We start from the raw sequence: 56,834 nt of genomic DNA, 5'->3' as shown, positions 1-56,834 counted from the left end.
CCCTCTTTTATCCATCGTCCTACAGCCCCGCCTCCAGCGTTATAGGCTGCAATAGCCCATTCAAGTCGTCGGAAACGTTTTTGCAATCGCCCCAGATGGGAAGCACCAAGCAAAATATTAGTTTCAGGCTGCCAAAGATCCACTTTTTCCATCCCCAGGAGTTTCGCCTCTTCTTTGCCTGTAGCTGGCATAAGCTGCATAAGGCCAATGGCCCCAACCCAGCTGTTTACATCTGCATCAAAAGCGCTTTCCTGTTTCATCACTGACCAGATCAAATTCGGCTCCACACCAAATCGTTCTGCTGACTGGAGAACGTGGCCGCGATAAGGCCGAGGATATAAAAAACAGATGCCTTTTTTAGGCAAGGGATTTTTCTTTAAAAGGGCAGAAGCCAATGTCGATGCCGCACTGTAGGCTCCAGGCTCATCTTCAAGCCATTCTGAGAGAATAGCAGCCCGATAATAGGCGGAACTACTTCCTTCTTTCAGAAGTCTCAATCTCGCGTAAAAAACGAACCCCCATTCTTCAAGCTCGCACTTTTCTCTCTCGAGCTCTGACGGGGTTTCTCCAGTAAAGGATGGCCCCCCTGGTGAAGCGAGGAAACTGTATATTGAGAGAGGGTAATCCGAAATAAGCGTATGAAAAAGTTCCTCTGCCTTGCCTTTTTGCTCAAGCTTCTCATACCCTCTGGCAGTCCAATATAAAAGCCGTTCTCTCATGGTGCCGTTGCTCAGTGAAAGGAAGTGCTCCCATATGCGAAGGGCTTCCCGTGTGTTGCCTTTTTTCCAGGCTTGCCAAGCATCGTCCCAAAGAATGGCCTGGGTCCCTTCCGTCATTGCATACTTATCAATGAGTTCTTTTTTAAGAAACTCCTTCTGTTCTTCAGGTACAAGGGTGTAAAGAGAGTAAAGAGCCTTTGGCCGCACTGTAGAATTTCCTCTATCAGCTATGCGCTGCAATGATTCAAGAGTTTTCTCCCTTTCCCCCTGGCCAGCCAGAATTCCCAGACGCCGAACAGAAGATTCTCCATAGCTTTTACCATTCAGAGCCAGCCATTCCCACAATTTCAATGCCTCTTCATACCGCTCAAGGCGGTAAAGGGAAACTGCCCTATAGTAACGGGACTTGAGGCCATCGGCTGAGTCTAGAGGAACCTCTAAAAAAAGGGGGATGGCTTTGGCATATTCTCCCCGCAAATAGGCTGCATACCCAAGGGCGTTTGCGACAGGCCCGCCATAAGGTCTCGGACTCTTTCCAAGGCAGGACAAAGCCTGGCTATTCATAGGTTCAAATTTTAATAGCTGCAGGGCATAGGCCAAATTATCACCTGCCGTCCCTAACAGCTCGTTAAGGGTCTGAATCGTCTGTGCCTGGTTTGTAGCTTTTGTTAGCATCATTTCAAGCCAACATCTTCTAGTTTCATTATCATCAGAAAGGCGAGAAAGAGCGTAGGCTACATAGAAACCTAATTCTTCCGGAACCTCGTTAAGAAGCCCCTGGGCTCTCTCATATGCTTTCTGTTTTTCACCAGTCCTCTCAAGGGCAAGAACAATCATCATATCCCGATAGGGAACTAATGCGGAGGGGAAATCCGCTTCATCTATTTTCTGAAGAAGAGCAAGGGCCTCCCCCCATCGCTTCTGCAGCCAGAGAGCATTCGCCCCTAAGGTCAGTTCTTTTGGAGAAAGGGCCGCATGATCAAGTTTGAGCAATTCGTCTATAGCCTCCCATTCTCTCTTCCAGAAAGCCTCTTCCGCAGAAGGGGGCTGAAATGTATCTGGGGAACCAACTGCCATTCCTGCACTTACTGATAGAAAAAGCAATACTATTACCAGAACATGAAGTTTTCTTATCAACACGTCAATCCTCCTTCCAACCAAGACGGTGGTTTTTCATTATAAATGATGGAAGAACCTCTATCGAAGTAATATTACGTATTTGGCCATAAAATTTTTTATGCAATATCGAGCCTATCAAATCCTTACAGATGAACCTTATTAGAATTTCGCTGTTACAAAAGTTCTATACTTTTACCTATTGGAAGCTCCGTCCTCTCTATGTTAGCATTGATAAAAAAAGAGGGTGATCCTATGAGAAAACACCTTGCCATAAAAATTCTTTCACTTTTTATCGCACTATTGCTTATTGGCGGATCTGCCCATGCAGCTCTATCACCACAAAAGGCAAACCAGGCCTGGGAGCGCATATCTAAGGCTGCGGGGCTCAAGGCCGATCCTATTACTATAGAAGACAAAAAAGAACCTAATGCCTGGGTTCGTTTTTCTGGAGACAGCTACTCTGTGCATGTTACAACGGGCTTGCTGAAAATTCTCGACACTGAAGACCAGATCGCCGGGATTCTTGCCCATGAAACAGGACATATCAAGCTTAATCATTATGGGAGCACCGTGGGAAGGAACTTGCTCTGGAGTCTTCTTTACAAAAGTCTTAAAGGAAATCAAAGCAACGAACTTTTGGCTGGTCTTGGCATAACTCTTGCCGAGTCGGGATTTAGCCGTGAACAGGAAGTTGAAGCGGATGATTATGGTATTAAATTATCAGTACAGGCTGGTTATAGCGCCTGGGGACTGGTACAGGCCCTTGAAAAAATGAAAGAAGCGGGATACGAAACATCCCCTAGCGGCTTCAACTCTCACCCCCCAACAGAACGTCGTCTGGAACATGCCAGGGCTACTGCCCGTGCCTATAGTCAGAAATAGGGCTACAATATGTATATTTTATTACTAGCTAAGGGACATTCTTTTTCCTCGTTCAGTGATATAATTGTTTTGTACTGTCTTGTTTTTTCTCACTTATAACAATGTAGTTTACAATTTACAGCCTTTTACTTCATTGTTTTCAGAATTGATGGACTTTATTAACAAGCCAATGGGGAGGCGATATTTTTGAGTAAGGTTTGGGAAGAAAATTTTAGCCACAACGCTAAGAATGTAAGGCCTTCGCCTGTAAGAGAAATGCTTGCGGTTATCAAGCAACCAGGCATGATATCCTTTGCTGGTGGAATGCCGGCACCAGAAATATTTCCCGTGGACGAATTTTACGAAGGTGTCCATGTTTTAAAAGAAGATGGTAAAAATCTTCTTCAGTACGGCACCACTGAAGGTTATCCCCCTCTGAAAGAATTTCTCGCAGAATGGACATCACCTCGCATGGGGAAAGTAGCCGCTTTAGACGAAATGCTTATCACCACAGGCTCTCAGCAGGCTCTTGATCTTTTTTCATGGGCAATAATTGACAGAGGAGACTTCGTTATAACGGAAGATCCTACGTATCTTGCCGCGCTATCCACATTCTATAACCATGGGGCGGAATTTCTGGGAATTCCCTGTGACGGGGAAGGAATGCAAGTGGATCTTCTACCTGGGATCATTGAAAAGGCCCGCAAAGAGGGGAAAAAGGTAAAATTCATTTATACCATTGTTAACTTTCAGAATCCTGGCGGTTCTACTATGACTCTGGAAAGACGAAAGAAACTTGTTGAGATTTCACACAAGTACTCCATTCCCATCTTTGAAGACGATCCGTACGGGTACGTACGATTTGATGGCGAGCATTTGCCTTCTATATTCTCCCTTGACGATGCTGGCGGAGTGATTTATGCCGGCTCTTTCTCGAAGATCCTCTCTCCAGGGAGCCGCATTGGATGGGTTACGGGTTCGAAGGAAATAATTAGAAAGATGACCGTTTTCAAACAAACAGCGGATTTATGCACCAGTACCATTGCCCAGGCCCTTGTAGCCGAATATTGCAGAAACGGTCATCTGGATAAGCATATTCCCGTCATTATCGACAATTATCGCGTTAAAAGAGATGCCATGCAGGAAAGCTTTAAACGCCATTTAGAACCCCTCGGCGTTTCATGGGTTAAGCCGGAAGGTGGCTTCTTCTACTGGCTGAATTTCCCTCAAATCAATACGAAGGATCTTTTCAAAAAAGCGATTGAGAAAAAGGTTGCTTTTGTCATTGGGGAACCCTTCTGCACGAAGCCAGGAAGCGGCATTCATAATGCACGCCTCTGCTACACCTTCCCCTCGCCGGAAGTAACGGAGGAAGGGGTCAAACGTTTAGCTGAAGCAGTGCAAGAGCTTGCTCAAATAGCAACGGTATAAGCTAAGCAGGGGGCGCTAATTAAAGCGCCCCCTTTTGCTCTGTTTACACCTTCGCTTCGAATGAAATGGTCGACGAAGGAATTTTCTGCTTCGGCAAAACCATAAAGAAACTTTTTAGTTTTATTTAAGAGCCGCTTCTCAGAAGCAGCTCTTTTTGTTGTAAGATACTGGCATGGGAGAAATTTCTACCCAAAGCAGGGAGGAGACATCCATGTCAGAAGATATTATTGCCGCTATTTCAACAGCCTGGGGGGAAGCCGGCATTGCCATAGTCAGGCTCTCGGGATTTAATTCACGAGAACTTGCCGACGAGGTAGTACATGGTGTTCGTCCTTTGTCAGAGACTCCCCCTCGCGTTTTACGGAATGGATATCTCCTTGATGAAAAGAAAGAACCTATAGATCAGGTTCTTTTCTCGTGGTTTAGGGCCCCTAAAAGTTACACAGGGGAAGAGATGGTTGAAATATCAACTCATGGCGGAACGCTGGTCGCTCAAAAATGCCTAGAGTCCCTTATCGGGAAGGGGGCAAGATTGGCCGAGCCAGGGGAATTTACCCGTCGCGCTTTTTTGAACGGGAAAATTGACCTCTCACAAGCTGAAGCGGTATTAGGCATAATCAGGTCTAAAAGCGAAGAAGCCCTTCGCGCAGCGACACGTACCCTGAGGGGGGAACTTTCCAGCTTTGCAAAGGATATTTATAATGAGATGCTCACAATCTCGGCTTCTATTGAAGTTGGCCTCGATTTTCCCGAAGAGGATATCCCTTTTGTAGAAAATGAAGGAGTCGAGTCTGCTCTTTACACATTGAAACAAGGGTTGGAAGACTTACTGGATCGGTGTAATACTGGTTTTCTCCTTCGGGAAGGAATTCGCGTTGCCCTGGTAGGCCGGCCTAACGTGGGAAAATCTTCTCTTCTTAATGCCTTACTCAAAGAATCCAGGGCTATTGTTACAGCCATACCTGGGACTACAAGAGATTTGATCGAAGAAGTTCTTACATACCGCGGCATCCCTATTCGATTGGTTGATACTGCGGGCATTGGCGCCCCTGGAGATGAAATAGAGGCTATGGGGATAGCTCGAGCTGAAAAAGCTATGATGGAGGCTGACGTAAGAATCTGGGTTATTGACGGAAGTGAACCTTTAACCCCTGCAGATCTCGCCCTTGTTCAAAAAATATCGGCAACCAACCATATCGTGACCATTAACAAGGCCGATCTTCCTCTCGTTATTTCAGAAGAAATGATAAACGGGCTATTGCCTCAGAGTCCTGTCTTCGTCATCTCGGCAGAAAAAAGAGAAGGGATAGAGGCTTTAAAAGATGCTATTGTCACTAATATTGCCGGTGGGGGAACATTGACATCGGGCCTCAATGCATCTTCCCGTCAAGTAGAGGAGATTCGCAAAGCTATCCAGGCTCTTGGTCAGGGAATATCTGCCCTTAATGAAGGAATGGGACAAGATGTAGTCGCCGCATGCCTTTATGACGGACGGACCTGTATGGAGCGACTGCTGGGCCTTTCTGTTGATGACGCCCTTTTGGAAACTATTTTCAGCCAGTTTTGTGTGGGGAAATAGAGCATTATTAAAAAAGGGGGCGGAAATGATGGGGAAAAGAGCGAAAACTGAGTATCCGATACACGGACTCCTTTGCAATCGGTGGAGCCCAAGGGCATTTACAAAGCAGATTCCGAGTAAAGATCAACTTCTATCTCTTTTCGAAGCTGCCCGGTGGGCTCCGTCATGTTACAATGATCAACCCTGGTTTTTCATTATAGCTACAAAGGAAAACATTAAAGAATTTGAGGTCATGCTTTCATGCCTCGTAGAACAGAATCAGGTATGGGCTCAACATGTTCCTGTCCTTGTAATTGGCATAGCAAGAACGGTCTTTGCCCTCAATGGAAAAACAAACCACTATGCCTTCCACGATCTTGGGATGGCCATACAGAACATGGCCCTTCAAGCAACAGCTATGGGGTTGGCTGTTCATCCCATGGCGGGATTTTCCAAATCATGTATACGAAAAACCTATAACGTACCGGAAGAATACGATCCCATGACCGCAATAGCGATAGGATACCCTGGAAACCCTGACGAGCTGCCAGAGCTACTAAAACAGGAAGAGCTGGAACCCAGGGAACGGAAAAGGGTTCGCGAATTTGTTTTTACTCGGGCGTGGGGAGGAAAATTTACAGATTAGCCATTACAAACACAAGGAACCTGGCTTGACAACCAGGTTCCTTGTGTTTGTACGTTAAGAACGTTTTTGAATCCATTGGGGCATATCTTCTCCCAGGGCTGGGATACTTAAAAAATCTCCTGACTGGCGAGTCAATTTAAACTTTTTCTCTATTTCCTTAACAACATTTTTCTTTTCATCCATGATCTCTACATGGATGGTGTGGGATTTCCCAACAACAAAAAGAACATCCCGTCCGCCGGCTTTCAGAAAAACTGGTTTTCTTGCCGTGCTTATATTAACTCTTACCCATGGATATGGAGCCAGGTCTTTCCCGTCCATGGTTATGGCTTTGTTGTCTATAAGCAAATTGTACCCTTTCCCAGCGTTATAAAGAAATATAGAAAAAATCACAAAAAATATGATCAATCCCACGTTTACTGTCATACGCCTCATCATAATGCCTCCTGTCTACGCACCGTTAGGCATTTCCACGCAAAGCCCGCCGTGCCCGCTCTTTATCCCGCTGCCGGCGCCATGCATGAAGCACAAGAGCTATTGCAATAATTCCATAGGAAACAAAAACTCTAAAGTACTCACCTAACTGCGCCTCGCCAATGAGATACTTGCCAGCCATAGGCGAAACTACAAACATGAGATGGAAAAGCACAACCCCTAGAAAAACATTGGGGATGGTAGCTTTCGTAACACTCGCTCCTCCAACAAGAAGGGCTGCGATTGCAAACATCCCAGCTTGCTCATGACTGTTATAGGTATTCATGGTACCTATGTTCTGTAAGAAGAGTATCTGACCGTAACAGGCGAGGACAGTGGATATAACGATAGAAATGATGCGGGTCCGCTCCACAGGGATACCTGCAGAATCTGCAACTTCCATATCCTGCCCCACTGCCCGCATATCCTGCCCCAACTTTGTTTTGCGGAACCATACCACAAAGATACAAAAGGCAGCGATGACTAAAAATGTCGCAACAGGAATAGAGATGCCTCCTATGGTGAGTGGAATAAAATTATCGAGGCATTTTCGTATGTTTTCAAGATTGGTTACATTGCGAATGCCGAATCCTCTTGATAGAACAAGATCAGGGCTCTTAATAGGAAAGACACTTCCAAAACCATATAGGACAATAAGCTGATAGACGCCATTCATGAAAAATCCCAGTATAAAAGACGTTACCATTTCGCGCCCCTTAGCCTTGTTCAGAATCACACCGCACATCCATCCAAGGAAGATAGCCAGCGGAGTTGATATGATCATGGCCAAAAGCATTCCGGGAATGCCCACTACGTTCCAGTCTGTAATAAGAATGAGCCCTATTTCTCCAGCCATCGCCCCTAACACCATACCAAAATTCAGCCCCATGCCTGCCATAATTGGAATAAGAAGGGAAAGGACAAGAAAAGAGTCCCGGGCTAGGCGCACAAGCATCTCCTGTACCAGATATTGGGGTGAGAACCGCGATATTGGAATAGCAACTGCGCTTAGAGCTATGAATATAATAGGAACGGCGTTGCTAATAAGAAAATGGATCAAATTATCCTGAAAAGACGATTTTTTTGTCATCATGATTTCACTTTCACCGCCCTCGTGAGAGCATACAGAATCATACCGTTGGAAACTATGATCCGTATGACTTCTGACATGTCAGTCTCAATGAGGCTATTAATGACCGATGGAGTCATGGTCAGAATGCCTTGAAACAAGATTGTACCAACAACAACATTGAAGATAGACGCTTTGTTTACCGATGCTCCCCCTATGAGAATAGCGGCTACCGCGGGGAAAGCCATGTAAAAAGGCCCCATATACAGCTGTATGAAGCCAAAACTCTGTTCATATATGATGATCCCAATTGCGCCAAGAACAGTAGAGAGGATGACTGAAAGGGTCCTCATTTTATTCACATCCACCCCAGCTGCTTTTGCATATTCAGGATTCGACCCTACAGTGGTCATAGCCGTTCCAACTCTCGTCTTCATGAATAGCCACATTACAAAACACAGAAGTGCGAAAAAGAGAATCATACCTGTGGGGCAATAGAAAAAGTTGCCTAACTTAAAAGAAAGTATGTCACTAATGGCTCTGTTCCAGTAGCCATCCACGGAAATAGTGGTTCTAAGGCCAGTTCCCGCATACCCCCACACCATGTTCGCGCTTTTATATGGAAGGACAAGCCACATGATACACATAAAAGCAACAGAGGAAAAACCAACGTAGGTAGCGATCATCATTTCGCCACCCTTGACTCTATTGAGCAGCTGCCCATAGAGCCAGCCAAGTACAACCGCTATGGGAGCAGCGATGGCCATGGCTGTGAGCACTCCCATAAGACCTGTTATGCCTATTTCGATACTTGTTACTGCTCCTAAAAGACCGGCAATGATCCCTAGAGGCAAACCGAAATTAAGCCCGCATCCTGCCTGGATCATAGGAACCATGGCCAAAACCATGACCCCATTCATGCCAAAACGGACAAGGGTATCACTGATGGACGTATCTACGCGAACCCTGACAAAGGGTGCCATGACAAAAAGGCCGATGAGGAAAAGGCCTATAATAACTCTGGGCCAACCGGCTTTTTCTACAAAATTTCGTAAGCTATTCATCATACACTCACCTTTTCTGCCCCGTTTTTGATTTCACCAAGCATCAGCAGACCAAACTCTGTAGAGGGGCATGTTGCAGGACGGGTTCCTGCAATTTTTCCTTCATTGACAATAGCAATTCTGTCACATATGGAACGCAGCTCTTCAAGCTCCGAAGAAATCATAACAATTGTTGTTCCCCGTTTTTGGTTATATTCCCTCAAGGTATCAAGAACTACTCTCTTAGCCCCTACATCTATGCCTCGAGTGGGCTCTGAAACAAATAGCAATTTCGGATGGAGAGCAAAGGCCTTTGCTAAACACACCTTCTGCTGATTTCCTCCAGAAAGCTCCTGAACCCGCTGATAATCCCCAGTACATTTGATTTCTAGAGAATCAATATATTTTTTAGTGACTTCTTTGATTGCTTCCTCATCTCGAATCTTAAATAAACCACCTAAAACTGGCTTTAAATATTTTTGCTGCATCTGGAGTGCCGTAAAAATAACATTCCATGAGATGGGTTCTTCAAGAAGAAGTCCCACTCCTCGACGGTCTTCCGATACAGAAGCTATGCCTACAGATAACGGGGATCGGGGATCATTCAATATTATTGGAGTTTCACCAAAGGTGACGGCTCCCCCTGACGGATACATCCCCATAATGCCATTGGCTATTCCTAATTTTCCCTGGCCGGCCAATCCTCCGATTCCAAATATTTCCCCTTCTTTTACTGTGAAAGATACGTCACGCACCGTTTCTCCGGGCATATCCACCCAAAGATGCTCTACCTTGAGGATATTACCCGCAAGGGACCTCTCTGTCTCATCCCTGGCAAAGGCTGCCTCAATGCTTCTACCAACCATGTGGGTTGCTATTTCCATAACATTCGTTTTGGCCGGCGTTGTTTCATGAACAACCTGCCCGTCCCGCAAAACCACTATCTTATCGCAGACATCAATCACTTCGTGAAGCCTGTGGGAGATAAAAACAATAGCAATGCCAAGGGCTGCCAACTTGCGCATGGATGCAAGAAGTATCTCGGCCTCTGATTCTGTCAATACAGCCGTTGGCTCATCAAGGACAAGAAGCTGTGTTTTTTTCTTATCGATTTCCCTCGCTATTTCCGTAAATTGCTTATGCCCTACAGGCATTTCTGATACAAGGGTATCAGGACTGATCAAAACATTGAGCTTTTCAATGGCATTTTCGCCCCGTTGTCTCATTTCTTCAGTATTAAGAGTGCGAAGTCTGTCTCCGAAGGATTCCACAAGAAAGTTATACTGGGTAGATTCTCTGTTGAGAACGATGTTTTCTGCTGCAGTAAATCCTGGAATAAGGGAAAACTCCTGATGGACCATTCCTATTCCCGCATCAAGAGCATCAAAGGGACTTTTAAATTGAGCTTCCTGGCCGTTAATAAAAAACTTGCCTTCGTAACCACCTGTTTCCTGTATTACAGGCATCCCGAAAAGGATGTTCATTAAAGTGGATTTCCCCGCACCATTTTCTCCAACAAGGCCAAGGATTTGTCCCTTTTCGAGGGTGAAACTTACATCTTTTAACACCCTGTTGCCAAAATACGCTTTGCCGATATTTTCCATCTTCAATAAGGGTTCAGATAGAGCCATTGCTGTCACCTCTTCACATCTAAGCCTTCTATAGAAAATTCTCCCCAGAAATAGGAGCAGATATAAAGGGGAGGAAAGTTTCCTCCCCTGAAAAGGCTTGTATCTTTGTTGCTATGCTGTTTCTACGGGGCCCATTATTTAATGGAGAAATATTTCTCCGGTACCTCTACTTCAGTCATTCCAAGGTAACCAAGGCCAAACACGTAAGTATCCTGATAGACAAGGATATGGTTGTTTTTCACTACGCCAGTAGCAATATCGGTGTAAAGGCTTCCATTCCACTTAGCCCCTGGAGTATATTTTCCGTAACATTCGAAAAGTGCTTCCATATCTTCAACCTCTGCAGCACCTTCCAGTACTCTCTTGGCAAATTCGCCAAGGGCAGCAGTGGTAGTATAGCCATAAGAGTATGCCCATGTCCCCATTCTCTTTGCTCCGCCTTTAGCGTCAACAGCCTCTTCCACTCTCTTGAGAATTGCTGGCCAGTCACCCTTCACATCAGAAAGCTCAATACCAAGAGCGCCAGGATATCCCATCAAAGGTGAAGGAAGATCCGCTTCTACAAAATATCCGCCCTCTTCTGCGATCCTCTTCAGCAAGGGTTCTGTATGAGCGTCATTTGTACAGAAGAATGCCGTATCTTTCCCATACTTTTCAAGCCAGGCTGGAACTTTCTCAAGAATAAACTGCTGTGCACCTGCAACTCCCACGTCGCTTGTCGGGTCTGGAGCCGTTTCAAAATGGAAGCCTATGCCAAGATCGTTACATGCCGCTTCCATAATGTTACGACGGCGGGAAAGAAGCTCATAGCTCATGTGACGAGGGAAGGAAATATGAACAAATTCTTTTGCTCCCATTTTCTTCGCTGCATCTACAATAAGATATCCACGAGCTATATTGTCACAGTTGATGACAAGGTCTGCCGCTGATTCGATAACACCTGGATCTTCGTGGGCCTCGCCAGCGAAAAGTAAAATATCAGAGCGTTTCTCACGAACTCTTCTGAATGCCTCTGTTGTTCCTGGAATAGCCTGGTTCACAATGATAGCTTTCATCAGAGGATCGTCTGCCAACCCTGAAATCTGGGCAATGGTGGTTTCCATTTCAACCATGAAATTGTCCGGATAGGTAATATGTTGGATCATACCGCCATCGCTGACACTGCCATATTCTTCGATAAGCCGTTCTGCCCCCCGAAGGTCATCTTCGGACTGTGAAACTGTACCGGTGCAAATGCCAATATGGAATGCAGCTTTTTCTGCTGGAGCTTCTGCTGGTGCCTCAGCAGGTGCAGGTGCTTCTGCAGGTTTCTCTTCAGCCGGCTGTTCCGCTGGAGCTTCTGCTGGTGCCTCAGCTGGCTTCTCCGCTGGTGCCGGCTCCGCAGGCTGTTCAGCCTGGGGCTGTGGAGCAGGTGCCTGTTCCTGAGGTTTGTTCCCCATCATCATCCAACCACCTACAGCAACTAAAAGAACAATAACTAAAACGATAAGTTTCTGTTTGTTCATGACGTTACCCCCCACTTTAGTATATAAATCTATACTTTTATTTGAAGACTTCACCATGCCTATTCTATGAATAAAGCATAGAAAAAACAAGAGAATTCTTATCTAAAGTGATCATTTCTTTACCAAAGTAAACAAATTAAATAAAAAATAAACGGGAGGACATTTTTGTCCTCCCGTGGGAAAGGGGAAATTTATTTTTAATGGCACGGCCAGGCCATTCCTCATATGATTCCTCAATTTCTCTTATGACCCCAACCAAACCTATCACTTGGAGTTTTTGCAATCGTTCTCTCCCGATTCGCTTTGACAGGATCTGGCTTGTCTTTCTTGTTCTTTAAGTATATTATACACAAAATAAAACACATAACATGGTTCAATAAAACAGTAATAATAGATTTATTAGATACTTTATTGTATCTTTACACAAAGACATTACGAGTAGAACTAAAATTAGGGAGGAACTAAGAGATGCTTGAAAAAATTGCACAAAAAATCGCTTCTTCTACCGCCGAGCTTATAAATATAGACTTGATTATTACTGATGAAAAAGGAATCATTATCGGGGCTAGCGACCCTAGCAGGAAGGGGTCTCTTCATGAACCTTCCCTTGAAGCAATCCAAACAGGAAAGATTTCCATACAGAGAGAGAACGAAGTTACACATTTAACGGGCGTGAAGCCTGGGGTAACTTTACCAATTGAATTTACTGGGAAAAGAATTGGAACCATAGCCCTCACAGGTTCCCCAGCAAAAGTTACCCAATTCGGCCTGCTTGTAAAAAAGCATACAGAGCTGATATTAAGCGAGAAGTTGTTCTCTGAAGTTTTCTTTATTCGAAGTCGGGCTATCCAAACCCTTATGGAGCAAATCGCCTCTTTTAACCCCGAGCGCGATGATGAATCATCATTGTATGTTTCAGCACGCGGACTTGGGTTTGAGCTTCAAATTCCAAGAATTGCCATAGCAGCGGAATTACTCTATTCCCGACCGGCAGACGAGGTTACAGACGTGGGAACTGCCCCCTATACCCAGATGGACGTGCTCATGGCCATAAGAACAGCCTTTAACCGACCTCAAGACATTTCAACCATGATGGATTCTGACCGCTATGAGATATTAAGGGCCGCTAACTCTTTGCTCAATGAAAAGGAAGTCGTGGAAAGAACTCGAAAAGAATGTGAAGTGCTACAAGACCTTCTCCAGGAGAAAGGGCTACATATTGTCATTGGCATTGGATCTCTTGCTCAAAACCTGTCAAGGCTCCCAGCTTCCCATCGCGACGCCTGGAAAGCCGTTACTATAGGGAAAAATATTTATCAAAAACCGGGAATCTATTCTATCGGAGACATGATGCTTGAAGATCTCCTGACTACAGCGAGCCGCGATGTTGCCGAACGTTACAGAAATTCCCATTTAGCTCCTTTGAGGAAAGCTTCCGACAGTCAGGAGCTCATTCATACCTTTCGGGTCTGGTGCGAGCATCGCTTTAGCCCAAGCGCTGCTGCTCAAGCTCTCAACATCCATAAAAACACGCTCAACTACAGGATCAATAAAATTGAGTCTATCTGCGGGCTTGATTCTCAGAATTTCAAAGAGATATTTTCTCTCTATACAGCAATCATTATCCACGAACTTTCTGATAGGGGTGACAGTCAGCTCTTTTTGCGATAATTAACGATGCTTACTCCTGTCAAAACCAGTCCCCCGCCAATGATACTAGACAGAAGAAGGGGTTCTCCAAGGAATATCCAGGCCACAGCTACAGCTACAATGGGACTGATATAGAGAAATACCCCAACTTCAGAGGCGGGAAGTAATTTTAAAGCATCGTACCAAAAAACATAGGCAAGAGCGGAACAAAAGACTCCAAGAAAAAGTGTGCTTCCCCAGCCCGCCATATCCAGCTTTGAAATTTCTCTGACACCCTGAAACAGAAAGGGGATCGACGAAAAAAACCAGCCGGATAAAATGACATAGAACATGGCCAAGGCTGGGGGAATGGTTTTAAGCACCTTTCTGGAAAAAACAGAGAAAAGAGCCCAGGTGAAAGCAGAACAAACCACAAGCAATTCCCCGAAACTGTAATTGCCCTCTTTCAGAAAGGCTAAATTCCCTTTTGAAAGAATAAAAAGCACACCAAAGGCAGCCATGATAATTCCCAAAGATTGTCTTTGGACGAGTTTTTCTTTAAGTAAAAAAGCACTGAGCAATGCGATGATAACGGGGGTGCAGGCTATGATAAGCGCGGATATTCCAGCAGCTGCTGTGCGAAGGCCCCGTGCTTGGATGTAATTATGCAGAAAAACCCCAAAGAAACCCAGAAAGCACAGCTCTGTCATTTGATGGAGGGGAAGGAGCTGGAGCCTCTTTTTCAGAAAAAGGACTAGCCCAAGTACAGCTGCCCCAATTCCAAAACGAAGCCACAAAACAGCTACTGGAGAAACCTGAGATACAGCTATTTTAGTAGCTGTATAAGACCCTCCCCAAAACAGAACCGCAAGAAGCACCTTGAGTCGCGGATGGGTAGAAGATGTCACTTATAGAACTCCTGTCCCTCCTAATAGAAGGAGTTTAGTTTTTTTGCAAAGCGCTTATCCAGCTCATGGCGATAGGAGTATATTTTATTCACATATTTCACATTTTTCCCCCCATAGTATTTCAGCAGCGCCCGTCCCAAATCTCCATTGGAAGAACTGAGATAACATGAAAATATATATGTTCCCACTAAAATGTTATTTTTAGGTTTCATCATTTCTGTGAGGGTCCTAATATGGGAGAATGCCTTTCCGATGTTATGCCTGTGCACTTTCCAATTGATCTGCATGAGGCCATAGGCTACCCGGGATTTTGCGCTGTCTCGCACTCTTGATTCTTTGATAATTATTGCCGCTATGAGAAATGGATCAACACCGAAAGTATGGGCTGCTTCTAAAACATAGTGTGCGTAGCTTTCAGCCCGTTCTGCCCCGAGATGTTTGTTCTTTTCCTGAAAAAACTCAGCAATGGCTTCTTTGCGAACTTGATGTTCCGCCTCTTTCTGCTGTCTTTTCTGAGCAACAACAGTTCTCTCCTTTTGTCTTTGGAGATTTTCCTGGTGGGCGTGTATTTCAGAAGGAAGGGTCAGATATTGCCCCTCAGCCCAGGAAGGAGGTGCCCCTCTTACTTCCATACAGAAAAGTGTAAGAGCAAGAAAGAAAGTTACCCTCAGGAAACGCCAAGCCATTATCAACTCCCCTTTCCTCTTTAAGCCTTTATTCAAAGGTCTTAAAGGTTCAAGTTGAACCTTGTTTTTATAGGCCGTAATTAGATTTAATGATTGGAGGTATTTTAATTGATATTCAAAATCTTATCAACCGTCATCATGCCAAGTCCTTCTGTGAAGGATCCCGTACACGGGCGGTACCACAAAGAGCGCAAGGGTTCCTCCAGCGAGTAGACCCCCTATCACTACAATGGCCATAGGGGCGCGGTAAGGGCCTCCTGCCCCCTGTCCTAAAGCCAACGGAATCATGGCAATAATAGATGTCAGATCAGCCATAACGATAGGGCGCAATCGCACAGAGCAGGCTTCACGAATTGCTTCTCTGGGAGAAACCCCTTCTTTTCTCTTTTTTTCAGCGTAATCTATGATTACAATGGCATTGTTCACCACAAGGCCTACAAGCATAACCACACCAAGCAAACCATAGAGGGAAATAGCAGTGTTTGTAATATACAGAAACGGGAGAACACCAATTGCAGAAAGAGGCAAAGTGACCATAATAATAAGGGCATAGACGTAGGATTCAAGGATAGCAGCAATCATCAGGAAAGTGAGTACAGTAGCCATGGCAAATGCCACAAAAAGGTAAGAAAAATTTTCTTTAATATCCTCTACCTCGCCTGCATAGGAAAAACGATAGCCTCTGGGTAAGGTTATTTCTTTGAGCCTTACCTGTATTTCTTCAAAAGCGGAACCTACACTTCGACCGTTCACATCCCCTTCTATGGTAATAGCACGTGTCCGATCAGAACGGAGAATACTTGTTGGGCCCACTCCGTGAGTAAACTCTGACATTGATGAAAGGGGAACGAAACCTGCGGGCGTAGCGACAGGAAATTCCTCCACATCGCTCATATAGGATATGTGGCCTGGATCAAGGAGGGTCAAAATATCATATTCCCTTCCTTCTAATCTAAAAACACCTGCTTTTTTCCCCGTAATATAGTTGCGCACCGTATCGGCAACATCTTTTACTGAAATCCCTAAAATTCCCAGGCGCCAAGGTTTCGGGATAACTTGATATTCAGGACGTCCCAACCGCCAGTTTGTATCAACATCAACTACTCCCCGGACACTTCGCATTGTAGCAACAACTTGACTGGCAATTTTATTGAGTTCTTCGATGTTTTCCCCTGAAACAAGAATCTGGATCGGTTTGCCAGGAGACCCTCCGCCACTTACAGAGGCAGTGATACTCGCGTTTACATCTGGGACCCTTTTGAAATATTCCCGCAGCTGCTCAGCCAAATCAAAGGAAGTGGGGCGCTTCGGTTCATCAGAAAGGATGATTCTGAGGCGGCTTTGATTCACTCCTACATCTGCTCGACTGCCTCCCACCGCTACTTCTATTGCCGCCACTCCAGGTAAAGACCGAACATGTTTCTCCACAGCTTCCGTCACTTCTTCTGTGTAAGAAAGAGATGAAGCAGAAGATAGTTCCATGGATATTTCCATGAGTCCGCGATCAACCCGAGGAATGAATTCTGTTCCCAACATGGGAAGAAGAAAGAGAGATGCTATAAAAGCAAAAAGGAAGAGAGCAAGAGTCAAATAACGGCTATCAATGGCTTTCCTTACAAGAATACCATGGGCTTTATCAAACTTATCGTACATCCATGACCACCAGGCTGTTGCTTTCTGACTAAGAACAGAAGGTTTTGAACCATATCTGATTCGCGCCGCAACCATAGGAGTTAACGTCATGGCCACCCAAAGTGAAAAAATTGTAGCAAAGACAATAGCCAGAGCGAAATCACGCAAAAACTGTCCCGCTATGCCTTTCATGAACACTACAGGGATAAACACTCCTAAATTTGTAGCTGTGGTAGAAAAAACAGAAAGGGCAATATCTGCCGTCCCCTTTTCTGATGCTTCAAAAGGGCCTTCTCCCATCTCCCTGTACCGATAGATATTCTCAAGTACTAGAATAGAGTTGTTAACGAGAATCCCGACAGAGATGGCAATGCCGAGAGTGCTCATCATATTCATTGTTATGCCAGAGACAAACATGGGAATAAATGTTGAGATAATCGCAGTAGGCATTGCCACTGCAACAACAAGGGTCAGAGAAATGCGTTGCAAAAACAGGAAAAGAACGAGGCCAGTAAGAAGAATACCCACGACCATGTCGCGAAAAACATTTCGTATTGATTCTCTGATAAAGGTAGAGATGTCATCTGTAATTGTAACTTCAAACCCCTCTGGCAAAAGAAGTTTAATATCTTCCAGTTCTTCTTTGATTCTATCGCTCACTTCAACAATATTGCTTCCTGGAGTGGCAATGCAATCGAGAAGGATAGCCTCTTTCCCCTCATATTTAGCGTACCCTCTTCTCTCTTCCGTGGTATCTGCCACTTCGCCGATGTCACCAAGACGTATGGAAGTGAATCCATGCAGCGGAATTCGTATGTTCTCCAGCTCTAAGGGGTCTTCCACTTCTCCTAGAACGCGGACGGAGAGCTCTTTACGTCCCTGAACTATGTGGCCCGAAGGATCATTGAAATTATTTCTTTGCAAAACCTGAATAATCTTGTCTGGAGAGATCTGATATTGATATAATTCCACCGGATCAAGATAAACATGGATCTCCCTTTTTAACCCGCCAATAATCTCAGCCCTTGCCAACCCTTGTAATTGGGTCAGTCTACGCTGAATTCTGTCTTCCACAATATCAAAAGCATATTCCGGGGGGAGATTTGATGAAATAGCGATAGTCATGAAGGGAAAGGCGTTAATATCAAATTTTTCCGTAATGGGATCCTTAGAATCTTCTGGCAAAATTCCGCTTATTGCTTTTACGCGATTGGAAACATCCATAGTGGCTTCTGAAATGTTGATATCATACTCAAACTCCACTACGACAAAGGAAATCCCTTCTAAAGAATAGCTGCGGATACGTTTGACTCCTTCAACCTGAGAAACAGCATCCTCTATTGGCTTGCTCACTAAAAGTTCAATTTCAGAGGGCCCTGCCCCTAAGTAGGTTGTCGTAACAGAGATGACAGGAATGTCTACTTCGGGAACAAGGGCTATACCGAGATTTAAATAACTATACACTCCCAAGACAATAGCCATAAGGACGGTTACACTTGTAAATACTGGCCGAAAAATAAACACTCGCAAAAATTTCATGCCAAACACCCCATGAACCTAGGGCTTTTGCCCTTTCTGAATGACCACTACCGTCGCTCCGTCATATACTCGGTCTACTCCCTCTCTTACTAACACTTCTCCTTCATCAAGCGCTCCACGAACCTCCAATAGGCCATCCTGACTCTTCCCTGGATTAATTTTTCTTCGAAAAGCCTTGTCTTCGGTAATGACAAAAACGTACGCTTCGTTTCTTTCCCTCCGCAACAAATCATCGGGAATTACAATAGCATTTCTTCTCGAATCCATACGAATCTGCACCTCTACAAAGGTCCCTGGATAAAGATTCAGCGGGCGTTCGAGAGATATCACTCCTTTATACATTCCTGTTTCAGCCTGGGCCTCTGGGTCAATGCGCTTTATTACTCCTCGGGTTACTGTTTCACTATAAAGAACTCTGCAAGGAACGCCAACATCAATGTGGAGGGCATCGGAAGAAGCGATCATGACTTCCAGTTCCAGGTCCTTCAGACTGGCTAGACGGAAAAGTTCCATTCCAGGCTCCGCAATTTCCCCTACATGAATGTTCTTTGAGAGAACCACTCCCTTTGTCGACGAGCGGATCGCTGTTCGCTGAAATACTGTTTTCGCCTCTTGCAGACGGGCTTTTCTCTCATTAAGAAGGGCAACAGCCTGCTCTACTTCTTGTTTTGATATGCCGCCAGCCTGGTAAAGATGCTTCTTCCTTTCGAGATCTCGCCGGGCATTCTCGAACTCAGTCTGTTGAGAGGTCAATACCGATGTCTGAGTGACCTTCTCAAGCTCGCAGAGAATATCCCCTGGAATGACCATATCTCCCACATCTACATGGACAGATGACACAAACTCCCGAACATAGGCTGTTATAGACTGCTCCGAAGCAGCCCTGATCTTGCCATAATAGGTTTTCCAATAATCCCAGTAGGCTCGTTCCACTACATAGGAAGTAACAGGAATTCCAGCTGCCGCTATCTCTTCTTTCATAGAGGTCTGGCTTTTTTGCTCTTCTCTCTTCTGACTGAAGAAAAAAATACACCCTATTCCTAATAAAATGATAACAAGCAGAAGAAACATCACTTCTTTGCGTGTTTTCATGGCTGCCCCTCTTTTTCATTGTCCTGTTTCGACAAACCTGCCGTGAGAGGACAATATAATCCTGCCGCTTTCTTTAGATTCGCCAATGCCTGATGCGTTTTCCGAACAGAAGCCAAAAACTCTGGACATAAAGGATGCTAGAAAGTATAGTATTCTAATAATTTAAAACCTGTCAAGACGCAATACATGATACCCCGATATCTAAAACTGAAGGTTTCGAATTTGATTGACAAAACGAAAAACTTCTGCATAATAGTAAGATACAAGAAAGGGTAGTGAAGATGTGGCCCCCTTTTGAAGGAGGTCATTTTTTTATGCCCTATGAGAAACAGGAGGCACTTTTATATTCATGGAACAAAACAATTTTGAGCAATACGAGTTACGGGCAGAACTCCTAAAAGCCCTCGCGGAAAAGGGATTTTCAACACCAACCCCTGTGCAAGATCGGGTTCTGTCTGAAAAGATTTTTGAAAAGGATATTATTGTCAGAGCTAAGACGGGATCTGGGAAAACTCTCGCATTTCTTCTCCCTCTACTGCAGAAACTCACGGCGGGAGAAAGGGAATCTAAGGTTCTCATTCTTTCCCCTACAAGAGAACTCTCCCAGCAAATATGGAAAGAAGCCAAATGGTTTGGAAACTATATTAATGTATCTGCCGCCTCCCTCGTTGGTGGAATGGATATGTCTCAGCAGATACGCTCTCTTCGAGATGGTTCCGCCGTTGTAACGGGAACGCCTGGTCGTGTCCTTGACCATATCAGAAGGGGTACTCTTGATACGTCTGGCATAAAAATAGTCGTTCTCGACGAAGGGGATCATATGCTTGATCTGGGATTCAAGGAGGAGCTGGAAGCAATTCTAGATAGCCTTCCAAACTGTCAGAGAGTATGGCTTTTTTCAGCAACTATGCCGGCGGAAATTAAGAATCTGGCAAAACGATATCTTAAAACCCCTGTCTTTATTTCTCTTACAGAAGAAGGGGAGGCTCATGAGGATATTACTCATGAAGTATATTTGGTACCCACACGGCACAAGGAAGAAGGCCTTATTAATGTACTCTTGTGGGAAAAGCCCTCACGAGCTATTGTTTTTTGTCACACCAGGGCTGAAACGGTAGAGCTGACTCGACGGCTTCATGATGAGAACTTCCAGGCTATGTGCCTTCATGGAGAGATGAGCCAAAGGGAGAGGAATATGGCCCTCTCACAATTTAGAAGTGGACGGACTCCCCTCCTTGTAGCAACGAATGTTGCAGCCAGAGGTCTCGATGTGGAAGGTGTTTCTCATGTTATACAAATGGGATTGCCTGATAATCGTGAAACGTTTGTCCATAGGAGCGGCAGAACTGGACGAGCCGGGCATGAAGGGCGCAACCTGCTTGTCCTTTCTCCAAAAGAAGCAACGGGCTTCAAGAGCATGGTGAAAACATCCACCATTCCAATTACATGGAAGAATGTTCCTGATCCTAAAGATATCCGCAAGAAACAGCGCATTAGCTATGAAGAAAGAGTCTTTGCCGCTGAGCATTATGAAACCTCAGAGAATCTAGAGTGGGCAGATTCTCTGCTGGAGTGCAACGAGAGCAGAGCTATGATCGCTCGGCTTCTGGGATTGCTTTTCTCCAGAAAGAATGCCGGATACGAATTAACTGCCGATCTCGAACAAGATTTGAAACGGGGACGCACACCCCGAAGAAGCAGAAGCAAAGAAAGCGGAAGCGCGGGATCATCTCTTCAGACCACCATTAGGATCGAACGTGGCAGAGACCAGGGTTGGGATGTTGGCAAAATCTTGAGGGTCATTTGCTCCACGTTGAACATTGACAAGTCGGGAGTGGGTGCTATTCGTTTACAAAATGACCATGCCCAGGTGGAATTGCTCCCGTCTATAGAAAAAGATTTTGAGCGTTTTGGCCATCGTCTTATTGAACGAGGACTAATAACCGAAGGAAGAAAATCATATAAAGCGGTAGAAAAACGTGGGAAAAAGCCTTTCCGTCAGCGGAAGAAAAGATAATAAAAAAGCGGAGCCTTGAAAGCTCCGCTTTTCTTTATTATCTTCTTATTCTCTAATACCCTAAAACTACAGCTTCTGAACGTTGGCAGCCTGTGGCCCCTTTTCTCCTTGAGTAACATCGAAGGAAACTCTCTGATTCTCAGCCAATGTTTTAAAGCCGTCACCCATGATTGCACTATAATGGACAAAGACGTCTTTTCCCTCATCTGTCGTAATAAAACCATACCCCTTGCTATCGTTGAACCATTTCACTGTGCCCTGAGCCATAAAAAAGAATCCTCCTAATGAAGAATATGGAGCCGTCTATACAAACACGGCTCCTAGACGATACCTGATCGAGTAAATACTGTCAAGCAATATTTAAGATTTTGCGCTACTCAGCTGGGCTCTACTCCTATTCTTCCTGGCAAAACTCATCTATAGATATTTTCCCCTTTTGTTTCAGGAACAAATAACGCACATACAAAACTCAGAAGGACTGCCGCAAAACATGGGAATAACACCCGCTGAAATAAGAGAGGACCCTGAAGAAGGTTTCCATAACGATCAAGGATTTTTCCTAACAATGTTGTAAAAAGACCGATGGAAAGAAAACACGCCGTATTCATAAGGGAAATAGCAATACCTGTGAAGTTAGAAGGAGTTACTTCTCTAGCAAGAGCCCATGATACAACGTAACCTGTCGCAGTAAAGCCCATTATAAAAAAAAGAGGTTTGAGTATTGCAAGTGGCGGTTGACCTCCATTGTAAAAGACAAGGATTGCCCATGTTGCGACATTCAGGGAGGCAAGAAAAAGCATGGGCCATTTACGCCTCCCCATCCTATCTGAAAACCATCCTGAAAAAAGGCTGCCTACCATCAGCCCTATTAATATGACTGCAATATAAGAAGAAGCGCTAGTAGTAGGAAGACCATATACCGATTCCATATAAGCAACTCCCCAGGCACTTGTAAAAGACAGACTGGCTCCTTGATTGAAGGAAAAGAAAAAAATCACTGGCCATAGATGGCGCACACGCACCACTTGTTTAAATCCTTCTTTTAGGCTAGTTTTCCCCCCAATGCTCTTGTCTGAAGATTCGTTGCGCTTCCTCTCTGATTCGTTAATAGAGGGGAACCCCATATCCTGAGGGCTATTGCGAACAAAAAGATAGCAAACACCAGCAAGGAAAATTGAAAAAACTCCTATGGCAGCAAACGTCGTCCGCCACGTAAGAAAAGCTACAGCTAAAGCAAGAGGTGTCTGGGCCAAAAGCCCCCCTCCATTACCAATAAGGGATGTCATTCCGGAGAGCGTTGCAAATTCTCGCTCACGAAACCATTGTGATTGAACTTTCAAAATAGAAACAAATACTGTGGCAACACCAATACCCACTAGGAAACGCCCCAAGAAAAGCACGGACGCAGTAGGGGCATACCCAAAAAATAGCGCTCCTACTCCAGCGATGAGGGTACCGACGGAAATAGTTATTCTTGCACCAAGAGAGTCTACCAGGAGGCCAACGGGGATTTGCATCATCATGTAGGCATAAAAGTAAAGGGATGCCAGGGTTCCAAAAGCCGCTCCGCTTAAACCGAAAGCTTCGACTAAATCGTTACGCACTACCCCAGCGGCAAGCCGATGGAAGAATACAACCACATAGGATAAGACCATTACTCCCCATACAATCCATCTGTAGCGTAAGCCTCTTTCCATCTCCTCATCTTTTCCCACATAAAGCACCTCCCTAACAACAAGCATCCCTTCTTTAATCTCTAAAAAACAGTACCATAGCATAAAGACAAGAATACTTCTAGCTTCTCATACATGATATAATTTCTGCCGCAGAATAGATAAAAAGGTGAAGAAAATGATTCAACTTGTAAATATTACTCATTTTTACGGGGAACAAGGGCTCTATAACTCTCTGAATTGGTCTATTACACACGGAAGTAAAACAGGCCTCATTGGGAGTAACGGCACTGGAAAAACAACTCTCTTTAAAATCATTATGGGACTGGTAGAACCCCGTGAAGGAAATGTTTACTTTCCCAAAGGCATCCGTATTGGGTATCTCCCCCAAGATCTCGTAGAGATAGAAGACACCGTCCTCCTTCACTATCTTAAAAAACAGGCCGGGATAGCCCTTGTGGAAAAAGAGCTGAGAGCTACAGAAGAGGATATAGCCAGAGCTGCTAAAAACGAGGAAGAGTATCATTCTTTGCTCAAAAGGCATGATCACCTCTCACATCGTTATGAACAGCTAGGGGGTTACGAATTTGCCGCCATGGCACAAAAGGTAATGAAGGGGCTTGGCTTCTCTGATGGCGATGGCCAGAGGTACACAAGTACGTTTTCAGGGGGCTGGAAAATGCGTATTTCTCTAGCAGCCATGCTACTTTCTTCACCTGATATCCTTCTGCTCGATGAGCCCACCAACCACCTCGACACTGAAAGCATGGAGTGGCTTGAGGATTGGCTTTTAAATTTTAATGGCACTCTCATCGCCATTTCTCACGACAGACATTTTCTCGACAAAATCTGCACATCAACTGCGGAGCTTTCACAAGGCGCCATCTCTCTGTATAAAGGGAATTTTTCGTGGTTTCTGGAAGAAAAGGCCCGGCGAAACGAAGAAAGAGAACGTATAGCCCGTAAACAACGTACCGAAATGGATAAAAACCTCGCTTTCATCGAACGTTTCCGATATAAGGCAACAAAAGCGACACAAGTTCAGAGCCGTATTAAAAAACTCGAAAGGATGAGCCTTGTAGACACTGATAGCTCAGAAAAGGCGGTCGCTATCCATTTTCCCCAATGCCCTAGAAGCGGCCAAGAAGTTATTTCTGTCAAGGATGTCAAAAAAACATATGGTGACAACCTCATTTTCAAGGACATTTCTTTTTCTGTCCACAGAGGAGAAAAAATCGCTCTCGTCGGCGTGAACGGTGCCGGGAAATCTACTCTTTCAAGACTCATCAGTCAGTCAGAAGTTCCTACAGAGGGAAATATTTCTTACGGCTATAATGTAAAGATGGGTTTTTTCTCTCAGGAAAGCGCTCAAAACCTCAACTACAATCGAACTATCTGGGAGGAAATTTCCAATACTGGCTATCTCGGAACAGATACAGAAAAGAGAGGTCTTCTTGGAGCTTTTCTTTTTTCCGGTGATGATATTTATAAATTAATATCTGTTCTGTCCGGTGGAGAAAAATCCCGGGTAGCTCTCCTTAAGCTTCTTCTGGAAGAAACAAACCTGCTCATTCTTGACGAGCCGACGAACCACCTTGATATTCGAACTCGAGATATATTTCAGCAAGCATTAACAGAATATCATGGTACTATTATTATCGTATCTCATGATCGGTATTTCCTCGACAAACTTGTATCACGAGTTATTGAGATACGGGAAGGGAAAATTTTTGAATATCCAGGAAACTATTCTTATTTCATCCAGAAAAGAGCAGAAAGGCTCGAAACTGAAAAACTATCCCTCACCGAAGAATCCAGCAGGGAGAATGCTACTCCCTCTAAAAATGATGAAAAAGAAAGAAGGCGGCGAGAGGCCGAAGTAAGAAACCTTCTATACAGAAAAAAGCAGAAAATCGTGAAAGATCTCACACCTCTGGAGACAATAATTGAAGAGCTGGAAGAAGAAAAGCTGCAGATTGAAACCTCTCTTTGCGACCCCTCATTTTTAGAAAACACTCTTGAGGTTCAGAAAATTATGATGCGGCATAACGAAATTATGGGGCTGCTCGTTACGTACATGAAAGAATGGGAAATGCTCATGGAACAAATTGAAACTGTGGAAGAAAAAGTGAAACAAAAGAGCTCATCATGAAAAAGGATCAAGACCCTTTTAAAAAATTAGCACCTTATTACGATCTTTTTATGATTAAAGCTGGTCTTTACAAAACAAATACCATACTTAAAATGGTTTCCCTTGAGCCGGAACAAAGAATACTGGATCTGGGAGGAGGAACCGGCTATTTAGCCCGCAAACTCCTCGGAGAAAAAAGGGAAATACACGTACTTGATACAAGCCCTCATATGACCCGCTTTTTACAAAATACTCCAGTTATAACTACACTTGGAGATGGACGAGCAACTCCCTACAAAGAAGATTTTTTTCATGGGGTTATTCTTTCAGACACCTATCATCACATAGAAGAGCAAAACATGTTGCTTCAGGAAATAGACAGAATACTTGCTCCCGGCGGTTTTTTGCTCATTCACGATTTTGACAAGAACTCAATTCTTACCGCATTGATAGGTTGCCTTGAAAAACTATTCATTTCTCCTGTGTTTTATACTACGCCCCAGCATCTTAAAGAAAAGATCTTAAAAAGGAACTACGTTCTTGACAAAGAAACCTATGGCTTGTACTGGTTTATCCACGTCTACAAAAAAATGATCCTTTAATGATAAAATGACTGTCGGTCTATTTAAATTAACTCTCTAGGAGGGTACATTATGACGAAACGTTCCCTTATATGTTTTGTTTCAATCATACTTATATTCTTCTCAAATCCTCTTTGGGGGGGACAAGCGGAAATCATGACCCCTAGCCAAAGGCTCCAGCACCATTTCATAAAAGAACTGGACCCCGAAAAAATGACAATAATTTTTGACGAAGAACCAGATGAAAGTGGATATATCCGCGATATATATATGAATTTGGAAGGGGCCATCATTGGTGGTGTTCGAATTGACAATCTCTCTCTTCGAGCCATGGGTGTACAGCTCACCCCCATGAGAGACTGGGGAGAAAAAGGGCCGGAAGCAGACTACATTATGAACATTCTCGCTAAAGGCATTATTGATGAGGATGACATCAACAGGAACCTGATCCAAAAAGAGTTTGGAAACGATGATCACTGGCACAACATACAGTTGGACATCCATCCTGAAGGCATTTACGCCAAAGGATACTATCTTGTCCGCTTGTTATTCAAGCTTGACATCCTTATCGAAATAGAAAGCCGGCTCAAAATAGTGGATTTTCAGCAAATATGGCTTGATAACTATAAGGTTCGGGTTAACAGAGTGGATGTGCCTGAGTTCATAACAGAAAAGGCTGTCTCTCAAATACAGCCCCTTTTGGACCTCAGCAAGTTCGTGTTTCCGTTGAAACTAACGTCAATCTCTTATAGTGACACATCTATAACTTTGTCAAGCGCTAAAGAGCCTCAACCTTTTGAGGGGGTTGTTTACAAATATGAAAAAGAATCTTCAACTCCCATAGTTTGCTCAAACTCCGGTAAACAGTGAATGCCATAATGTACTGCGCCCCAGAGACCATTATCGACATTTTTAAGCAACAACACCGGGATAGTGTTGAGAAAGGCGCTATGGGAAGAGGAAAAAGTGAATTCTTTCCTGAAAATATCATTATCAACGATCCATGGATTGGAGATAGCCACGCCGCCAGAGATAAAAAGTCCTCTGGAAGGGGTTACGGTTAAAGCAAAATCCCTGCAGGCTCTGGCATAAAATGTAGCAAATAGCATGGCAGTAAGAGATGACGGACTTATCTTTTCCGCTACTTCCAGAGGGGTTAAAGAGTGTCCCGTTAAGAACTCATAAAGAAGGGACAGGCCTTTTCCGGAAACCACCATTTCTTTTGTGATGTAAGAGGCCGAAGTCCTTTTCCTGAGAAAAACCTCGAAAGACTGCTCTTCTTTGAGAAAAGCAAAGGTTGTGTGGCCCCCCTCAGATGGCAGGGGGGCATATTTCTGAAAAGCATATGGAACAAGCACGCCGCATCCTAGACCTGTTCCTGCCCCTATCACTGCAACATGTCCTTCCGGATCCATCTCTCCTTCATTGACTGTGAAATAGTCCCCCTTATGGAGGGTTAAGCAACCATAGGCCTGGGCAATAAAATCATTTACTACCAAAAGAGGGGCTTGACTATAAGCTCGTCGAAGAGAGGCTATTGGTATGGGCCAGGTCACATTGGTCAAAGCGATGTCATCTTGTTTTCTTACAGGGGCAGGAAGAGCAAGCACACTAAACAGCACTTCATCAAAGGAAAATCTGCCGTCTTCCATACGAATCTCTTCTAAAATTTCAAAGAAAGATGCATATCTGGCCGTTGCCTTTCGAATAATCTTTTCGAGAAAGACCTTCTTATCCCTTACGGAAAAAAGTGCAAAACGACTTGTAGTTCCACCAATATCCGCAGTTAGAATATGCACTATCTCCCTCCTCACTGAGGAAAAAAACGAGTCAGGTAAACATTCAACCAGGCAATCAAAATAACAAAGAGAAAAACGAAACAGAGCAATTTCAACTTGTTTTTCATGGAATTGCCTTTTTTCGTTTCTCAGAAATAGCCCCTTCTATAAACCCCTTGAGACTGTTGTCAATAAAATACCTTTCTCTTCGTTGCATTTCAGTGGAGAACTCAAAAAACCCCTTGAGATTCGCATCCTTGTCCAAAACTATATCTATTAGTTCTTCCCGTGTTCCTGAATGTTTTTCCACAAAATTTCTCCATAATCTCATCTGTTCAAGAGCTTTCAACAAAAATCTCTTCCCATCCCGAACCCAACCATAATGGGCGTAACATAACATGGAGAAAGAGCTCTTTATCAAAAATTCAATGGACTCCTCAGCACTGTGAAAGAAAAAACGAGGCGGGGTTGCAGGGCGCATATAGAAAGTTTTCCCTTCTACATCTCCTATATACGTTCCTGCGGCTTCTCCCGCGAAAAGGATCGGGAAGTCTTCTTCCAAATCATAAAAAATCGCCTGATGGTGGGCAGCATGACCTGGCGTCATGAAAAATCTTACTCCTTCCACATCTCCAGGATCTGCAAAGGCATCTTCAGAAATAGCCTTCATCTCCCCATAGACTTCCACCATGTCCCGTAATGTTTCGAGACTTGCAGCCAGAAGCTTTGAAGGGTCTACAAGATGTTTGATGCCATTGGAAGGAGCAACTATTTTCGCTTTTGGAAAAGTGTCCATGAAATCTCCCATCCCTCCGGCATGATCCATATGAACATGAGTGAGCAGTACATAATCTATGGAAGGGGTTCCCAGCTCTTCCAAAGCCCCATAGAGCCGGGGCAGAGTTGAGGCCGGGCCCGGATCGATCAAGAGGGTTCGGTTTCTTATCTGATCCCTAATAAGCCATGCCGATATGAATTTCTCAAAACCTGGACGTGCAATGGGCAGATCAATAAGATATAGAGAACCTCCCTCAAATTCTGCAGCGAGATGGGGGAACTTTGATTGGTAGAAACTGTGAATATTCAACATTATTTTTTCCTCCAAGAGCTTTCTTTTTAAACTAAAATCATGTATCTTCTTATACTCGACATGGTTTTGTACATTGCCTAGTGTAGAGAGAATTTAATAAGGCTGTCAAGAAAAAGTCCTCTTACATTCCTTGTATGAAAGGTGTTAAAACGTTACCATTAGTATAGCGTAGTATAAAAAAATTTATTTGGAGGTGCTGCAGTGGAAACATCCCATCACTACGAGTTTGATCTCGAAAGATTTATGACGAGAGAAAAATTCGAACGAATTAAGGCTTTTGCGGCAGATAAGGAAACACCTTGCCTCATCATCGATCTTGATGTTATCGAGAAACAATATGATTCATTAAAGAAAGGCATGCCCTTTGCAAAAATCTACTATGCCGTAAAGGCTAATCCGCTCGATGACGTGGTGAAACTGCTCGTTGAAAAGGGAAGCTGTTTTGATATCGCATCGGTATACGAACTTAACCAGGTTCTAGCTCTCGGAGCCACACCAGACCGCATTAGTTACGGCAACACTATAAAGAAGGCTAAAGATATCGCCTACGCATACGAAAAAGGGGTTCGTCTTTTTGCTACCGACTCGGAAAGCGACTTATACAAGCTGGCAAAACATGCTCCCGGTTCAAAGGTCTTTTTTAGAATCCTAACAGACGGAAGCGGAGCCGACTGGCCCCTATCACGAAAATTTGGAGCCCATCCTGATACTCTCTACAAGCTTATTCTAATGTCTAAAGAGCTCGGCCTTGAACCCTATGGAGTTTCTTTTCACGTAGGGTCCCAGCAGCGGGATTTAGGGCAGTGGGATCATGCTATTTCAACATGTAAATATCTTTTTGACTCTGTAGCTGAAAAAGGAATTCGCCTCAAGATGATCAACCTTGGCGGGGGATTTCCTTCTCAGTACATTTATCCTACAGTCGGGCCAGAAGTTTACGGAACAGAAATAACGCGATACCTAAAAGAAGATTTTGGAGAAAATTTGCCGGAAATCATTCTTGAACCTGGCCGATATATGGCAGGAGACGCAGGGGTCATGGTCACAGAAGTTGTTCTTGTCTCAAGAAAGTCTGAATTTGGCCAATATCGGTGGATTTACCTTGATGCGGGAAAGTTCGGAGGACTTATTGAAACTCTTGATGAGTCCATTAAATATCCTATCTATGTAGAGAAAAAAGGGATAGTACAAGAAGCGATCATTGCAGGCCCCACATGCGATAGCATGGACATCCTCTACGAACAGTACAAATATGAACTACCTCTGACCCTGGAAGAGGGAGACCGTGTTTACATCCTTACAACGGGGGCCTATACACAGAGTTATTCATCAGTGTATTTTAATGGATTTCCTCCCCTTGCGGCATATATTTTGCCACGGGAGGAATAAATAGCTAAAGCTAAAGGAGATGAGAAGCATTGGAACGTAGGGCGAAGCGATACAATGAACTCTGGGTGACAGAAGAGCAAACTTCTAATATGAAGTTAAGTCTTCGTATCAATCAGATTTTGATAAACAAAAAATCAGAGTATCAGGATATTCTGCTTGTAGAGACGTTTGAATATGGCCGGATGCTTATTCTTGATGGCGCCATTCAGATAGCCGAGAGAGACGAATTCTGCTACTCAGAAATGATGGCCCATATTGTTCTCTGTGCTCATCCCAGCCCTAAGCGGGTTCTTATTGTTGGCGGCGGCGATGGCGGTGTGCTTCGTGAAGTACTACGACATAAAGAGGTAGAAAAAGCTACTTTGATTGATATTGACAAAGAGGTAATTAATGCTTCTAAAAAATACCTCCCCACTATAAGCTGCGCTATGGACGATCCCAGGGCTGATGTTCAATCCATGGATGCTCTGGCCTATATAAGCTCCATATCAAATGAATTTGATGTAGCTATTATAGATAGCACTGACCCTGTGGATTTTGCGGCAGGGCTATTTGAAGCTGATTTTTACAGCGATGTAAAAAGAGCATTGAAAGAGGACGGCATGATGTTGGCCCAGACAGAATCTCCTTTCTCTGACTCCAATGTCGTTGTGGGAGCTTTTCAGGAGATAAAAAAAGTCTACCCCATCACTTCCCTCTGCTGGGGGGCTATGCCAACTTATCCAACGGGGATGTGGACCTATACAATCGGCTCAAAAAAACTGGATCCTTCTGTTCCTCGTCGCCCAGCTCCGGAAGGGACAAAATATTACACTACAGAAATACACAAGGCAGCATTTGTCCTTCCGCCCTTTTTAAAAGAACTACTTGATAAGGCATAAAAAAACAACAGCCCCCGTTTTACTGCGGGGGCTGTTACATTATTGACTAAAAGGAAATAACGCCGATAGTGTTTAGGAAAATAATTACAAGAAGAGCTGGTGAAACATAACGAATTACGAAATTGAAAAAAGAAACGTACGTATCATTTTGAAGGCTTCCATGATTGGACAATTCACAAGCAACGTCATCTTTTTTAGCAAAATATCCCACAAAAATAGCGATGAGTAGACCGCCCAAAGGCATAATAATGTTTGAAGACAGATGGTCAAAGAAATCAAAGAAGCCCCGTCCCCATAGCTTATATCCACCAAGCAAGCTCGAGCTATCCACAGATAAGGCGGCTGTGACACCAACTAGGCCGATAAAGAGGCAATTAAGAAACGTTGCTTTTTTCCTCGAAATGTTAAACTCCTCGGTCCAGAAAGCCACGGGAACTTCCATAAGGGAGAGTAATGCCGTTGTTGCGGCAAAAGAAGTCAGAAGGAAAAAGGCTGCAAGTAAAAAAGCGCCCAGTGGCATTTTGGAAAAAACAAGAGGAATAGTCATGAAAAGCAGCCCTGGCCCCGCGGAAGGTTCCATCCCAAAAGAAAAAACGGTGGGAAATATGGCTATTCCCGCCAACATAGAGACAAGGGTATCAGAAAAGGCGATCTTGCCAGCGGTCTTAAACAGATGGACATCTTCTGTGAAATAAGAACCATAGGTAATCATAACTCCCATAGCCAGCGAAAGCTTAAAGAAAGCCAGCCCCAAAGCACTCAATACAACTGCAGGTGTAATCTGAGAGAAGTCTATATGAAACAGAAATCGAATGCCTTCCCCTGCTCCTGGCAACGTAAGAGCACGAATATCACAAATAATAATGAGCATAAAAAGCAATGGCATGAGGGTTTTTGTAATTCTTTCTATACCAGACCTGACCCCCATAGAGATTCCTGTTCCCACAACACAAAGAACTATCACCTGCCAAAAAATGGGAGAAAGAACATCTTTTGAAAAGAATGATTTACCGGCAGTCCCTACGCCTATAACCTGCCCAAAAAGTTCTTCTACCGTATTGGCCGTCACTGATGCGAAAGATCCGGTAAAAGCCTTGAAACAGTAAAAATAGACCCATCCAGCCACGCACGTATAGAAAAACATAATCAAGTATGACGCCAAAACTCCCATTACTCCAATTCCTTTCCAGGCAGAACCTGGCTTAAGGCTTTCAAAAGCTCCAACTGCGTTGCGGCGAGTATAGCGTCCTACATACCACTCACAGAGCAAAACTGGAATTCCTACGAAAAGGACACAAATGAAATAAACAAATAAAAAAGCTCCACCACCGTTAGCACCTGTTAAATAGGGGAATTTCCAGATATTACCCAATCCAACTGCAGAACCCAGTGCGGCTAAAAAAACAGCCAGCCCAGACGAAAAACCTTCTCTGGGCGATGTTGATCTTTCCACTTTTACCACTCCCTTGAAATGATGATGTCAGGCAAAGCGCCATAATAAAACGTATTCATAATAAAAGTCCTTGTATACTGCGTACTTAGCCGCAAAAAGGAAATTGTATCGAATTTTAAATCATGGGTTCTTCTGAGTCAACATCTAAAAAGCTTTCTTTGACATTCCCCTAAAGATTTATCATACTTGCAGAGTAAACTTTTGAGTAATGAGGTGAACTGCTTATGGGAATAATGAGGGCAGGCGGCCCTATAATGTGGGTTATATTCGTTCTTTCTATAATCGCTTTGGGAGTCTTTATTGAGCGAGTACTGTTTTTTCGACGGTCTTCAACTGATCCAGAAAAGCTTGAACTGGCGCTTAGCGAGGCCCTTTATGAAAATGACGCAGAGAAAGCAACTCAAATAGCAAAATCTGGAGATTCTTCTCTTCACCGTCTTTTTATTGCTGCTGTAGCTCACTGGCAAGTTGATACAGAAGCATTCAAACTTCTTCTCGAACAACAGATTCGAAGAGAGCTCTTCCGATGGATAAAGGGGCTTACTCTCCTGGGCACTATTTCCCGAGTGGCTCCCCTCCTGGGGCTGTTGGGAACGGTACTAGGCATGGTAGAAATCTTTCGCGGCCTTCCTCAGGCAAGCCAATCCCCCATGATCGCCCTTTCCGGAGGAATATGGCAGGCCCTTTTAACGACCGTTGCGGGACTGAGCATTGCCGTACCAACAGTATTGGCTTATACATATCTAAATGCCAAGATCGATGATCAGGAGGAAACCCTCTACCGGGGGGCTGATTTTTTAATAAGGGAAAAGCTTACGGCAGGAACGAAAGCTCCTCACGGAAAGGACAAATAATAATGGCCTCCCGTCCCACGCGAAGCAAACTCCCAGAGATTGACATAACACCTCTTGTTGATATTCTATTTATCCTTATCATCTTTTTCGTGCTGACGACTACTTTTGGCCAAAGCCAGCTGCAGGTTCAACTTCCGCAAGGCAAGGCGGATGCTCTAGAATCAGATCAGGACATCTATATTACCCTTAAAATCGATGGCACCCTTCTCTGGGAGAATGAGCCCATATCTGAAGAGAAACTTGCTCTTCGAGCTATAGAGGCAGAAAAAAACAACAGGACCATTCTATTGGCTGCTGACCGTGAGGTCCCTTATGGAACTGTTGCCGCCTTTTTAAGCCGCCTCCATGAAAAAGGGCTCATACAAATAGCCCTTATGCTACAGGAGGAGTAATAATTGAAGCGTTTCATGCTCCCCTTTATTTGCAGTTTTTTTCTTCACATATGCTTATTGATAGGCCTCTCAGTGCTCGCCACAGGGGCAACTGCGCCCTTTGCCCCTGCTCAAAAGACAATGACCCTTAGGCTGGTAAGTGTCCCCTTTCCAAAGTCCGAAAGACCTAAAGACAATAGCAGTCTTTACGATACACCCAGGGAAAACTACAAAGAAGAAACAAAGCCGGCTCAAAAAACAGAAACAAAAATAAAGGAAGAAAAACCAGCAAAATCTATTCCTAAAGCAAAAACAAAACCGTCAGAACTCTCAGAAAAAAAAGATGTTTCTCAGAAAAAAACTACTACTCAGCGCCAGACGCCTGTAAAACAAAAATCAGCAAATGTGCTTAATGCCGCTGCCAACGAAACTCAAGGTTCAACAGCGAAAAAAATGAGTCTGAATAAAAGTAGAGCGCCCCTTCCTCAGCATCAGGAAAGCAATCTCGCCATCGAACCAGTTGACGTGGCATCTCTTTCTATAAAGAAGAGGGAAAAGCCGATCTATCCCCTATTAAGCCGGCGGAAGGGGGAAGAGGGAAAGGGCATATTTATAGCTATCGTACAGAAAGGAAAGGTTATAACAATAGAAACGGAACAAAGCTGCGGTTATGACCGTTTAGATAAAGCTGCCTATCGCGCCCTTAAGACGTGGCTTTTCTCTGAAGATTTCACAGGAAAAGTTCGCATCCCTGTTATTTTTTCCTTAAAAGATTGAAAACTAAAGATAATACGAAAGAAGGGCGAGAGCTTCCTCTAGAGAAGCTGCATGAGCTACTTGCCCACTGGGAAAGGAAAGAACCCACAAAGGGTCAGGGTCTACGGTTACTTTTATAGAGGCATGCCATGATTGAACACTTCTTTCTAATTCTGAAAGGAGTTTATACCCCTTTCTTTCCAGAGCCCTGCCTGTCCATAGGACCGCAACAGGATCTCCCTCGATCCATATAGCCATACCTGGCGTTTCCTTTAACTTCCATCCGCCTTTTTCTTTGTCAAATCTGATGGTTTCTGATGAGAATACTTCCTCTATAACGCCGGACAGCACCAGATCCTCCGGAATCCCAACAGTAAAAGAATGACTGGGGGACATGACCCAGATGCGATCAGCAAAACGCAAGGCTAAATCTATGTCGTGCACCGACATAAGAACTCCTTTGTTCATCTTCCAGGCATACTGCCGCAAAAGGGAAAGAAGTTCCACTTTTCGGGGCAAATCAAGAAATGCCGTAGGCTCGTCAAGGAGCAAAATAGGGGTATCCTGGGCAAGGGCCCTCGCTATGAGGACACGTTGACTTTCTCCATCGCTCAGCTCCGCAAAATCGCGCCCTGACAAATGCCAGGCATTCACCTCTACAAGAGCCTTCTCCACTGCTTTTATATCCCTGTCTTCAAGTTCTCCCTTCCAGTTTGTATAGGGGTGCCGTCCAAGGGCGACTAATTCAAAGACAGAGAAACCCTGGATCGCTGGCCGGCCAGATATGACGAAACTCAGCAATTGTGCCCGCTTCTTATGAGAAAGTTCTGCCAGAGAAGATTCCAAAACCCTTATTTCCCCACCTAAAGGGTTTTGGGTTCCTGCCAGGGTTTTCAGCAACGTTGTTTTACCAACACCGTTGGGACCAATAAGACAAACCAACTCTCCTTCATAAAGGGATGTTGCAATAGGACCAGCAACAAGAGTTGTTCCTTTTTTCGGACCATACCCTATAGAGAGGTCTTGAGTTGCAAGTAGGGGCCGCTTCAAACTCATGATACTTTTTCTCCATATGGGCTTCGAAGTATGACCCAGACAACAACAGGAGCCCCCACAAGGGACGTAACGGCATTAAGAGGCAATACAAGAGCACTTCCAGGCAAATGGGCAAAAAAATCTGCGGCAAGGGCGAGGACTCCCCCACTTAGAGCACTGGCAGGAATAAGAAGACGATGATCCCCGCTTTTCAAGAAGTGTCTGCATAAATGGGGAACTGCCATTCCAAGAAAAGCAATGGGACCGCAGAAGGCAGTTACGGTTCCAGCAAGAATGGCTGTAACAAAAACCAATGCCAGGCGTATATGGCGTACAGATACTCCCATAGTTGAAGCATAAGATTCCCCTAGCAAAAGGGCATTCAACGGTTTGGCGAGAAAAAACATCGCCATTACACCTGACAAAGAAACTGGCACGAAAAGAGAGAGCTGTTGCCATGTTACGGAAGAAAAACTACCGAAACTCCATAAAACAAATTGTTGTATTTGTTCAGGGGAGCTAAAATGAATCAAAACGCTCACAAGGGCGCTAACACCGTACCCGAACATAAGACCTAATATTAAAAGTGTTATGTTATTTTTGAGCCGTCCTGCAATACCTATCATTATGAAAAGGACAAGAGAACTTCCAAGCCATGAAGATGCCGCTAGGCCTAAGCTTGCTAAAGCCCCGGTAAGGAGGGTCGCTAATGCTACGCCTAAACTGGCTCCTGCGTTGATGCCAAGGACAAATGGGCCAGCAAGGGGATTCTGAAAAAGGGTCTGCATTCCCAACCCGGCTACAGATAATGCGCTGCCTGCTGCCAGGGAAGTAAGAATACGTGGCAGACGTAATTCAAGAACAATAATCCTCCACCCATTCTCTATACCACCATGGTTAAAGATCACATTCCATAGCTCGTAAAAAGGGATAGAAACCGACCCTAAAGAAAGGGACAAGGCAGCAAAAAAAATTCCCAGAAAAGACACTGCTATAAAAAAAATGAAAGGATAGCGTCTCATTCGCCTGTTCCCTCCTCTAAGAGACGATAGAAATAAAGCTCATGATTTGGAAGCAGGGTTGGATGGAAAATAGAGATAAGATCTGCAAGTATCAGATCAGGACGCATGACGCCCTGTTGGTAATAGTCGTTAGCTCCTGCCCCATTAACCCTGGCATTATTATTGTAAACTTTTTTCTCTCGAAAAGGGCGAAATGCTGTATAACGGGAATCCTGCCCCCTCCCCTCGTCAAGGTTCCGCCAGGTCGTGGGGTTAATCCAAAAATCGCTATTCAGCGCCCGTTCCAGCACCTTTTCAAAATCTATGGGGATACTCCCGGGAAGATCCACTTCCGACCACAAATATTCACCGCCAGCATCTCGGATGAGAAGGGCAGGCCAGCTTCGCCCCCCTGAAACATACCACATACCGCCTATAGCTGCGTTAACCATAACAGTGGGGCGGGCCTCTGCCTTATTTGCAAGCTCTTTCAGGCAATTATATCGCTCTGACACTCCTCTAAAAAAAATCTCAGCTTTTTTTTCTTCTCCTAGAAAAAGCGCAACGAACTTGATCCACTCTGCCATGCCAAGGGGCGTTTCTTCCAGATAATCAGAGGCAATGACAATAGGAACTCCTAGCGCGGCCAATCTTTCTGCTGCTTCTTTTTCCGTTGCAGTATAGGTATAGACAAACACTACATCCGGCTGGAGGGAAAGAATCTTCTCAACGTCGATACGAAGCCCTGATCCGGCATCTGATGCCACATCGAGAAGGTTCAAGTTTCTGATGTCCTCGGAATAAACATAGCGCTTCCCCCCCACACCAACGAGAGAACTCTTATCCGTAAGTATTTCTATAAAAGGAAGCATCGTCATGGAAGTCGTAATAATCCGCTTGACTGGTATATATATGACCGGCAAATCCTTATGGGCTTCAGGCACAGATCCTCCCTTTGACAACAATAGATAGGACTGGGAATCCGCGGCATCTGAGCACGGTCTGTCTACTGTAACCACATAATAACCATTTCCGCACTCTACTCTGAAGCCATGGGCATATTGCAAAGAAACTTCTGGAAAGGGATGGGGAGATCCCCACACAGAAGGGGTAATGACGAAAAAAAACAAAAATAAGAGGGAAATTCTTTTTATCATATTTATCCTCACACTCAGGGCCTTCAAAAAAGATTTTACTATACGGTTTACATCGGCTATAAATCAAAAAACACTTGACTAGCAATCAATTATGGCTATGATATCTGATAAAATCAAATAAGAAAGTCTGTTTTCCGGTATAGGGAATCTGGTGCAAAGCCAGAACGGCCCCGCCACTGTAACAGCGACGAACTCGCAAAGCCACTGGAATTTCCGGGAAGGCGCGAGGGAGGATGAACTGGAGTCAGGAGACCGATCGGAAAGCTTGGTGGTTCATTATCATGCGAGGGCGTGATATGATAACTCTTCTTTTTGCCCTTCTGTGTGGCGAGGAAAGGTTGTCGTATCAATCCTTTCCTCGCCACTTATTTTTTATTTCATTTAGGAGGGACTACAGTGATTCAGAAAAAGAGACTCATCATGTTGTCTATGGTTTTGTTGCTAGCATTTTTTGCAACAAGCGCAACAGGGACAGAAAAAGTCTACGAGGTTCCTGAGGAACTAGTAACGGGAAGCCGTTTGGCTACAAGTCTGGAAGAAGTGCCCGCGCCAACCTACGTTATTACCCGCAGCCAGATAGATCAAAGCGGCTCAAAGGATCTGGCAACTGTTCTTGAAAAGCATGTACCAGGAATGTTTGTAAAGCAAAAATCCGGCTTTTCAAACGCTTCTCAGGTTACAATCCGTGGTTTTTTAACGGAAATACTGGTTCTCGTTGACGGTATCCCTTATTACAGATCCTCTCATGGCGCCGGAGCTGCAACCGTTGATTTCAGAAGCTTTCCGATCAGCAATATTGAGGAGATACACGTTGTAAAAGGTGCGGGTTCTGCTGTTTACGGTTCTATGGCTGCGGGAGGCGTTATTAACATCATTACCAAGAAAGGCGCTCAGGGCGGCTTTTTGGAAGGAGAAATCGGCCCTAATGACTGGCGACGCTATGCTATTCAAGGAAATGCCGCTGATAACGGTCTAAATGCGGGACTCTGGTACTCTCGAAAAGAAGAAGGCAGACACCGTCTTTTAAAAGATACGTTATCCATGGAAGATTTTTATGCTCTTAAGTATCGAGAGGACGCTTACGGTTTCACTTTTAGCGGGAAAAACTGGTTTTTAAAAAGTGAAATCGGAGAATATAAAAATGAATATGAAACTCCCGGCTGGTTTACACCCGTGGATATAAATAGTGAAAAGGGGCAATATCAAAGATACGCCCTCCGCTATGCCGGCAGCAATTACTACATTCTTATGGGATACGACGACCAGCGATATTATATTTTGCAAAATCCTGATAATTACTATAAGGATCGGGCTTTCACCACAGAATTTGCAAAACAGGAACAATGGGGAGAAACCTTGGCTTCATGGGGACTGTTTTTTAGAAGAGAAGAATCAACATTCCGTGGTTCCTCTTTTGACCCGGAAGTGGAACAGAATCGAACAAATTACGCTCCCTTCGCAGAGTTTTCCCGCCCCATCGGCGATTTTATAGGAACCCTTGGGCTAAGATACGAAATCTGGCGCCAGGATGACGCGGAAAACCACAATGAGCTCATGCCTAAATTGACCCTTCAGTACCCTCTGGACAATGGAAGCACATGGTATCTGTCTGCGGGACGTTTCTTTGCCATGCCAAGCATTTACGAACTCTACGCCAAAGGGCCGTGGGGAACTGTTGGAAATCCAAACCTCAAGCCAGAAAAGGGTTGGAGCTATGACCTCGGCATAAAAGGGGCTGACCACTCCGGCAGCTGGAACCTTGGACTTTTTTACTCCGACATGGAAGACAAGATTATTTGGCGAAACAGCACCTACGAAAACGTTGATCAGTTCAAATCCTATGGATTGGAAGCCTTAAGGAGATGGGACATCACGTCGAAGTGGACTCTGAGCCTTAGCGGCACCTGGATGAAGGCTCAGGAAAAATCAAATGACGAATGGGTTAACAGCTACGGGTTCCCCGAATGGCTTTTAAAAACTTCTGCTGAATATCATTCTGGTCCATGGACTGCCGGGGTCGATTTCTCTTATCTGGCTAACCGCAACGGCTACCCCTCCGGCGATGATTATTTCCAGACCGATGTTTTTGCGGAGTGGCGCTCTGGAGATCATACCCTTCGCCTAAGCTGCTACAATCTCTTCGATGAAGAATTTATGTACGATTCCGCTGGCTGGGAATATTACGGCCCTGAACGAAGTATTTACATCACATGGAAGTATAGTTTTTAAGGAAAAATTAAAGATAAAGAGGGGCGGCTAAAAAATGCCGCCCCTCTTTATCCATTCTTTTATCAGGCTCGCTCAATAATAATAGGGTCCCCATTCTTCACTGTTTTTAAAACTTCCAGGTTTCCTTTGATCTTTCCCACAACTGTCACTGCGCTGGCTGGCCTGATTTCGTCCCCTTTACTGGCAGGAGTTGGACCAAAAAAAATGCAGAATGCACTTCCAGTAGGCCAAAAAGCGATGTCCCCGGCTTCTACTACCTCTTTTCCATCCTCTAAGTCTGCAATAAGGGGGATCATGAAATAAATTTCTTCTCCCCACGTGTTTGCCCTACTTTTTATAGGTAATATTTTTAAGATACGAGAAGCAGTCACAGAATTATTTAAGGCAGCGTTGATTTCAATTTCTCCTGTTCGAATTCGTATGTCCATCACCCATCGGCTCCTTCCCTTTTCTCTGTTCTTGTTCCTGGCATAACCGGCACAAAACGGCAATAATCATGCCACGTATCGATCCATTGATTTTTCTTTTTTAACAAAACTACCAAACGCTGTAACCCAACATCCACACTCAATGGCACTACAAGACGCCCTCCTATTGAAAGTTGATCCCTCCATGCCTCTTCTACTCTATCTGCCGCCGCTGTTACAATAATTCCATTATAGGGAGCTTCCTGGGCATACCCCTCCCTGCCGTCAGCAGTAACAACAACTACTTCATAACCAGCTTTACTTAACACATTTCTCGCCTTTTTGGCAAGAGATGAAATGCGTTCTATTGAGAAAACTTTTGCTCCAATCTCAGCTAAAACTGCAGCCTGGTAACCGGATCCTGTTCCTATTTCGAGAATCTTCATACCTGGAGAAACCTGAAGAAGCTCTGTCATTAATGCCACCATATAAGGCTGTGAAATAGTCTGACTTTCCCCAATTGGAAGAGGTGCATCAACATAGGCAAGGGACTGATACTCTTCGGCAACAAAAAGATGCCTTGGAACCTTCTTCATAGCCTGAAGAACTCTTTCATCCTCCACCCCTCTGCTCTCTATTTGGGTTTTTACCATTAGCCACGCAAAGTCTTGCCATTTTTCCAAATCCATATTGCACCCCCTGCCATACTTGAAGCTATATAATACCTATGAAAGAAAGGTACTATATTCTCGAGGAGACTATCTATGAACAAGAAACCGCTGCCCATCCTTTTCAGAGAAAGAAGAGAGCAGCCAGCAAAAAAGGCTGCTTCCTCATCGATTATTATAGACTATTTAACAAAGCACCTGGCATCTTTTGGACGAGGTATGGGGTATGATCTCAAAAATATTGCTTGAATGGTTCTACTGCCACAAGCGGAACCTTCCATGGCGCCATTCCTACAATCCCTATGAGGTTTGGATTTCAGAGATAATGTTGCAGCAGACTCAAATAGATAGAGTGATACCCTTCTTCAACCGCTGGATGGAACGATTTCCGAACCTTTCAGAACTCACTGAAGCATCAGAGGAAGAAATTTTAAAGTTGTGGGAGGGGTTAGGATATTATTCTCGAGCCAGAAATATTCTAAAAGCCGCAAAACAGCTTGTGCATATGGGGTATTCTACGGTTCCTCCAGATGAAGCAGTGCTACGAAAACTGCCAGGCATTGGCACATATACCGCAGGAGCTATTCTGAGCATTGCCTATAATCTGCCCTATCCAGCTGTAGACGGAAATGTACGAAGGGTTTTCGCTCGACTTTTCAATATAGATATGCCGGTTATAAGTGGGATGGGACTGGATCTTCTAAACAATTATGTATCCTCCACACTCCCTTCTGAAAATGCTCGGGACTTCAACCAGTCCGTAATGGAACTAGGCGCTCTTGTATGCATTCCACGGTCGCCGCGATGTCCCCTTTGCCCCTTGCAGAAATTCTGCCAGGCTTTCCAAAAAGGGGAACAAAATAATCGCCCTATTACAAATAAAAAAACTGAAATTCAAAAAAAGAAGGCTGCGGCAGGGATTTTCTATTGCGATAAATTTATATTATTGAGACAAAGAGAAACAGATGGTCCCTGGGGTGGCCTATGGGAATTCCCATGGGGTTTTGAACATGATGATCTACCTGCAGAGGAAGTTCTTATGAAAGAAATAGACAAAGTACTGGGAACAGCTTCTTTTACACTCCGGAGCCTCGGAAGGGTTCGCCACTCTATCATGAACACTCAGATAGATCTCAATGGCTATACGGCATCCCTGCCGTCTCTTGTTCACGTTGAAACCCCTTTCAAATGGGTGATGCCAAAAGAGCTCAGCAAGCTGCCTCTTCAGGGAGGAAGCGCGAAACTGCTTCACCTTTTCATTAAAAAAAGCAGGCCCTCTTCTATTAAAGGCCTGCCTCTTAAAGATATCTAAAGTTCTAAAGAGAAATCTCTTTCGTCAAAAAAAATGTTTTCCCCATTTTCAAAGCGAACCTTGATGCCTTTTAAATGTTCCCCTTTGGGTCCAACTTGTTTTTTTATTTTCTCTTCCTGTAAAGATGGCCTGAAGATTGCCCGCAAAATTCCAATCCAGGGACAATCCTTTCTATCTTTTGGCAAACGGACCTGTATAAAAAAATGGTTCTTGTTTACATGTACCTTAATGTCTTTTTTATTCCCTGGTTTTCCATCAAACCCTGGAAAGTGAAGAGCTATATTCAGCATCGCACCTTCCGGGAGGTCCGCATCTCCTCTAATATGAAGCTTGGACCCCTTTACTGCTATCTCTCGAATCTCAAAAAGAGAGAAATCGCTTGCGTCCGCAGCACTTACGCCTAATGCCGCAAAAATAGCCATACATATCGCCAATATTAACAAAGGTCTTTTCATAATCCTCACCTCTTCAGAACCTTTTTCTTATTTCACTCCCACGAGTGAAAATTGTTTCGATTTCTATTATTTTACACCAAATCTTTGTCAGGATGCTGCATTCTGCGCCAACGTAACAATTTCTCTCCCGTAAAGAGAGCAAGCGCCACCCATACACAAACAAAAGTAAGGAACTGTAATCGATCGAACGGCTCTTTATAAACAAAGAAGCCTAGCAGAAATGACAATGTGGGAGCCAAATACTCCATAATACCCAACATACTTAATGGAAGCCGCCTCGCTCCATATGCAAAACATATCAGAGGCAGGGATGTTACAATTCCGCTACTTAATAGCCATATATTCTGTTGTGCCGTTTCCCCTGCCAGGAACGGTTCTTCCGGAAGCCCAATAAAAAGATAGAATAACGCGGGAAAAACCAAAAGAAGGGTTTCTATGAAAAGTCCGGGAAAAGACTCTACCTCGGCCATTTTTCGGATAAGGGCATATAGGGCGAAAGACACAGCAATGCTAAGGGCCGCAAAGGGGACCCTGCCTACTAAAATAACCTGATACAAGATAGCTAGACCAGCGAGAACAATAGCACTCCACTGTAAAGTGCTCAGCTTCTCCCGTAAAAAAAGAACAGCAAACAACACACTTACAAGGGGGTTGATAAAATAACCCAGACTTGTTTCGATCACCTTCCCCGAATTGACTGCCCAGATATAAACAAACCAGTTCACCCCGATGGCAAGGCCACTCAACAATAGGAGCCCCAGTGTCTTTCGTGTTTTTATGGCTTTAACGACGCTTCCCCAGCGATGTTGAACCGTCAAAACTATGGCGACAAATAACAAAGACCAAACGATTCTGTGACATAGAATCTGGAGGGGCTGTAAGTTATCCAGCTGTTTCCAGTAGGCAGGAAGCAACCCCCACGCACCAAAAGCCGCGAGCGCTGCCAAAAACCCCTTTTCAAACTCTGTTTTCTTCATTTTTTCCACTCCCTGACTCAACTTATACTCTCGCCTCTTTTATAAATCTGCTATACTGTGCTTGCAATGAGTGATTATAGTCTATTTTTAAAAAATCTTCGTAACAAAACAATTTTAGGGATTAATCCTCCTGTTTTTGACTTCGCCTATTTCGATTTTTGGGCTAAGCCATTAGGTCTTTTGTACATTTTAGAAACCCTCCGAGAACAGAAAAACTCCGTCTATCTTATCGACTGTATCTATGAAGGACGAGAAACACCAAAGACCTTTGGCCGTTACAAGCCTTTGCGGCGAAAGGTTGAAAAACCGGCTTGCTATAGTCATATCCCCAGAAAATATTACCACTTTGGAATGGAAGAAAAAGATTTCCTGGAAAAGCTTAGAAAAACCCCCACACCTGATGTTATTCTGCTTACTTCGGGGATGACCTACTGGTATCCCGGAATCCAATGGTGCCTTGACCGTGTCAAAAGAATATTTCCACACGCTCCCGTACTACTAGGAGGCTTTTATGCCCAGCTCTGCCCCGAACATGCCCGAACCATCGGAGCCAATGGGGTTCAATCCGACCCCCTCTATCTGGAAAGCCCCTATCCTGCTCTAGATTTATACAACCAGCCAGAATATGGAGTCATTATGACTTCCTGGGGATGCCCTTTACACTGTCAGTATTGTGCTTCAAAACTGCTTTGGCCTTGCTTCCGACAAAGAGAGGTAGAAGAGATTATACACGAAATATCTTTTCAGGAAAGGATTCCTACTGTTCGTGATATGGCCTTTTATGACGATGCGCTTCTCATCAATAAAGAATCCCATTTTTATCCGATGTGTGAAAGATTGCGGAAATCTTTTTCACACATCCGTTTTCACACGCCTAACGGATTACATGTTAGAGAAATTGATGGGAAATGTGCCAAGGTTTTATTTGATACTGGTTTTAAAACAATACGGCTGAGCCTGGAAAGCACTGACCCCATCATACAAAAAGCAAGTTCAGAAAAGGTTTCAGAACACCAATACGTCAAAGCTGTAACCCATCTTCTAAGGGCAGGATATTCCCAAGAAGACCTTGAAACATATATTCTCATCGGCCTGCCTGGGCAGCGCTTCGAAAGTGTAAAAAATGCCATTGAATTTGTTCATTCCCTTGGCGCTGTAGCAAAAACGGCAGAATACTCCCCTATCCCCGGTACTATGATGTTTGAAGCAAGCACTCAAAAGCACCCCCAGTTAACAACTGAACCTCTTCTTCAAAACAACACCGCTTATTGTGGCTACATATCAAAAGAAATTTCTCCGGAAGAGCTTCAGATATTAAAAAACATGGCTCACCATATACACAGCCCTCTAGAGACAGGAGGAAAAAACATTGTTTAAGTTCGCAAAGAAAAAACAACCCCTAATGCAAATGAGGTATGGTCCTTATCTTGGACTTTGCGCTTTCTGTTTTCTATTCATCATTTTTTCTTTTATCATATCTTCTCCTAGAGAGATTATTAAAGGCCTTTGGTCTATTATTTTAGACCCTGATTACCTCATTAGTGATTATGTTGGCGTTGGCGGCCTGGGCGCCGCTTTCTTCAATAGCGGCTTATTGACTTTATCAATGACAGGGATACTCTTTTTATCTGGCACCCAGATAACGGGCATTTCTATTTCTGCTCTCCTCACTGTTGCCGGATTTGCCCTCTTTGGGAAAAACATATTAAATGTCTGGCCCATTCTTGTTGGCGTCTATCTTTTTGCCAAATATAGAAAAGAGCCTTTCTCAAGGTACATTTATATCGCACTTTTTGGGACAGCCCTTTCCCCCCTCGTCAGCTTGATGCTCTTTGGAAATCTTCTCCCCTTTGGGCCTTTCAACCTTTTTGCGGGCATTCTCGTTGGTCTCTCTATTGGCATGATACTTCCCCCCCTATCCACGGCATTTCTTCGTTTCCATCAGGGATACAGCCTCTATAACGTAGGTTTTGTAACTGGAACCATTGGCACTGTATATGTTTCTCTCTTGAAGTCTTTCGGACTTCTTGTAGAATCTCGAATGATATGGACTACAGGCAACAATCTGCTTTTAGCGGTTTTTCTTTACATATCTTTCGCAGCTATTGTGCTTTTCTCTCTTTTTCTACCGCGTTGGAATAAATTTAAGTGGATTATGGGGTATAGTGGAAGAGCCGTTTCGGATTTCGTCATTTTGGAAGGGTGGGGAGCTACCCTTTTCAACATGGGCATTATGGGCGTGATCACCACGTCATACATTCTTTTTATTGGCGGTGATCTCAACGGCCCGACCATCGGCGGAATTCTTACTGTTGTTGGCTTTAGCGCTTTTGGGAAGCACCCGCGAAACATAATCCCTGTTATTCTTGGCATCATGTTAGGAGCAATAATAAAACGTTGGGGCCTTGCGGAACCTTCAATACAAATCGCTGCCCTCTTTGGAACCACTCTTGCTCCAATAAGTGGTGAATTCGGATGGAAATACGGCCTTATTGCCGGATTTGTCCATTCATCTGTTGTCTTAAATGTGGGGATGCTCCATTCCGGGTTTAATCTTTATAATAACGGTTTTTCAGGAGGCTTAGTTGCTGCTTTTCTGCTCCCTTTGATCGAAACTTTTGCCAGAGGAGGAAATAATAGATGAAACATGAGCGGATACGAGTGACAAAAATGGCTGGAGAACTGATTAACGATTTTCTTACCTTTCTCAAATGTAACAAGATAAGCCTGGTCATACAGGAAGATTCTGATGCCTTTCGTATCGAAATCTCAGGGACATATAATCACCTCCCTGATGAGCGACTCGAACGGCTAAAAAATTTACTTTGTCAGCCCCGCAATTACGAATTGGAAGAAATGTATTGGAGTCTGTCGGGGGAAAGCGATACCGATGCCGAGCTTCACCTCGTAGGCATTATGACTGACGAAGTAACAATTGAAAGGGATGAAGAAAATAGGCGGCTGACTATCCATCTAGTCCGAAAGAAGTAGCACCGGCAAAACGAGTTATTGCGGCGACTTTATTCCGCCGTTATTCTTGACTGCATGTTTGCCGATCAACAGAGTCAGATCTACCAATACCGCTGGTAGACTCAACCCTGCTGATGTAGCCAGATACTTTGGCTCCCAAACAGGGTCGAATTTTTCTTTGAATTGGCGGAGTCCTTTAAAGTTGTAGAAATGCTCACCATGACGATAGAGCTGTGTTCCCAATCGATGCCATAGCGGCGCTAGGGTACGATCTTCTAAACCGGACAATGGCGCACCTCCGAGATTGAACCACTGATATTGCTTTTCTTTACCCCAAAGCAGTAGTTGTGTGATAAGAAAGTCCATTGTGCCGGGCGGAGCATCGGGCAGATGGCGAATTAGATCGGGAGAAAGCTCTTCGTCACCACCTAACCAGAGATTAGCGAAGGCTACGATTTTGCCTTCGTGCCGTACTGCAGCGATCGAGAGCCGTGACAAGTAGTCTTCATTAAAGAAACCAAGAGAAAACCCCTTCTCTTGTCCATGCTTAAGAGTAAGCCAGGCATCGGAAATGGTCTTAAGGTAAGGAATAAGCAGAGCAACTTGTTCAGCGGGCACTACTTCAAAACTGCAACCAGCTTTAACGGCTCGGTTGACATCTTGACGTAACGATTTGCGTTTACTGCCTTCTAAAGAGAAGTCTTTAAGAGGCACACGTGCTTCTTCTCCAAGATTGACAAGGGACAAGCCCATGTCCACGTACAGAGGAAGATTAGCCCCATCAACCTGGTAAAACACACAACGCATACCGTATCGATCACATAGTTCTCGAAACTGCCATGCTAGTTCTTCCTGTTGCCTATCGGCAGCCACTGGATCACCCATTGCAATTAAGCTTCCGCCCTGCACACCATACATGATAAAACCGTTTCGCTGGGAATTGAACAGCAACTGCTTATCGCCCAACAGTGCCAGGTGTGCATAGGTGTGGGGGAAACCACCCGCAATACGCTGTGCTATATCCAGCTCGTACTTACCCGGCCACAACGGCACAATGCGTGTTGGTCGCAACAGCCACACGACAGAAAACGCCAGTACCACCAATACACTAGCCAGAGCGGCACGCAGAAAACGCGGCACATCGCCAGTCAACGAAACTTGCCACCATAATTCGTTACGATAGGGAACATGTCTAAACGCAAAGAGTCCGAGAGCAATCGACGCTCCCACTGCCAGTCCTACTGCCGCTAGCCAAGAAGAACTGGTACGAGGCTCTAGCAGCCTCGCCCGCCTGTAGAAGCAACTTCTGCAGGGCAACAAGGCCATCAGCACTATACCCTGCGTCAGGGCAACTTCCCAATGCAACCCACGCAACAGAGATAGCACCATTCCAGCACCAAGTAGCGTTATCCCTAGGGCATAGGCCACATTAATCCTGCGATAGAGTGCTATCGCAAGGAATAACAGCAGCGTCCCTACCACACTGCCCAATAAGTGTGAAATTTCAATTGCCGTAAGGGGTAACCAATCGTGCAAAAGATGCAGTCGCGTGTAACTCGTTGGCAAAACTCCAGCGAAAAGCATTGACAGCCCTGCAACAAACACCAGCACTGCCATCGCCAATGGTACAACTGGCCTTGCGAATCGCTGGTATATACTATAGGCCATCCCCAATGACCGACGGTGCCGTAACAATTCTAATCCCCCCAAAGATAGCCCGGCAACGGCTAGCGGCAGTAAGTAGTAGATTGCCCTGAACAAAACGAGGGCTCTAAGTATAGCCTGATGCTCTACCTGCGCACTAAGCATCACTAACAGTACCGTCTCAAACACACCTAGTCCGCCGGGAACATTGCTGACTATGCCAGCAAATTGTGCCAGCAGAAACACCGCAAGAAACGTGATAAACGGTACATCAGTGATATAGATCAGCAATACATAGAGAACCAGCGCTACCAAAAGCCAGTCTAACGAACCGATAAGTATTTGTATCACAGCCAACCTGATCGACGGCAATTGAAACGACCATCTCCAAATGTGGATAATCTTTCTCCACCATAGGCACATCCCAAGGTATCCCGCTACCAGTGCCATAAGAGCGAACCCCCAAAGGGAGATAGAATCAACAAACAGCGGCAGATTAACATTGGAGGGAATGGGGTGTATGAGGAGAACGGAGCCGGTAAGTGTCGCCAACCCCAACCAGACACAGCTGCTCGAAAAGAGGATAAGTGAAAGAATTTGTTTGTTTGAGAGTCCCCAAGCACTATATATACGAACCCTCACAGTTCCGGCCCCTAGAAGGGTGCCAAGATTGTTGTTGAATGCATAGCCAAGAAATGAAGTGAAGCTTATCTGCATAATCCCCAGCCGATGATCAAGATAACGAAGTCCAAGATCATCGTAGCTGATCATCAGCATATAGCTCAGGGCGGTCAGTATAACTGCCCCAACTAAATGCCAACGCCCTATCTGTCGCAATTGCATAAGTACGTCGTATATGTGCACACCTTCCAACTCATGACCAATCACAAATAACGCTGCTACAAAGATAATTCCCCTAACCATTGAAGCTATTAAGTGCAACCAGGACACTCTTCTAACGTGGCTCTCTTTCTTGTTCATTGTTCGCTCGGTTCGGGCATCAAATCGTACCGCCTCCAAAGAGTAAAGGTCTGTTCAGGCAGGAGGAAATCAAAGGACTCGGAAAGCTCGTATCCGGCCATTTCCATGGTTTTCTGGATAATCTCAAGTGAAGTGAAATGCTTAAATAAACTTACAAAACTAAAGCCTCGCGCTGGCGCATGATCAATAATTACAACAATTCCATTAGGTTTAAGCGTCCTTTTAAGAACACGAAAATACCGTTCCGGGTCAGGCAAATGATGAAAGACATCCCTTGCAAAAATCAGGTCTAAAGCTCCCTCAGGCAAGGGAACATCATCCTTTTCTACCAGAGCGGTTATAACGTTGTCCAACCCAGCTTTTTCTGCTTGGCGTTTTACGAACTCTAAATACTCAAGCCTGGTATCAACAGCATAGACAGTTCCGTTTTCACCAACCCTCTTCGCGAAGGCAAGAGTAAAAAATCCTCCCCCAGAGCCTATATCAACTATTTTCTCTCCTTCATAAAGGTGCAAACTTTCAATGATTCGCTGGGCTCCCCTTCTTGGAGACGCTGCTTCCCTGTTAAGCATCTTAAGGAAAAAATTTGTTAACATTTAATCCTCCTAAGCTTAAAAATAAATTTACTGCGATTATACAACAAGCTTGCCTGTATTTTTCTTCTATGTCCACAGCTCTATACTAAGTTCAATTTGACCTATTAACAAAAAATGTCATAATCGATAAGCTCATTGAGTCATCAATGACAGGAGGGATTAAAATGTCTGGAACAGTACGCAAAGATATAAAACCTGGTCTTCGAGTAAAAATCGTTCAAAAGCAACACCAAAGAACGGGACAGCTAACGGAAGGTATCGTCAAAGACCTGCTCACAAAAAGCCCAACCCATCCCCATGGTATAAAGGTGCGCCTGGAAAGCGGCATAGTCGGAAGGGTTAAGGAAATATTGGAATAGCTATTACTACTGGAGGAGCAAGGAAACTGCACAGTAGACAAGCAGCAGCGCCATAACATTATTAACAACTTTATGATTCTTTATAAGGAATTTCTGTAACACAGAACCAAATAACGACCAACTGCAGGTTGCTACAAAACCAAGAAAAGCGAGAATTAGAGAAAAAAACGCAAGCATAAACACAGATTTGTAATAAGGGACGATAAAGGTTGAAACTGTTGCAAGGCTATAAATGATGACACTTGGATTGATAAACTGCAAAAGCAGCCCCGATAAAAACGTATTTGTGCGATTTGACGCTTCATCCTCAACACAAGGTTTACTTTTATAGATTTGCCATGCAAGCCACAGAATATAAGCGGCTCCAACATAGATCATTGCAGGTTGGATTGAGGGAATAAATCCGTAAAGTGCCACACTTAAAAAACTGCTTAAAGCAAATATGATCAAAACACCGAAGGCTATGCCTGCGTTAAACATTATGCTCTTTTTAAATCCATATCGGCTTGCATTTGACATCGACATAATAGCATTGAGTCCGGGCGCAAAGTTTGCAATGAGGACATACGATAAGAATGCTGTGAAATTAACCATAAACACTTCTTCCCCTGCTCTCTTATGGCGTAATCCGCGAATCGGTAGGAATTAACTATAGTAACAAAAGAGCCACTTCGGATATCCGAAGTGGCTCTTTTTAAAACTGGCTCCTCGGGCAGGACTCGAACCTGCAACCTAGTGGTTAACAGCCACCCGCTCTGCCGATTGAGCTACCGAGGAACGTTAAACTTTTTTATAATAGTGGAGGCGGCACCCGGATTCGAACCGGGGATAAAGGATTTGCAGTCCTCTGCCTTACCACTTGGCTATGCCGCCATTATAGAACTTTCAATGGAGCGGAAGACGGGATTTGAACCCGCGACCCCAACCTTGGCAAGGTTGTGCTCTACCCCTGAGCTACTTCCGCATAACTTAACCGAGATGGTGGCGGGACCCAGAATTGAACTGGGGACACGCGGATTTTCAGTCCGCTGCTCTACCGACTGAGCTATCCCGCCCTGTCCCTATTAAAATGGCGGGGCCGACGAGACTCGAACTCGCGACCTTCGGCGTGACAGGCCGACGCTCTAACCGACTGAGCTACGACCCCACCATAAATCTATCAAAATACAAAAACGATTTATTGCTGATTGGTGGGCGGAACAGGGTTCGAACCTGTGACCCCTTGCGTGTAAGGCAAGTGTTCTTCCGCTGAACTATCCGCCCCGTTCGCCACTCGACCAACGCGAAGGATAGTATATCGTCCATTCTTGCACTCGTCAACCCCTTGGCATAAGGAATTTTTCAACATTATGTCCAAGAAGATCGCTTATGTCTTTTCCCATTTCGAGAACACCCTTTATAGCCCTTTCATACCTTCCAAAAGACAATATAGGAAAGTCTGACCCATAAAACAATTTTTCTAGCACGTCAGCGCTCTTCATGGCCTGAAGAATGTGGGGGGCGTATAACCACGGTAAAGCTGCCGTGTCATATCTTGCATTTCTCAAGTAACGTTTCATTTCGGGCATTAACTCGTAAAGCCATAAACCTCCTCCAAAATGAGCAAAAACGACCTTCGCTTCCGGGTGATTCATACAAAACTGAGCCCCTTCTCTGGGACCCACATTGCCCTTACCAGGATAATCATGACCTACAGGTTCTGCGGTATGGAATAACAAAACCATACCTGCCTCTTGTGTCGTTCCTACCAAACGCCATGTCTGACGAACATCGTCTATGTCAAAACCCTGTCCCCCGGGGAAGAGTTCTCCCACCCCAATAAGACCCTCTTCCGCACAGCGCACTATTTCTTCATCAGCTCCCAGACTCAGAGGAGGAACTACAGCGAGGCCATGAAAGCGGTTTGGATGCTTCTTTACGGCCTCTATAACATAATTGTTACAATGTCTGCATAACCCAAGGTCCTTAAAGGCAAAACCAAATATCCACGACTTCTCAATGCCATCCTTGTCCATTTGTTCTATTACATCTTCATAGGTGGCCCACTTGTGAATCTTGCCATGACAAAGTAACTTAAAATAATCTTCTCGTTCAGATATCTTTTCAAAATCTCTTATCACATCTGGTGGATATACATGAACATGGGTATCAATAATCATGCCTCTACACCTCTTTCAACAAACTTCCGACGAACTTCTGTCACATAGCAGTGAGCTGCTCGCGTTGGCTCTGGAAGCCTGTAACGAACACATGCTTTTAAAACAAGCAGAGCGGCCTTCTCTATAGAAATCCTATGCCCCGGGCTGATAAAAAGGGGCTTTACAGCTCTTCTTGAGCGCAATACAACTCCAACCTGCTCGCTATTGAAATAAAGAGGGGAAACACTGCCTTTTTCAATTGCTGGCTCCTCATACTCCCCAACAAGGCGGCTTTTTGCTACACCAATAGTAACAGAGTTCGTAAGAACTCCAAAGTGAGACGCTAAGCCTATTTTTCGAGGGTGGGCTATGCCCGCCCCATCAAACATCCAGAGGTCTGGAGCAGATTGAAGTTTATTTAATGCTTTAATGAGAACAGGAAGTTCGCGATAGGAAAGAAGTCCGGTTAAATAGGGAAATGAAACGGGACATATGGCATGAACAAACTCTATGGGCTGAAATGTTTCCCACTCCATTGTTACAATCCCTGCAATAGCCCAAGCTTCCTTTCCCCTTCTGCTGTAAGCAACATCTACACCGGCTACTATCTTAAGAAGAATCTCTTCATCTTCTATATAAACGTTTTGCGCTAATTTACGTTGCTCCGCTATGGCAGCCTTATAGGATTGCGGTATTTTAAACTCCAAAAAAACCCCTCCCCATGAACAAAAAAGGCTGCCCTTTTTGGGACAGCCCTTTGTTGTTTATATGCTGCTCAAGGCTACTTAACTTCGACTTCTGCTCCAGCTTCTTCAAGTTTGGCCTTAATTTCGTCGGCCTCTTCTTTGCTGACTGCTTCTTTGACAGGTTTGGGAGCATTGTCAACAAGCTCTTTGGCTTCTTTCAGGCCAAGTCCGGTAAGTTCGCGAACAACTTTAATGGTTGCGATTTTGTTGGAACCGGGGCCCTTAAGAACCACGTCAAACTCTGTCTTCTCTTCTTCAGCTGCAACTGCTGCGCCTGCGCCGGGCATCATCATGGGCATAGCCATGGCAGGAGCGGAAGCAGAAACCCCAAATTTGTCCTCAAGAGCCTTCACGAGTTCAGAAAGCTCAAGTACTGTCATACCTTCAATAGCCTGGATAATTTCTTCGTGAGTCATTTCTATTGTTCCTCCTTAAATTAAAACTTTTGTCAAGTTTAGGTTTTCCCGAATCTTTCGGGTTATGCTGCTGCTAGGCAGCCTGCTCTTTTTTCTCCTTGATCTGAGAGAGGCATGTGGCAAGCCCTCTGATGGGACCGGAAAGCACGGTAACCAGTCCTGACAGAGGAGCAGCAATGGTACTGACCACCTGAGCGATAAGAACTTCCCTGGAAGGAAGATCCGCCAAAGCACCAACCTGTGCCGCATCAAGTATGCTGGTACCCATTATGCCACCCTTCATAACAAAGGCCTTATTAGACTTATCTCTTGAAAATTCCGCAAAAACCTTCGCCACTGCAACTGGATCATCATATACCACTGTATAAACGTTCGGCCCTGCCATAATATCCTCAGGAACAGGCATATCTTTTTCCTGAAGGGCTATTTTAAACAGCGTGTTTTTAGCAACTTTCATCTCGCCGCCAGCCTGACGTACTTTAGCGCGGAGCTCTGTAATTTTCGCTACGGTGAGCCCTCGATATTCAGCTACAAAAACAGCTTCACTTTTATCAAGCATTTCTTTCAATTCATTAACTCGCTCATACTTTACATTTGCAGGCATGAGTTCACCTCCTCCCAAAAAAAATCTCCCGACCATCAAGGCCGGGAGATAAGTACACAAAGAAAGCAGCTTATACGGCTACTCTATGGGTCTTTCTCCAAACCTCGGTGGGTGATATGAATTCATTAGGCGTTAAACGCGCCCACTGTCTCTGGTTTGTCAGGTGCTTATTGTAGCATATTTTGTTTTTTTATGCTTCTGCTACTTCTTTAGAAGCTGCAACAGGATCTATCTTTATTCCTACACCCATTGTTGGCGCAATGTAAAAGCTTCTTACGTAGGTTCCCTTTGCCGATGCTGGACGTGCTTTCAAAATCGCTCGATAAAGGACCTTCAGATTTTCAAAAAGTTTTTCAGCTTCAAAACTTTTCTTTCCTACCATGTTGTGAATGATAGCAGTTTTATCAACGCGGAATTCTACACGACCCGCTTTGATTTCCTTTATAGCGTCAGCCACGTCAAAGGTGACGGTGCCCGCTTTTGCGCTTGGCATAAGTCCTCGGGGACCAAGGATCTTTCCAAGGCGTCCTACGCTCTTCATCATATCTGGGGTCGCGATAACCGCATCAAAGTCGAGCCAGCCAGTGCTTATTTTCTGAATCAGGTCATCTCCGCCGACGATGTCCGCACCTGCGTCCTCTGCTTCTTTTACCTTTTCCCCTACGGCCAAGACCAGAACTCTCTTCGTGATTCCCGTACCATGGGGAAGTACGATGGTTCCACGAACTTGCTGGTCCGCATGGCGGGGATCAACGCCGAGACGGATGTGAACTTCCAGACTCTCATCGAACTTCGCTGTAGCAACTTCCTTGTAAAGGTCTACTGCTTCACGAAGCCCATAAAGCTTTGTGCTGTCTACCTTCGCCGCTATCTCACTGTATCTTTTGCTTTTCTTTGCCATGACAAATTCCCTCCTTGTGGTCATAACGGGCTTTGCAGACCCTGCCACTGAATAACCCTGAGAGCTCTACTAAATTAATCGACGATATCAATACCCATGGAACGAGCCGTACCTTCAATCATGCGCATGGCTGCTTCCACGTCGTTAGCATTCAAATCTTCTTTTTTAAGCTCTGCTATTTCTCTTACCTTTTCACGGCTTACTTTACCCACCTTAACCTTGTTAGGCTCACCCGAAGCCCTGTCAAGACCAGCAGCTTTTTTCAAGAGAACACTTGCTGGAGGTGTCTTAAGGATAAAGGTGAAACTCCGGTCAGCATATACTGTCAATACTGCAGGAATAATCATCCCCGCCTGATCTGATGTTTTGGCGTTAAACTGCTTGCAAAATTCCATAATGTTCACGCCATGCTGACCAAGTGCTGGTCCTACAGGAGGCGCAGGAGTAGCCTTTCCGGCGGGCAGCTGCAACTTGATCTGCGCAATAACTTTTTTTGCCATTACTACTTATCTCCTCTCATCACGGCAAAGCACTCCCCTCTCCCACTATGAGGAAGAGGAGTGCCCGCTTTTAGATTCATTTATCTCTAGAGCTTATCAAGCTCCGTATAGTCTGTTTCCACTACAGTTTCACGGCCAAAAACTGTAATTGTAAACTTGACCTTTCCCTTCTCTGGAACGATTTCAACAACAGGACCAACCTGACCTTCAAAGGGGCCGCTTTTAACTTTAACAATATCCCCAGGTTTTAGATTCATCTCAATCTTGGGCTTCGCATGGTCCTTGCCGATTTTGCTCATAATTTCTTTTATTTCTTTTTCGGAAAGAGGAATGGGATGATTTCCTGCCCCTACAAAACCTGTTACACCGGGAGTGTGACGCACAACATACCAGGACTGATCATTCAGCTTCATCTCTACAAGCACGTAGCTTGGGTAAAGCTTACGGGTGACTTTTTTGCTTTTGCCATCTTTGACAAAAACACGTTCCTCCACAGGCACTAAAACACTAAATATCTCTTCTTCCATGCCCATGGTGGCGATCCTCTGTTCAAGATTCGCCTTCACTCTATTTTCGTACCCTGCATATGTCTGTACTATATACCAGCGCCGTTCGCTGCTACTCTCCATCACACAAAGGGGGTCTCTTTTGGCCCCCTCACCTCCCCACGCAATCTATTTAACCCCATCAAATAATCCATGCAGAACAAAGCCTAACTAATGATCTTCGTAAAGATACCGGTCAAAGCCAGGTCAACAATACCAAGATATGCGGCAACGAAAAGTGTAAAAGCAATTACCACAAGGGTAGAGTACCACACTTGTTTTTTTCCTGGCCATGTCACTTTTTTAAGTTCGGCTTTTGCTTCACGCACGAAGCTGAGGATCTTATCCATACCTCGGCCTCCTATCTTTAGGCAAAAAAAAATGGCAGGCCCGGCAGGACTCGAACCTGCAACCCCCGGTTTTGGAGACCAGTGCTCTGCCAATTGAGCTACGGACCTGCGAGCAGTGAGTATTTTACACTACTTAGTTTCTTTATGCAAGGTGTGTTTATCGCACCATTTGCAGTATTTGCTGAGTTCCAGTTTTTTGGCCTGCTTTTTCTTATTGACTGTTGTTGAGTAGTTTCTTCTCTTACATTCAGTGCACTGCAGACCCACTATATCTGCCATAATACTTCCCCTCTTCCAGTTTACCCAAGAATCTCGGTGACAACGCCA

Annotated in this window: 55 protein-coding genes, 7 tRNA genes, 1 riboswitch and 1 other annotated feature (1 of these 64 running past the window's edge); of the genes, 21 read left to right on the top strand and 41 right to left on the bottom strand. The window is 44.5% G+C overall.

Annotated elements, in window-relative coordinates:
* Positions 1 to 1,859 carry the 5' portion of a transglycosylase SLT domain-containing protein gene (locus B2U56_RS09320; RefSeq protein WP_286953552.1) on the bottom strand. 109 nt of this gene lie to the left of the window's left edge, so the window shows 1,859 of its 1,968 coding nt (coding positions 1-1,859); it begins with the start codon at positions 1,857 to 1,859; its stop codon lies beyond the left edge, outside the window.
* A 231-nt stretch (positions 1,860 to 2,090) separates the two neighbouring features.
* Here B2U56_RS09320 and B2U56_RS09315 point away from each other — a divergent pair, with 231 nt between their 5' ends.
* From B2U56_RS09315 to B2U56_RS09300, 4 genes are all read left to right on the top strand, one after another.
* Positions 2,091 to 2,720 carry a M48 family metallopeptidase gene (locus B2U56_RS09315; RefSeq protein WP_286953551.1) on the top strand — a complete coding sequence of 210 codons (630 nt, stop codon included), beginning with the start codon at positions 2,091 to 2,093 and terminating at the stop codon, positions 2,718 to 2,720.
* A gap of 186 nt (positions 2,721 to 2,906) precedes the next feature.
* Entirely contained in the window at positions 2,907 to 4,130 is a 1,224-nt protein-coding gene (locus tag B2U56_RS09310) for a PLP-dependent aminotransferase family protein (protein WP_286953549.1), read from the top strand.
* Positions 4,131 to 4,341: 211 nt separating this feature from the next.
* Entirely contained in the window at positions 4,342 to 5,709 is a 1,368-nt protein-coding gene (gene mnmE, locus B2U56_RS09305) for a tRNA uridine-5-carboxymethylaminomethyl(34) synthesis GTPase MnmE (protein WP_286953548.1), read from the top strand.
* Positions 5,710 to 5,734: 25 nt separating this feature from the next.
* The gene (locus tag B2U56_RS09300; protein ID WP_286953545.1) at positions 5,735 to 6,334 is read left to right on the top strand and encodes a nitroreductase family protein; all 600 of its coding nucleotides are present in this window, start codon (positions 5,735 to 5,737) and stop codon (positions 6,332 to 6,334) included.
* A 54-nt stretch (positions 6,335 to 6,388) separates the two neighbouring features.
* Here B2U56_RS09300 and B2U56_RS09295 read toward each other — a convergent pair whose 3' ends face one another.
* From B2U56_RS09295 to B2U56_RS09275, 5 genes are all read right to left on the bottom strand, one after another.
* A complete protein-coding gene (locus B2U56_RS09295; RefSeq protein WP_286953542.1) occupies positions 6,389 to 6,772 on the bottom strand; it encodes a DUF6672 family protein in 384 nt (127 codons plus the stop codon).
* A gap of 22 nt (positions 6,773 to 6,794) precedes the next feature.
* Positions 6,795 to 7,901: an ABC transporter permease gene (locus B2U56_RS09290; protein WP_414631803.1), complete on the bottom strand. Its 1,107-nt coding sequence runs from the start codon at positions 7,899 to 7,901 to the stop codon at positions 6,795 to 6,797.
* Positions 7,898 to 8,941 carry an ABC transporter permease subunit gene (locus tag B2U56_RS09285; RefSeq protein ID WP_286953604.1) on the bottom strand — a complete coding sequence of 348 codons (1,044 nt, stop codon included), beginning with the start codon at positions 8,939 to 8,941 and terminating at the stop codon, positions 7,898 to 7,900. The genes B2U56_RS09290 and B2U56_RS09285 overlap by 4 nt, the downstream gene beginning before the upstream one ends.
* Positions 8,941 to 10,551: a sugar ABC transporter ATP-binding protein gene (locus tag B2U56_RS09280; protein WP_286953540.1), complete on the bottom strand. Its 1,611-nt coding sequence runs from the start codon at positions 10,549 to 10,551 to the stop codon at positions 8,941 to 8,943. The genes B2U56_RS09285 and B2U56_RS09280 overlap by 1 nt, the downstream gene beginning before the upstream one ends.
* Positions 10,552 to 10,685: 134 nt before the next feature.
* Positions 10,686 to 12,056 (bottom strand): DUF3798 domain-containing protein, encoded by a 1,371-nt coding sequence (locus tag B2U56_RS09275; protein WP_286953538.1) that lies wholly within the window; start codon positions 12,054 to 12,056, stop codon positions 10,686 to 10,688.
* 468 nt (positions 12,057 to 12,524) lie between these two features.
* On the opposite strand from B2U56_RS09275, the gene B2U56_RS09270 reads away from it, so the two are divergent.
* Entirely contained in the window at positions 12,525 to 13,727 is a 1,203-nt protein-coding gene (locus B2U56_RS09270) for a CdaR family transcriptional regulator (protein WP_286953536.1), read from the top strand.
* Here B2U56_RS09270 and B2U56_RS09265 read toward each other — a convergent pair.
* From B2U56_RS09265 to B2U56_RS09250, 4 genes are all read right to left on the bottom strand, one after another.
* Positions 13,709 to 14,593: a DMT family transporter gene (locus tag B2U56_RS09265; RefSeq protein ID WP_286953533.1), complete on the bottom strand. Its 885-nt coding sequence runs from the start codon at positions 14,591 to 14,593 to the stop codon at positions 13,709 to 13,711. The genes B2U56_RS09270 and B2U56_RS09265 overlap by 19 nt on opposite strands.
* A gap of 20 nt (positions 14,594 to 14,613) precedes the next feature.
* The gene (locus B2U56_RS09260) at positions 14,614 to 15,279 is read right to left on the bottom strand and encodes a transglycosylase SLT domain-containing protein (RefSeq protein WP_286953530.1); all 666 of its coding nucleotides are present in this window, start codon (positions 15,277 to 15,279) and stop codon (positions 14,614 to 14,616) included.
* A 126-nt stretch (positions 15,280 to 15,405) separates the two neighbouring features.
* Complete coding sequence (locus B2U56_RS09255) at positions 15,406 to 18,450, bottom strand: efflux RND transporter permease subunit (RefSeq protein ID WP_286953527.1); 3,045 nt, start codon at positions 18,448 to 18,450, stop codon at positions 15,406 to 15,408.
* Positions 18,451 to 18,468: 18 nt separating this feature from the next.
* Positions 18,469 to 19,542 carry an efflux RND transporter periplasmic adaptor subunit gene (locus tag B2U56_RS09250; protein ID WP_286953525.1) on the bottom strand — a complete coding sequence of 358 codons (1,074 nt, stop codon included), beginning with the start codon at positions 19,540 to 19,542 and terminating at the stop codon, positions 18,469 to 18,471.
* Positions 19,543 to 19,891: 349 nt separating this feature from the next.
* On the opposite strand from B2U56_RS09250, the gene B2U56_RS09245 reads away from it, so the two are divergent.
* Positions 19,892 to 21,559: a DEAD/DEAH box helicase gene (locus B2U56_RS09245; protein WP_213700843.1), complete on the top strand. Its 1,668-nt coding sequence runs from the start codon at positions 19,892 to 19,894 to the stop codon at positions 21,557 to 21,559.
* Positions 21,560 to 21,625: 66 nt separating this feature from the next.
* Here B2U56_RS09245 and B2U56_RS09240 read toward each other — a convergent pair whose 3' ends face one another.
* Both B2U56_RS09240 and B2U56_RS09235 read right to left on the bottom strand, forming a co-directional pair.
* Complete coding sequence (locus tag B2U56_RS09240) at positions 21,626 to 21,826, bottom strand: cold-shock protein (protein WP_013047758.1); 201 nt, start codon at positions 21,824 to 21,826, stop codon at positions 21,626 to 21,628.
* A 146-nt stretch (positions 21,827 to 21,972) separates the two neighbouring features.
* On the bottom strand, positions 21,973 to 23,274 hold the full coding sequence (locus tag B2U56_RS09235) for an MFS transporter (RefSeq protein ID WP_286953523.1): 1,302 nt from the start codon (positions 23,272 to 23,274) through the stop codon (positions 21,973 to 21,975).
* A gap of 136 nt (positions 23,275 to 23,410) precedes the next feature.
* Here B2U56_RS09235 and B2U56_RS09230 point away from each other — a divergent pair, with 136 nt between their 5' ends.
* Genes B2U56_RS09230 through B2U56_RS09220 form a run of 3 tightly spaced genes read left to right on the top strand, consistent with a single transcriptional unit; the run spans position 23,411 to position 26,814 of the window.
* On the top strand, positions 23,411 to 25,384 hold the full coding sequence (locus B2U56_RS09230; RefSeq protein ID WP_286953521.1) for an ABC-F family ATP-binding cassette domain-containing protein: 1,974 nt from the start codon (positions 23,411 to 23,413) through the stop codon (positions 25,382 to 25,384).
* Positions 25,381 to 25,965: a class I SAM-dependent methyltransferase gene (locus tag B2U56_RS09225; protein WP_286953519.1), complete on the top strand. Its 585-nt coding sequence runs from the start codon at positions 25,381 to 25,383 to the stop codon at positions 25,963 to 25,965. Before B2U56_RS09230 ends, B2U56_RS09225 begins: the two co-directional genes overlap by 4 nt.
* 51 nt (positions 25,966 to 26,016) lie before the next feature.
* Entirely contained in the window at positions 26,017 to 26,814 is a 798-nt protein-coding gene (locus B2U56_RS09220; protein WP_286953517.1) for an LmeA family phospholipid-binding protein, read from the top strand.
* Here the strand turns inward: B2U56_RS09220 and B2U56_RS09215 are convergent.
* Both B2U56_RS09215 and B2U56_RS09210 read right to left on the bottom strand, forming a co-directional pair.
* Positions 26,754 to 27,743: a glucokinase gene (locus B2U56_RS09215; protein WP_286953514.1), complete on the bottom strand. Its 990-nt coding sequence runs from the start codon at positions 27,741 to 27,743 to the stop codon at positions 26,754 to 26,756. The genes B2U56_RS09220 and B2U56_RS09215 overlap by 61 nt on opposite strands.
* A gap of 103 nt (positions 27,744 to 27,846) precedes the next feature.
* Positions 27,847 to 28,812, bottom strand: coding sequence for an MBL fold metallo-hydrolase (locus tag B2U56_RS09210; RefSeq protein ID WP_286953510.1), 966 nt, complete (start codon positions 28,810 to 28,812; stop codon positions 27,847 to 27,849).
* 201 nt (positions 28,813 to 29,013) lie between these two features.
* Here B2U56_RS09210 and B2U56_RS09205 point away from each other — a divergent pair, with 201 nt between their 5' ends.
* Together B2U56_RS09205 and speE are read left to right on the top strand one after the other, a co-directional pair.
* Positions 29,014 to 30,201 (top strand): type III PLP-dependent enzyme, encoded by a 1,188-nt coding sequence (locus B2U56_RS09205; protein ID WP_286953507.1) that lies wholly within the window; start codon positions 29,014 to 29,016, stop codon positions 30,199 to 30,201.
* A 29-nt stretch (positions 30,202 to 30,230) separates the two neighbouring features.
* Positions 30,231 to 31,082, top strand: coding sequence for a polyamine aminopropyltransferase (gene speE / locus B2U56_RS09200; protein WP_286953504.1), 852 nt, complete (start codon positions 30,231 to 30,233; stop codon positions 31,080 to 31,082).
* A 46-nt stretch (positions 31,083 to 31,128) separates the two neighbouring features.
* Here speE and B2U56_RS09195 read toward each other — a convergent pair whose 3' ends face one another.
* Complete coding sequence (locus B2U56_RS09195; RefSeq protein WP_286953502.1) at positions 31,129 to 32,535, bottom strand: sodium-dependent transporter; 1,407 nt, start codon at positions 32,533 to 32,535, stop codon at positions 31,129 to 31,131.
* A gap of 224 nt (positions 32,536 to 32,759) precedes the next feature.
* Here B2U56_RS09195 and B2U56_RS09190 point away from each other — a divergent pair, with 224 nt between their 5' ends.
* From B2U56_RS09190 to B2U56_RS09180, 3 genes are read left to right on the top strand one after another with little or no spacing between them, the layout of a single operon-like run.
* Positions 32,760 to 33,389 carry a MotA/TolQ/ExbB proton channel family protein gene (locus B2U56_RS09190; protein WP_013047748.1) on the top strand — a complete coding sequence of 210 codons (630 nt, stop codon included), beginning with the start codon at positions 32,760 to 32,762 and terminating at the stop codon, positions 33,387 to 33,389.
* Between the two features lie 2 nt (positions 33,390 to 33,391).
* Positions 33,392 to 33,781 carry an ExbD/TolR family protein gene (locus tag B2U56_RS09185; RefSeq protein ID WP_013047747.1) on the top strand — a complete coding sequence of 130 codons (390 nt, stop codon included), beginning with the start codon at positions 33,392 to 33,394 and terminating at the stop codon, positions 33,779 to 33,781.
* A gap of 3 nt (positions 33,782 to 33,784) precedes the next feature.
* Positions 33,785 to 34,537, top strand: coding sequence for an energy transducer TonB (locus B2U56_RS09180; RefSeq protein WP_286953498.1), 753 nt, complete (start codon positions 33,785 to 33,787; stop codon positions 34,535 to 34,537).
* A 3-nt stretch (positions 34,538 to 34,540) separates the two neighbouring features.
* On the opposite strand, the gene B2U56_RS09175 is transcribed toward B2U56_RS09180, so the two are convergent.
* The 3 genes from B2U56_RS09175 to B2U56_RS09165 are packed head-to-tail and all read right to left on the bottom strand — an operon-like array spanning position 34,541 to position 37,709.
* Positions 34,541 to 35,572, bottom strand: coding sequence for an ABC transporter ATP-binding protein (locus tag B2U56_RS09175; protein ID WP_286953497.1), 1,032 nt, complete (start codon positions 35,570 to 35,572; stop codon positions 34,541 to 34,543).
* Positions 35,569 to 36,573, bottom strand: coding sequence for an iron ABC transporter permease (locus B2U56_RS09170; RefSeq protein ID WP_286953495.1), 1,005 nt, complete (start codon positions 36,571 to 36,573; stop codon positions 35,569 to 35,571). The genes B2U56_RS09175 and B2U56_RS09170 overlap by 4 nt, the downstream gene beginning before the upstream one ends.
* Complete coding sequence (locus tag B2U56_RS09165; RefSeq protein ID WP_286953493.1) at positions 36,570 to 37,709, bottom strand: ABC transporter substrate-binding protein; 1,140 nt, start codon at positions 37,707 to 37,709, stop codon at positions 36,570 to 36,572. Before B2U56_RS09165 ends, B2U56_RS09170 begins: the two co-directional genes overlap by 4 nt.
* A gap of 118 nt (positions 37,710 to 37,827) precedes the next feature.
* Positions 37,828 to 37,984, top strand: a riboswitch (cobalamin riboswitch).
* 121 nt (positions 37,985 to 38,105) lie between these two features.
* Here B2U56_RS09165 and B2U56_RS09160 point away from each other — a divergent pair.
* A complete protein-coding gene (locus B2U56_RS09160; RefSeq protein ID WP_286953491.1) occupies positions 38,106 to 39,938 on the top strand; it encodes a TonB-dependent receptor plug domain-containing protein in 1,833 nt (610 codons plus the stop codon).
* Between the two features lie 62 nt (positions 39,939 to 40,000).
* Here the strand turns inward: B2U56_RS09160 and B2U56_RS09155 are convergent, their stop codons facing one another.
* A complete protein-coding gene (locus B2U56_RS09155) occupies positions 40,001 to 40,366 on the bottom strand; it encodes a cyclophilin-like fold protein (RefSeq protein ID WP_286953489.1) in 366 nt (121 codons plus the stop codon).
* Positions 40,366 to 41,034, bottom strand: a complete 669-nt coding sequence (locus B2U56_RS09150; RefSeq protein WP_013047740.1) for a protein-L-isoaspartate(D-aspartate) O-methyltransferase — start codon at positions 41,032 to 41,034, stop codon at positions 40,366 to 40,368. The genes B2U56_RS09155 and B2U56_RS09150 overlap by 1 nt, the downstream gene beginning before the upstream one ends.
* A 75-nt stretch (positions 41,035 to 41,109) precedes the next feature.
* Between B2U56_RS09150 and B2U56_RS09145 the strand changes: the two genes are divergently transcribed.
* On the top strand, positions 41,110 to 41,262 hold the full coding sequence (locus tag B2U56_RS09145; protein WP_213700024.1) for a hypothetical protein: 153 nt from the start codon (positions 41,110 to 41,112) through the stop codon (positions 41,260 to 41,262).
* The gene (mutY, locus tag B2U56_RS09140; RefSeq protein ID WP_286953484.1) at positions 41,240 to 42,325 is read left to right on the top strand and encodes an A/G-specific adenine glycosylase; all 1,086 of its coding nucleotides are present in this window, start codon (positions 41,240 to 41,242) and stop codon (positions 42,323 to 42,325) included. Before B2U56_RS09145 ends, mutY begins: the two co-directional genes overlap by 23 nt.
* Here mutY and B2U56_RS09135 read toward each other — a convergent pair.
* Both B2U56_RS09135 and rarD read right to left on the bottom strand, forming a co-directional pair.
* Positions 42,322 to 42,780: a hypothetical protein gene (locus B2U56_RS09135; protein ID WP_013047737.1), complete on the bottom strand. Its 459-nt coding sequence runs from the start codon at positions 42,778 to 42,780 to the stop codon at positions 42,322 to 42,324. The genes mutY and B2U56_RS09135 overlap by 4 nt on opposite strands.
* 71 nt (positions 42,781 to 42,851) lie before the next feature.
* Positions 42,852 to 43,757, bottom strand: coding sequence for an EamA family transporter RarD (rarD, locus tag B2U56_RS09130; RefSeq protein ID WP_286953482.1), 906 nt, complete (start codon positions 43,755 to 43,757; stop codon positions 42,852 to 42,854).
* A 66-nt stretch (positions 43,758 to 43,823) separates the two neighbouring features.
* Here rarD and B2U56_RS09125 point away from each other — a divergent pair, with 66 nt between their 5' ends.
* From B2U56_RS09125 to B2U56_RS09115, 3 genes are read left to right on the top strand one after another with little or no spacing between them, the layout of a single operon-like run.
* Positions 43,824 to 45,134: a B12-binding domain-containing radical SAM protein gene (locus tag B2U56_RS09125; protein WP_286953480.1), complete on the top strand. Its 1,311-nt coding sequence runs from the start codon at positions 43,824 to 43,826 to the stop codon at positions 45,132 to 45,134.
* Positions 45,127 to 46,401 carry a DUF1576 domain-containing protein gene (locus B2U56_RS09120; protein WP_286953478.1) on the top strand — a complete coding sequence of 425 codons (1,275 nt, stop codon included), beginning with the start codon at positions 45,127 to 45,129 and terminating at the stop codon, positions 46,399 to 46,401. The genes B2U56_RS09125 and B2U56_RS09120 overlap by 8 nt, the downstream gene beginning before the upstream one ends.
* A complete protein-coding gene (locus B2U56_RS09115; protein ID WP_286953477.1) occupies positions 46,398 to 46,748 on the top strand; it encodes a hypothetical protein in 351 nt (116 codons plus the stop codon). Before B2U56_RS09120 ends, B2U56_RS09115 begins: the two co-directional genes overlap by 4 nt.
* Before the next feature lie 15 nt (positions 46,749 to 46,763).
* Here the strand turns inward: B2U56_RS09115 and mprF are convergent, their stop codons facing one another.
* Entirely contained in the window at positions 46,764 to 49,295 is a 2,532-nt protein-coding gene (gene mprF / locus B2U56_RS09110) for a bifunctional lysylphosphatidylglycerol flippase/synthetase MprF (protein WP_286953602.1), read from the bottom strand.
* A 53-nt stretch (positions 49,296 to 49,348) separates the two neighbouring features.
* Positions 49,349 to 49,948, bottom strand: a complete 600-nt coding sequence (locus B2U56_RS09105) for a class I SAM-dependent methyltransferase (RefSeq protein WP_286953475.1) — start codon at positions 49,946 to 49,948, stop codon at positions 49,349 to 49,351.
* A gap of 164 nt (positions 49,949 to 50,112) precedes the next feature.
* Between B2U56_RS09105 and B2U56_RS09100 the strand changes: the two genes are divergently transcribed.
* Positions 50,113 to 50,307, top strand: coding sequence for a YwbE family protein (locus tag B2U56_RS09100; RefSeq protein WP_286953472.1), 195 nt, complete (start codon positions 50,113 to 50,115; stop codon positions 50,305 to 50,307).
* Positions 50,308 to 50,313: 6 nt separating this feature from the next.
* Here B2U56_RS09100 and B2U56_RS09095 read toward each other — a convergent pair whose 3' ends face one another.
* The 17 genes from B2U56_RS09095 to rpmG form a co-directional block, all read right to left on the bottom strand.
* Positions 50,314 to 50,901, bottom strand: a complete 588-nt coding sequence (locus tag B2U56_RS09095; RefSeq protein WP_286953601.1) for a LysE family transporter — start codon at positions 50,899 to 50,901, stop codon at positions 50,314 to 50,316.
* A 107-nt stretch (positions 50,902 to 51,008) separates the two neighbouring features.
* A tRNA-Asn gene (locus B2U56_RS09090) sits at positions 51,009 to 51,084 on the bottom strand.
* A gap of 22 nt (positions 51,085 to 51,106) precedes the next feature.
* Positions 51,107 to 51,180: transfer RNA gene (locus tag B2U56_RS09085), tRNA-Cys, on the bottom strand.
* Positions 51,181 to 51,196: 16 nt separating this feature from the next.
* Positions 51,197 to 51,271: transfer RNA gene (locus B2U56_RS09080), tRNA-Gly, on the bottom strand.
* Positions 51,272 to 51,286: 15 nt separating this feature from the next.
* Positions 51,287 to 51,362, bottom strand: a tRNA-Phe gene (locus B2U56_RS09075).
* 15 nt (positions 51,363 to 51,377) lie between these two features.
* Positions 51,378 to 51,454: transfer RNA gene (locus B2U56_RS09070), tRNA-Asp, on the bottom strand.
* Positions 51,455 to 51,495: 41 nt separating this feature from the next.
* Positions 51,496 to 51,570, bottom strand: a tRNA-Val gene (locus B2U56_RS09065).
* Positions 51,571 to 51,623: 53 nt separating this feature from the next.
* Positions 51,624 to 52,466: an amidohydrolase family protein gene (locus tag B2U56_RS09060; RefSeq protein WP_286953469.1), complete on the bottom strand. Its 843-nt coding sequence runs from the start codon at positions 52,464 to 52,466 to the stop codon at positions 51,624 to 51,626.
* Positions 52,463 to 53,152 carry a deoxyribonuclease V gene (nfi, locus tag B2U56_RS09055; RefSeq protein WP_286953467.1) on the bottom strand — a complete coding sequence of 230 codons (690 nt, stop codon included), beginning with the start codon at positions 53,150 to 53,152 and terminating at the stop codon, positions 52,463 to 52,465. The genes B2U56_RS09060 and nfi overlap by 4 nt, the downstream gene beginning before the upstream one ends.
* A 74-nt stretch (positions 53,153 to 53,226) precedes the next feature.
* Complete coding sequence (gene rplL / locus B2U56_RS09050) at positions 53,227 to 53,607, bottom strand: 50S ribosomal protein L7/L12 (protein WP_013047728.1); 381 nt, start codon at positions 53,605 to 53,607, stop codon at positions 53,227 to 53,229.
* Between the two features lie 73 nt (positions 53,608 to 53,680).
* A complete protein-coding gene (rplJ, locus tag B2U56_RS09045) occupies positions 53,681 to 54,211 on the bottom strand; it encodes a 50S ribosomal protein L10 (RefSeq protein ID WP_286953466.1) in 531 nt (176 codons plus the stop codon).
* Positions 54,212 to 54,220: 9 nt separating this feature from the next.
* Positions 54,221 to 54,384, bottom strand: a sequence feature (ribosomal protein L10 leader region).
* A gap of 17 nt (positions 54,385 to 54,401) precedes the next feature.
* Positions 54,402 to 55,112, bottom strand: coding sequence for a 50S ribosomal protein L1 (gene rplA, locus B2U56_RS09040; protein ID WP_013047726.1), 711 nt, complete (start codon positions 55,110 to 55,112; stop codon positions 54,402 to 54,404).
* A 74-nt stretch (positions 55,113 to 55,186) separates the two neighbouring features.
* Positions 55,187 to 55,612: a 50S ribosomal protein L11 gene (rplK, locus tag B2U56_RS09035; RefSeq protein WP_013047725.1), complete on the bottom strand. Its 426-nt coding sequence runs from the start codon at positions 55,610 to 55,612 to the stop codon at positions 55,187 to 55,189.
* 86 nt (positions 55,613 to 55,698) lie between these two features.
* A complete protein-coding gene (nusG, locus tag B2U56_RS09030; RefSeq protein WP_041459305.1) occupies positions 55,699 to 56,241 on the bottom strand; it encodes a transcription termination/antitermination protein NusG in 543 nt (180 codons plus the stop codon).
* Positions 56,242 to 56,324: 83 nt separating this feature from the next.
* Positions 56,325 to 56,507 carry a preprotein translocase subunit SecE gene (secE, locus tag B2U56_RS09025; protein WP_013047723.1) on the bottom strand — a complete coding sequence of 61 codons (183 nt, stop codon included), beginning with the start codon at positions 56,505 to 56,507 and terminating at the stop codon, positions 56,325 to 56,327.
* 32 nt (positions 56,508 to 56,539) lie between these two features.
* Positions 56,540 to 56,615: transfer RNA gene (locus tag B2U56_RS09020), tRNA-Trp, on the bottom strand.
* Between the two features lie 21 nt (positions 56,616 to 56,636).
* Positions 56,637 to 56,786: a 50S ribosomal protein L33 gene (gene rpmG / locus B2U56_RS09015; protein ID WP_013047722.1), complete on the bottom strand. Its 150-nt coding sequence runs from the start codon at positions 56,784 to 56,786 to the stop codon at positions 56,637 to 56,639.
* Positions 56,787 to 56,834 lie beyond the last annotated feature (48 nt).

It is taken from the genome of Aminobacterium sp. UBA4987 (genome assembly GCF_002396985.1).
Taxonomy (GTDB): Bacteria; Synergistota; Synergistia; order Synergistales; family Aminobacteriaceae; genus Aminobacterium; species Aminobacterium colombiense.
The sequence above is the reverse complement of the archived record's forward strand: the minus strand, read 5'-3'. Positions and strand labels throughout refer to the sequence as shown.

Excerpts from the sequence above, each read along its gene's own strand:
- B2U56_RS09315 (WP_286953551.1), top strand. The coding sequence starts at position 2,091 with ATGAGAAAACACCTTGCCATAAAAATTCTTTCACTTTTTATCGCACTA.
- mnmE (WP_286953548.1), top strand. The coding sequence starts at position 4,342 with ATGTCAGAAGATATTATTGCCGCTATTTCAACAGCCTGGGGGGAAGCC.
- B2U56_RS09300 (WP_286953545.1), top strand. The coding sequence starts at position 5,735 with ATGATGGGGAAAAGAGCGAAAACTGAGTATCCGATACACGGACTCCTT.
- B2U56_RS09295 (WP_286953542.1), bottom strand. The coding sequence starts at position 6,772 with ATGATGAGGCGTATGACAGTAAACGTGGGATTGATCATATTTTTTGTG.
- B2U56_RS09290 (WP_414631803.1), bottom strand. The coding sequence starts at position 7,901 with ATGATGACAAAAAAATCGTCTTTTCAGGATAATTTGATCCATTTTCTT.
- B2U56_RS09285 (WP_286953604.1), bottom strand. The coding sequence starts at position 8,941 with ATGAATAGCTTACGAAATTTTGTAGAAAAAGCCGGTTGGCCCAGAGTT.
- B2U56_RS09280 (WP_286953540.1), bottom strand. The coding sequence starts at position 10,551 with ATGGCTCTATCTGAACCCTTATTGAAGATGGAAAATATCGGCAAAGCG.
- B2U56_RS09275 (WP_286953538.1), bottom strand. The coding sequence starts at position 12,056 with ATGAACAAACAGAAACTTATCGTTTTAGTTATTGTTCTTTTAGTTGCT.
- B2U56_RS09270 (WP_286953536.1), top strand. The coding sequence starts at position 12,525 with ATGCTTGAAAAAATTGCACAAAAAATCGCTTCTTCTACCGCCGAGCTT.
- B2U56_RS09260 (WP_286953530.1), bottom strand. The coding sequence starts at position 15,279 with ATGGCTTGGCGTTTCCTGAGGGTAACTTTCTTTCTTGCTCTTACACTT.
- B2U56_RS09255 (WP_286953527.1), bottom strand. The coding sequence starts at position 18,450 with ATGAAATTTTTGCGAGTGTTTATTTTTCGGCCAGTATTTACAAGTGTA.
- B2U56_RS09250 (WP_286953525.1), bottom strand. The coding sequence starts at position 19,542 with ATGAAAACACGCAAAGAAGTGATGTTTCTTCTGCTTGTTATCATTTTA.
- B2U56_RS09245 (WP_213700843.1), top strand. The coding sequence starts at position 19,892 with ATGGAACAAAACAATTTTGAGCAATACGAGTTACGGGCAGAACTCCTA.
- B2U56_RS09240 (WP_013047758.1), bottom strand. The coding sequence starts at position 21,826 with ATGGCTCAGGGCACAGTGAAATGGTTCAACGATAGCAAGGGGTATGGT.
- B2U56_RS09230 (WP_286953521.1), top strand. The coding sequence starts at position 23,411 with ATGATTCAACTTGTAAATATTACTCATTTTTACGGGGAACAAGGGCTC.
- B2U56_RS09225 (WP_286953519.1), top strand. The coding sequence starts at position 25,381 with ATGAAAAAGGATCAAGACCCTTTTAAAAAATTAGCACCTTATTACGAT.
- B2U56_RS09220 (WP_286953517.1), top strand. The coding sequence starts at position 26,017 with ATGACGAAACGTTCCCTTATATGTTTTGTTTCAATCATACTTATATTC.
- B2U56_RS09210 (WP_286953510.1), bottom strand. The coding sequence starts at position 28,812 with ATGTTGAATATTCACAGTTTCTACCAATCAAAGTTCCCCCATCTCGCT.
- B2U56_RS09190 (WP_013047748.1), top strand. The coding sequence starts at position 32,760 with ATGGGAATAATGAGGGCAGGCGGCCCTATAATGTGGGTTATATTCGTT.
- B2U56_RS09185 (WP_013047747.1), top strand. The coding sequence starts at position 33,392 with ATGGCCTCCCGTCCCACGCGAAGCAAACTCCCAGAGATTGACATAACA.
- B2U56_RS09175 (WP_286953497.1), bottom strand. The coding sequence starts at position 35,572 with ATGAGTTTGAAGCGGCCCCTACTTGCAACTCAAGACCTCTCTATAGGG.
- B2U56_RS09170 (WP_286953495.1), bottom strand. The coding sequence starts at position 36,573 with ATGAGACGCTATCCTTTCATTTTTTTTATAGCAGTGTCTTTTCTGGGA.
- B2U56_RS09165 (WP_286953493.1), bottom strand. The coding sequence starts at position 37,709 with ATGATAAAAAGAATTTCCCTCTTATTTTTGTTTTTTTTCGTCATTACC.
- B2U56_RS09155 (WP_286953489.1), bottom strand. The coding sequence starts at position 40,366 with ATGGACATACGAATTCGAACAGGAGAAATTGAAATCAACGCTGCCTTA.
- B2U56_RS09150 (WP_013047740.1), bottom strand. The coding sequence starts at position 41,034 with ATGGATTTGGAAAAATGGCAAGACTTTGCGTGGCTAATGGTAAAAACC.
- B2U56_RS09145 (WP_213700024.1), top strand. The coding sequence starts at position 41,110 with ATGAACAAGAAACCGCTGCCCATCCTTTTCAGAGAAAGAAGAGAGCAG.
- mutY (WP_286953484.1), top strand. The coding sequence starts at position 41,240 with ATGATCTCAAAAATATTGCTTGAATGGTTCTACTGCCACAAGCGGAAC.
- B2U56_RS09135 (WP_013047737.1), bottom strand. The coding sequence starts at position 42,780 with ATGAAAAGACCTTTGTTAATATTGGCGATATGTATGGCTATTTTTGCG.
- rarD (WP_286953482.1), bottom strand. The coding sequence starts at position 43,757 with ATGAAGAAAACAGAGTTTGAAAAGGGGTTTTTGGCAGCGCTCGCGGCT.
- B2U56_RS09125 (WP_286953480.1), top strand. The coding sequence starts at position 43,824 with ATGAGTGATTATAGTCTATTTTTAAAAAATCTTCGTAACAAAACAATT.
- B2U56_RS09115 (WP_286953477.1), top strand. The coding sequence starts at position 46,398 with ATGAAACATGAGCGGATACGAGTGACAAAAATGGCTGGAGAACTGATT.
- mprF (WP_286953602.1), bottom strand. The coding sequence starts at position 49,295 with ATGGTTAGGGGAATTATCTTTGTAGCAGCGTTATTTGTGATTGGTCAT.
- B2U56_RS09105 (WP_286953475.1), bottom strand. The coding sequence starts at position 49,948 with ATGTTAACAAATTTTTTCCTTAAGATGCTTAACAGGGAAGCAGCGTCT.
- B2U56_RS09100 (WP_286953472.1), top strand. The coding sequence starts at position 50,113 with ATGTCTGGAACAGTACGCAAAGATATAAAACCTGGTCTTCGAGTAAAA.
- B2U56_RS09095 (WP_286953601.1), bottom strand. The coding sequence starts at position 50,901 with ATGGTTAATTTCACAGCATTCTTATCGTATGTCCTCATTGCAAACTTT.
- B2U56_RS09060 (WP_286953469.1), bottom strand. The coding sequence starts at position 52,466 with ATGATTATTGATACCCATGTTCATGTATATCCACCAGATGTGATAAGA.
- rplL (WP_013047728.1), bottom strand. The coding sequence starts at position 53,607 with ATGACTCACGAAGAAATTATCCAGGCTATTGAAGGTATGACAGTACTT.
- rplJ (WP_286953466.1), bottom strand. The coding sequence starts at position 54,211 with ATGCCTGCAAATGTAAAGTATGAGCGAGTTAATGAATTGAAAGAAATG.
- rplA (WP_013047726.1), bottom strand. The coding sequence starts at position 55,112 with ATGGCAAAGAAAAGCAAAAGATACAGTGAGATAGCGGCGAAGGTAGAC.
- rplK (WP_013047725.1), bottom strand. The coding sequence starts at position 55,612 with ATGGCAAAAAAAGTTATTGCGCAGATCAAGTTGCAGCTGCCCGCCGGA.
- nusG (WP_041459305.1), bottom strand. The coding sequence starts at position 56,241 with ATGGAGAGTAGCAGCGAACGGCGCTGGTATATAGTACAGACATATGCA.
- secE (WP_013047723.1), bottom strand. The coding sequence starts at position 56,507 with ATGGATAAGATCCTCAGCTTCGTGCGTGAAGCAAAAGCCGAACTTAAA.
- rpmG (WP_013047722.1), bottom strand. The coding sequence starts at position 56,786 with ATGGCAGATATAGTGGGTCTGCAGTGCACTGAATGTAAGAGAAGAAAC.